The 56163-nt window shown below is 56.4% G+C and carries 55 protein-coding genes and 4 tRNA genes (1 of these 59 only partly in view); 27 read left to right on the top strand and 32 right to left on the bottom strand.

What is annotated here, in order from left to right; translation table 11 throughout:
• From BFP70_RS13695 to hisA, 7 genes are all read right to left on the bottom strand, one after another.
• Positions 1-35: the beginning of an ABC transporter permease gene (locus BFP70_RS13695; RefSeq protein WP_066012221.1), read on the bottom strand. It extends 850 nt beyond the left edge of the window; the window shows 35 of its 885 coding nt (coding positions 1-35); it begins with the start codon at positions 33-35; the stop codon falls past the left edge of the window.
• 65 nt (positions 36-100) lie between these two features.
• Positions 101-823, bottom strand: coding sequence for a transporter substrate-binding domain-containing protein (locus BFP70_RS13690; protein WP_066012220.1), 723 nt, complete (start codon positions 821-823; stop codon positions 101-103).
• Positions 824-854: 31 nt separating this feature from the next.
• Positions 855-1664, bottom strand: a complete 810-nt coding sequence (locus BFP70_RS13685) for an ABC transporter ATP-binding protein (RefSeq protein WP_304441952.1) — start codon at positions 1662-1664, stop codon at positions 855-857.
• A 141-nt stretch (positions 1665-1805) separates the two neighbouring features.
• Positions 1806-2249, bottom strand: a complete 444-nt coding sequence (locus BFP70_RS13680; RefSeq protein ID WP_066012219.1) for a TerB family tellurite resistance protein — start codon at positions 2247-2249, stop codon at positions 1806-1808.
• Positions 2250-2373: 124 nt separating this feature from the next.
• Positions 2374-2685 (bottom strand): phosphoribosyl-ATP diphosphatase, encoded by a 312-nt coding sequence (locus tag BFP70_RS13675; RefSeq protein WP_066012218.1) that lies wholly within the window; start codon positions 2683-2685, stop codon positions 2374-2376.
• Positions 2682-3443, bottom strand: coding sequence for an imidazole glycerol phosphate synthase subunit HisF (gene hisF / locus BFP70_RS13670; protein ID WP_066012217.1), 762 nt, complete (start codon positions 3441-3443; stop codon positions 2682-2684). Before hisF ends, BFP70_RS13675 begins: the two co-directional genes overlap by 4 nt.
• 136 nt (positions 3444-3579) lie before the next feature.
• Positions 3580-4299, bottom strand: coding sequence for a 1-(5-phosphoribosyl)-5-[(5-phosphoribosylamino)methylideneamino]imidazole-4-carboxamide isomerase (gene hisA / locus BFP70_RS13665; RefSeq protein ID WP_066012216.1), 720 nt, complete (start codon positions 4297-4299; stop codon positions 3580-3582).
• Between the two features lie 124 nt (positions 4300-4423).
• On the opposite strand from hisA, the gene BFP70_RS13660 reads away from it, so the two are divergent.
• Entirely contained in the window at positions 4424-4807 is a 384-nt protein-coding gene (locus BFP70_RS13660; protein ID WP_066012215.1) for a DUF2147 domain-containing protein, read from the top strand.
• 95 nt (positions 4808-4902) lie between these two features.
• Here BFP70_RS13660 and hisH read toward each other — a convergent pair whose 3' ends face one another.
• From hisH to BFP70_RS13630, 6 genes are all read right to left on the bottom strand, one after another.
• Complete coding sequence (hisH, locus tag BFP70_RS13655; protein WP_066012214.1) at positions 4903-5541, bottom strand: imidazole glycerol phosphate synthase subunit HisH; 639 nt, start codon at positions 5539-5541, stop codon at positions 4903-4905.
• Between the two features lie 9 nt (positions 5542-5550).
• The gene (gene hisB, locus BFP70_RS13650; protein ID WP_066012213.1) at positions 5551-6138 is read right to left on the bottom strand and encodes an imidazoleglycerol-phosphate dehydratase HisB; all 588 of its coding nucleotides are present in this window, start codon (positions 6136-6138) and stop codon (positions 5551-5553) included.
• 110 nt (positions 6139-6248) lie between these two features.
• Positions 6249-7937 (bottom strand): FAD-dependent oxidoreductase, encoded by a 1689-nt coding sequence (locus BFP70_RS13645; protein ID WP_066012212.1) that lies wholly within the window; start codon positions 7935-7937, stop codon positions 6249-6251.
• Between the two features lie 261 nt (positions 7938-8198).
• Positions 8199-8273, bottom strand: a tRNA-Gly gene (locus BFP70_RS13640).
• A 21-nt stretch (positions 8274-8294) separates the two neighbouring features.
• A tRNA-Gly gene (locus BFP70_RS13635) sits at positions 8295-8369 on the bottom strand.
• A 40-nt stretch (positions 8370-8409) separates the two neighbouring features.
• Positions 8410-8484: transfer RNA gene (locus BFP70_RS13630), tRNA-Gly, on the bottom strand.
• 278 nt (positions 8485-8762) lie between these two features.
• Here BFP70_RS13630 and BFP70_RS13625 point away from each other — a divergent pair.
• Positions 8763-8960 carry a CsbD family protein gene (locus BFP70_RS13625; RefSeq protein WP_066012211.1) on the top strand — a complete coding sequence of 66 codons (198 nt, stop codon included), beginning with the start codon at positions 8763-8765 and terminating at the stop codon, positions 8958-8960.
• A 172-nt stretch (positions 8961-9132) separates the two neighbouring features.
• On the opposite strand, the gene BFP70_RS13620 is transcribed toward BFP70_RS13625, so the two are convergent.
• Positions 9133-12573, bottom strand: coding sequence for a pyruvate carboxylase (locus BFP70_RS13620; protein ID WP_066012210.1), 3441 nt, complete (start codon positions 12571-12573; stop codon positions 9133-9135).
• A gap of 233 nt (positions 12574-12806) precedes the next feature.
• On the opposite strand from BFP70_RS13620, the gene BFP70_RS13615 reads away from it, so the two are divergent.
• The 5 genes from BFP70_RS13615 (at position 12807) to BFP70_RS13595 (ending at position 17803) form a co-directional block, all read left to right on the top strand.
• Positions 12807-14255 (top strand): TrkH family potassium uptake protein, encoded by a 1449-nt coding sequence (locus BFP70_RS13615; RefSeq protein WP_066012209.1) that lies wholly within the window; start codon positions 12807-12809, stop codon positions 14253-14255.
• Between the two features lie 273 nt (positions 14256-14528).
• The gene (gene rpsA, locus BFP70_RS13610; protein ID WP_066012208.1) at positions 14529-16208 is read left to right on the top strand and encodes a 30S ribosomal protein S1; all 1680 of its coding nucleotides are present in this window, start codon (positions 14529-14531) and stop codon (positions 16206-16208) included.
• Between the two features lie 287 nt (positions 16209-16495).
• On the top strand, positions 16496-16789 hold the full coding sequence (gene ihfB, locus BFP70_RS13605) for an integration host factor subunit beta (RefSeq protein WP_066012207.1): 294 nt from the start codon (positions 16496-16498) through the stop codon (positions 16787-16789).
• Entirely contained in the window at positions 16790-17146 is a 357-nt protein-coding gene (locus BFP70_RS13600) for a LapA family protein (protein WP_066012206.1), read from the top strand.
• Positions 17147-17158: 12 nt separating this feature from the next.
• A complete protein-coding gene (locus BFP70_RS13595; protein WP_066012205.1) occupies positions 17159-17803 on the top strand; it encodes a phosphoribosylanthranilate isomerase in 645 nt (214 codons plus the stop codon).
• Positions 17804-17822: 19 nt separating this feature from the next.
• On the opposite strand, the gene BFP70_RS13590 is transcribed toward BFP70_RS13595, so the two are convergent.
• From BFP70_RS13590 to BFP70_RS13580, 3 genes are all read right to left on the bottom strand, one after another.
• Positions 17823-18797, bottom strand: coding sequence for a Gfo/Idh/MocA family protein (locus BFP70_RS13590; RefSeq protein WP_066012204.1), 975 nt, complete (start codon positions 18795-18797; stop codon positions 17823-17825).
• A gap of 90 nt (positions 18798-18887) precedes the next feature.
• A complete protein-coding gene (gene rpoH, locus BFP70_RS13585; protein WP_066012203.1) occupies positions 18888-19784 on the bottom strand; it encodes an RNA polymerase sigma factor RpoH in 897 nt (298 codons plus the stop codon).
• A 226-nt stretch (positions 19785-20010) separates the two neighbouring features.
• Positions 20011-21042, bottom strand: coding sequence for an RluA family pseudouridine synthase (locus tag BFP70_RS13580; protein ID WP_066012202.1), 1032 nt, complete (start codon positions 21040-21042; stop codon positions 20011-20013).
• Here BFP70_RS13580 and BFP70_RS13575 point away from each other — a divergent pair.
• Both BFP70_RS13575 and BFP70_RS13570 read left to right on the top strand, forming a co-directional pair.
• Entirely contained in the window at positions 21041-21364 is a 324-nt protein-coding gene (locus BFP70_RS13575) for a DUF6476 family protein (protein ID WP_066012201.1), read from the top strand. The two genes, BFP70_RS13580 and BFP70_RS13575, sit on opposite strands and share 2 nt — an antisense overlap.
• Positions 21361-21834, top strand: coding sequence for an NUDIX hydrolase (locus tag BFP70_RS13570; protein ID WP_066012200.1), 474 nt, complete (start codon positions 21361-21363; stop codon positions 21832-21834). The genes BFP70_RS13575 and BFP70_RS13570 overlap by 4 nt, the downstream gene beginning before the upstream one ends.
• Here BFP70_RS13570 and BFP70_RS13565 read toward each other — a convergent pair.
• The gene (locus BFP70_RS13565) at positions 21831-22076 is read right to left on the bottom strand and encodes an accessory factor UbiK family protein (protein ID WP_066012199.1); all 246 of its coding nucleotides are present in this window, start codon (positions 22074-22076) and stop codon (positions 21831-21833) included. The genes BFP70_RS13570 and BFP70_RS13565 overlap by 4 nt on opposite strands.
• Before the next feature lie 160 nt (positions 22077-22236).
• Between BFP70_RS13565 and lgt the strand changes: the two genes are divergently transcribed.
• The 5 genes from lgt (at position 22237) to BFP70_RS13540 (ending at position 26402) form a co-directional block, all read left to right on the top strand.
• Positions 22237-23136 (top strand): prolipoprotein diacylglyceryl transferase, encoded by a 900-nt coding sequence (gene lgt / locus BFP70_RS13560; protein WP_066012198.1) that lies wholly within the window; start codon positions 22237-22239, stop codon positions 23134-23136.
• A complete protein-coding gene (locus tag BFP70_RS13555; protein WP_066012197.1) occupies positions 23133-24215 on the top strand; it encodes a class I SAM-dependent methyltransferase in 1083 nt (360 codons plus the stop codon). The genes lgt and BFP70_RS13555 overlap by 4 nt, the downstream gene beginning before the upstream one ends.
• Before the next feature lie 3 nt (positions 24216-24218).
• A complete protein-coding gene (gene pgeF, locus BFP70_RS13550; protein ID WP_066012196.1) occupies positions 24219-24980 on the top strand; it encodes a peptidoglycan editing factor PgeF in 762 nt (253 codons plus the stop codon).
• Between the two features lie 228 nt (positions 24981-25208).
• Positions 25209-25403 (top strand): hypothetical protein, encoded by a 195-nt coding sequence (locus tag BFP70_RS13545; RefSeq protein ID WP_066012195.1) that lies wholly within the window; start codon positions 25209-25211, stop codon positions 25401-25403.
• 315 nt (positions 25404-25718) lie between these two features.
• The gene (locus BFP70_RS13540) at positions 25719-26402 is read left to right on the top strand and encodes a Hint domain-containing protein (protein ID WP_176715573.1); all 684 of its coding nucleotides are present in this window, start codon (positions 25719-25721) and stop codon (positions 26400-26402) included.
• An 84-nt stretch (positions 26403-26486) separates the two neighbouring features.
• On the opposite strand, the gene BFP70_RS13535 is transcribed toward BFP70_RS13540, so the two are convergent.
• Positions 26487-28307, bottom strand: coding sequence for a M3 family oligoendopeptidase (locus tag BFP70_RS13535; protein ID WP_066012193.1), 1821 nt, complete (start codon positions 28305-28307; stop codon positions 26487-26489).
• A gap of 367 nt (positions 28308-28674) precedes the next feature.
• Between BFP70_RS13535 and BFP70_RS13530 the strand changes: the two genes are divergently transcribed.
• The 4 genes from BFP70_RS13530 (at position 28675) to BFP70_RS13515 (ending at position 32712) form a co-directional block, all read left to right on the top strand.
• Positions 28675-30093, top strand: coding sequence for a circularly permuted type 2 ATP-grasp protein (locus BFP70_RS13530; protein WP_176715572.1), 1419 nt, complete (start codon positions 28675-28677; stop codon positions 30091-30093).
• Between the two features lie 97 nt (positions 30094-30190).
• Positions 30191-31144, top strand: a complete 954-nt coding sequence (locus tag BFP70_RS13525; RefSeq protein ID WP_066012192.1) for an alpha-E domain-containing protein — start codon at positions 30191-30193, stop codon at positions 31142-31144.
• Complete coding sequence (locus BFP70_RS13520; protein WP_066012191.1) at positions 31141-31953, top strand: transglutaminase family protein; 813 nt, start codon at positions 31141-31143, stop codon at positions 31951-31953. The genes BFP70_RS13525 and BFP70_RS13520 overlap by 4 nt, the downstream gene beginning before the upstream one ends.
• A gap of 36 nt (positions 31954-31989) precedes the next feature.
• A complete protein-coding gene (locus BFP70_RS13515; protein WP_066012190.1) occupies positions 31990-32712 on the top strand; it encodes a peptidase in 723 nt (240 codons plus the stop codon).
• Between the two features lie 83 nt (positions 32713-32795).
• Here the strand turns inward: BFP70_RS13515 and BFP70_RS13510 are convergent, their stop codons facing one another.
• Both BFP70_RS13510 and BFP70_RS13505 read right to left on the bottom strand, forming a co-directional pair.
• Positions 32796-33779, bottom strand: a complete 984-nt coding sequence (locus BFP70_RS13510) for an alpha/beta hydrolase (RefSeq protein WP_141693205.1) — start codon at positions 33777-33779, stop codon at positions 32796-32798.
• Positions 33776-34069: an SCP2 sterol-binding domain-containing protein gene (locus tag BFP70_RS13505; protein WP_066012189.1), complete on the bottom strand. Its 294-nt coding sequence runs from the start codon at positions 34067-34069 to the stop codon at positions 33776-33778. Before BFP70_RS13505 ends, BFP70_RS13510 begins: the two co-directional genes overlap by 4 nt.
• A gap of 82 nt (positions 34070-34151) precedes the next feature.
• On the opposite strand from BFP70_RS13505, the gene BFP70_RS13500 reads away from it, so the two are divergent.
• The 5 genes from BFP70_RS13500 (at position 34152) to BFP70_RS13480 (ending at position 39158) form a co-directional block, all read left to right on the top strand.
• Positions 34152-34724 carry a tetratricopeptide repeat protein gene (locus tag BFP70_RS13500; protein WP_141693207.1) on the top strand — a complete coding sequence of 191 codons (573 nt, stop codon included), beginning with the start codon at positions 34152-34154 and terminating at the stop codon, positions 34722-34724.
• A gap of 22 nt (positions 34725-34746) precedes the next feature.
• Positions 34747-37548 (top strand): helicase-related protein, encoded by a 2802-nt coding sequence (locus tag BFP70_RS13495; RefSeq protein WP_066012187.1) that lies wholly within the window; start codon positions 34747-34749, stop codon positions 37546-37548.
• 6 nt (positions 37549-37554) lie between these two features.
• Entirely contained in the window at positions 37555-37848 is a 294-nt protein-coding gene (locus BFP70_RS13490) for an RNA-binding S4 domain-containing protein (RefSeq protein WP_066012186.1), read from the top strand.
• A 139-nt stretch (positions 37849-37987) separates the two neighbouring features.
• Entirely contained in the window at positions 37988-38329 is a 342-nt protein-coding gene (gene fdxA / locus BFP70_RS13485; protein WP_066012185.1) for a ferredoxin FdxA, read from the top strand.
• Between the two features lie 319 nt (positions 38330-38648).
• A complete protein-coding gene (locus tag BFP70_RS13480; protein WP_066012184.1) occupies positions 38649-39158 on the top strand; it encodes a CarD family transcriptional regulator in 510 nt (169 codons plus the stop codon).
• A 75-nt stretch (positions 39159-39233) separates the two neighbouring features.
• Here the strand turns inward: BFP70_RS13480 and BFP70_RS13475 are convergent, their stop codons facing one another.
• From BFP70_RS13475 to BFP70_RS13465, 3 genes are all read right to left on the bottom strand, one after another.
• On the bottom strand, positions 39234-41141 hold the full coding sequence (locus BFP70_RS13475) for a cation:proton antiporter (RefSeq protein ID WP_066012183.1): 1908 nt from the start codon (positions 41139-41141) through the stop codon (positions 39234-39236).
• Positions 41142-41286: 145 nt separating this feature from the next.
• A complete protein-coding gene (locus tag BFP70_RS21090; RefSeq protein ID WP_066012182.1) occupies positions 41287-44970 on the bottom strand; it encodes a hypothetical protein in 3684 nt (1227 codons plus the stop codon).
• A 226-nt stretch (positions 44971-45196) separates the two neighbouring features.
• Positions 45197-46195: an SMI1/KNR4 family protein gene (locus tag BFP70_RS13465; protein ID WP_066012181.1), complete on the bottom strand. Its 999-nt coding sequence runs from the start codon at positions 46193-46195 to the stop codon at positions 45197-45199.
• Positions 46196-46272: 77 nt separating this feature from the next.
• Between BFP70_RS13465 and BFP70_RS13460 the strand changes: the two genes are divergently transcribed.
• The gene (locus BFP70_RS13460; protein ID WP_066012180.1) at positions 46273-46686 is read left to right on the top strand and encodes a hypothetical protein; all 414 of its coding nucleotides are present in this window, start codon (positions 46273-46275) and stop codon (positions 46684-46686) included.
• An 82-nt stretch (positions 46687-46768) separates the two neighbouring features.
• Here BFP70_RS13460 and BFP70_RS21085 read toward each other — a convergent pair.
• Positions 46769-46852, bottom strand: a tRNA-Tyr gene (locus BFP70_RS21085).
• A gap of 151 nt (positions 46853-47003) precedes the next feature.
• Here BFP70_RS21085 and rlmB point away from each other — a divergent pair.
• Both rlmB and BFP70_RS13450 read left to right on the top strand, forming a co-directional pair.
• Positions 47004-47786 carry a 23S rRNA (guanosine(2251)-2'-O)-methyltransferase RlmB gene (gene rlmB / locus BFP70_RS13455; RefSeq protein ID WP_066012179.1) on the top strand — a complete coding sequence of 261 codons (783 nt, stop codon included), beginning with the start codon at positions 47004-47006 and terminating at the stop codon, positions 47784-47786.
• Positions 47787-48003: 217 nt separating this feature from the next.
• The gene (locus BFP70_RS13450; RefSeq protein ID WP_255356709.1) at positions 48004-48420 is read left to right on the top strand and encodes a CoA-binding protein; all 417 of its coding nucleotides are present in this window, start codon (positions 48004-48006) and stop codon (positions 48418-48420) included.
• Positions 48421-48478: 58 nt separating this feature from the next.
• On the opposite strand, the gene BFP70_RS13445 is transcribed toward BFP70_RS13450, so the two are convergent.
• The 5 genes from BFP70_RS13445 to BFP70_RS13425 all read right to left on the bottom strand — a co-directional run bounded on the left by BFP70_RS13445 (position 48479) and on the right by BFP70_RS13425 (position 54401).
• Positions 48479-49681 (bottom strand): DegT/DnrJ/EryC1/StrS aminotransferase family protein, encoded by a 1203-nt coding sequence (locus BFP70_RS13445; RefSeq protein WP_066012178.1) that lies wholly within the window; start codon positions 49679-49681, stop codon positions 48479-48481.
• 90 nt (positions 49682-49771) lie between these two features.
• Positions 49772-51088 (bottom strand): FAD-binding oxidoreductase, encoded by a 1317-nt coding sequence (locus tag BFP70_RS13440; protein WP_066012177.1) that lies wholly within the window; start codon positions 51086-51088, stop codon positions 49772-49774.
• A 3-nt stretch (positions 51089-51091) separates the two neighbouring features.
• On the bottom strand, positions 51092-52444 hold the full coding sequence (locus BFP70_RS13435; RefSeq protein WP_066012176.1) for a glutamine synthetase family protein: 1353 nt from the start codon (positions 52442-52444) through the stop codon (positions 51092-51094).
• Positions 52441-53142 carry a type 1 glutamine amidotransferase gene (locus BFP70_RS13430; protein ID WP_066012175.1) on the bottom strand — a complete coding sequence of 234 codons (702 nt, stop codon included), beginning with the start codon at positions 53140-53142 and terminating at the stop codon, positions 52441-52443. The genes BFP70_RS13435 and BFP70_RS13430 overlap by 4 nt, the downstream gene beginning before the upstream one ends.
• A 416-nt stretch (positions 53143-53558) precedes the next feature.
• Positions 53559-54401: an EAL domain-containing protein gene (locus tag BFP70_RS13425; protein ID WP_066012174.1), complete on the bottom strand. Its 843-nt coding sequence runs from the start codon at positions 54399-54401 to the stop codon at positions 53559-53561.
• A gap of 641 nt (positions 54402-55042) precedes the next feature.
• On the opposite strand from BFP70_RS13425, the gene BFP70_RS21405 reads away from it, so the two are divergent.
• Positions 55043-55330 carry a hypothetical protein gene (locus tag BFP70_RS21405; RefSeq protein WP_255356708.1) on the top strand — a complete coding sequence of 96 codons (288 nt, stop codon included), beginning with the start codon at positions 55043-55045 and terminating at the stop codon, positions 55328-55330.
• A gap of 89 nt (positions 55331-55419) precedes the next feature.
• Here the strand turns inward: BFP70_RS21405 and BFP70_RS13415 are convergent, their stop codons facing one another.
• Positions 55420-55674: an integrase core domain-containing protein gene (locus BFP70_RS13415; protein ID WP_066012172.1), complete on the bottom strand. Its 255-nt coding sequence runs from the start codon at positions 55672-55674 to the stop codon at positions 55420-55422.
• A gap of 55 nt (positions 55675-55729) precedes the next feature.
• Positions 55730-56163: transposase (locus BFP70_RS13410; protein ID WP_141693190.1), on the bottom strand; the 434-nt coding region annotated here is incomplete at its 5' end.

The raw sequence follows: 56163 nt of genomic DNA, 5'->3' as shown, positions 1-56163 counted from the left end.
TCAAGCGCTTTCGGATCGGCACAGCTTGCGAACATATCATCCAATCGGCAGGGCGCGCACGCCCCGCCTGTCCATTAGATCAGCTTAAATCGAGACCAGATTAAAAGACGGCTGCGTCGTCACCGAAATATTTCTTGATCAGATCATTCAATGTGCCGTCTTTTTTCATCGACAAAATAGCTGCGTTCATCTTTTCCTTTAGCTCGGTATCGGACTTGCGTAGGCCCATGCCAACACCATCACCAAGCTGGATGTCTTCGCCCGCCCAGACATAGTTGCCAGTTTCTTCGACAAAGGGTTTCAGCGCGTCGGCATCGGCAAAGACCGCATCCGCTTCGCCGTTTTGCACTGCCGCGACCGTGTCATCTAGCGTGGCGAATTCCAGCAAGGTGGCCTCGGTGCTGGCGATATATTCTGCCTGCAATGTGTTGACCTGCGCTGCGATCACGCCGGTGGTCGTGTCCGCATCTGCTTCCAGCGCCATGTATTTTGACGAGGCAGGTGGGATATAGTTTTGCGTAAAATCAATAGTTTCCGCGCGTTCTGCGGTGATGTTCATGCCTGCAATGATGGTGTCGTAATTGCCCGAAAGCAGGTTCGGAATGATCGAGTCCCAATCATTGGTGACCCATTCACAGGTCAATTCGGCGCGGGCGCACAGCTCATCACCCAGCTCACGCTCAAAACCAGCAACTTCGCCATTGTCATCAATGAAGTTATAGGGAGGGTAGGCACCCTCTGTCCCCATGCGGACAACATCTTGGGCAAACGCCGCTGTTGCGGTCATTGCGATGGCGGCACTGGCCAAAAGCAGGTTCTTCATGTTTCTCTCCACTGTAGACTTATTGTTGGTATTATGCCGGCGTGGTGGCCGACAAAAACTGTCGCAAACGTTCGGATTTCGGTGCGCCGAAAATCTGCTCTGGGGGGCCTTGTTCCAAAAGCTTACCTTGGTGCAAGAACACGACGTGATCGGAAACGTCGCGCGCAAGGCGCATGTCATGGGTGACAAGGATCATCGTGCGGTGCTCTTTGGCCAGATCCTTGATGACCTTGACCACCTCTTGCTGCAATTCTGGATCAAGCGCGGAGGTGGGTTCATCCAGCAGCAGTGCCTCCGGCTGCATGCATAGGGCGCGGGCGATCGCCGCACGCTGCTGTTGCCCGCCTGAAAGCTGGGCAGGCCAGGCATCGCATTTGTCGCCAATGCCAACCTTTGTTAAATAGTCGCGTGCCAAAGGCTCAACCTCTTTTGAATTGCGGCCTAAGACAGTGACAGGCGCCTCCATGACATTTTGTAAGATAGTCATGTGGGACCACAGGTTGAACTGTTGGAACACCATTGACAGGTTGGTGCGAAAACGCGTGACTTGCGCGCGGTTGGCGGGTCGACGGGCCAGCCCTGTTCCGGTCCAATCCACGGTCTCGCCTTTAAACAAGATGTCACCGGACTGGCTGTCCTCCAGCAGATTGCAGCATCGCAGAAGCGTTGATTTGCCTGACCCAGAGGAGCCGATCAAGGACACCACATGTCCACGCGGCGCGGTGATCGAGACCCCTTTTAGAACCTCCAGCGTGCCATAGCTTTTATGCAGGTTCCGGATCTCAATCACGGGGTCAAGGCTGCCTTGGGGGGCCGATGGGTGTATGTTTAATGGGGTCACGCGAATTGTATCTCTGGGCTTTTCGTCCGTTTGGTCAATTGGAGTGAAACGTCATGGAAATGCAATCATGGAATCCAGAGTTACGTTGGGGCATCGCCAAAAACGCAGGCACATGTTCAATTTATTGGCTGGAACCCGGCGTCACATTTCACGCTTTGCAACGCGCTGGCGAGCCAAGGCCGAATCAACATCGTTTACGCCAAGAAGTTTGGCAGCCATGCGGATAAGCGCATCTTCATCCGCATCACGCTGGCCGTCAGCCAGTGCCACTTCCCACAGGGCTTCGATCACTTTGATCCTATCGTCATAGGGGATCTTTTCTTTGAGTGCACGGGTGAAGCGAACCGTATCCGGCGCATCGCTTTCAACGATTTCGGCCTCATGGCGCAGGGCACTTGCCTGTGCCGGAGCCAGACCTTGCCGCGCAGCCAACACACGGTCAATGCGCGTCTTTTCGACCTCGGAGTAGGTTTCATCTGTCCGCGCGAGGCGCACCAACAATGCCGCCAATGCGAGCTCTGCGTCGGTGGGATCGAGAGGGTTAGGATCGGGTGCCGTGAGCGCGGCGAACAAAGAACGTATCATCGCTTAAATTTTAGGGCGCTGGGATGCTGTGGCAAGTGACATTTGCATGTGTTGCGATAGTTGGGGCGCTGCCCCCTTGGCCTGTGGCCAATTCCCCCGGGATATTTCAGGCAAGATGAAAGGATTAACTGCGCGCTGCTTTTTCGGCGATCCCTGATGTGCCTTCGCGGCGTTCAAGCTCTACCTCAACATCGGCAAGAGTGACATCGCGTGCCGCAAGCATAACCAGAAGATGGTACAATACGTCTGCGGCTTCGCTTGTCAGGCGTTCTTGATCCCCTTTAACGGCTTCGATGATCGCTTCAACAGCCTCTTCGCCGAATTTCTCGGCACATTTTTCGGGACCTTGTGAGAATAACTTTGCGGTCCATGAGCTATTTGGATCCGCTGATTTTCGAGATTGGACTGTTGCGTTTAGTCGTGCCAAAGCTGTCATATGAGCCTCATTGGTATACCTTCGGCCGCCATATGGGCCTTTGCCTGTGCTATGGTGAAATCACCGAAATGGAAAATTGATGCGGCAAGTACAGCACTTGCACCGCCTTTCGTCACGCCGTCAACAAGGTGATCTAATGTTCCGACACCGCCGGATGCGATAACAGGCACGTCAACCGCGTCAGAAATTGCGCGCGTCAGTGGGAGGTTGAAGCCTGCGCGCGTTCCATCCCGGTCCATAGAGGTCAGAAGAATCTCCCCAGCACCTTTTGCTACAACTGTGCGTGCAAACTCAACAGCATCAATTCCAGTCGCCTTGCGCCCCCCATGGGTGAAAATTTCCCATCGATCAGGTGCGACAGACTTTGCATCAATTGCACAGACAATGCACTGGCTACCGAAGCGGTCGGCGGCACTTGCGATTACGTCAGGATCATTCACGGCCGCAGAATTGAAAGAGACTTTATCTGCACCAGCCAAAAGAAGGTTCCGAACATCTTCATGGCTGCGAACGCCACCGCCGACCGTCAGCGGCATGAAACATTGCTCGGCCGTGCGTGTGACCAGGTCAAACATCGTGCCACGGTTTTCATGGGTCGCATGAATGTCCAAAAAGCACAATTCATCTGCGCCCGCCGCATCATAAGCCTTTGCGGCCTCGACCGGGTCGCCTGCATCTATCAAATCTGTAAAATTTACACCTTTAACGACGCGACCATCAGCAACATCTAAGCACGGAATAATCCGAGTTTTCAGCATGGACAGGCTCCTTTGTGCCTATGTATGTCCCGAAAATGAGTTAGACAAACGAACCCAGTTTCAGCTTGCCATAAATATCCCGGGTGAATTTCCAGGTCGCTCAGTATGAGCGGCCTGGAAAGAGGGCAGGGCCCTGTCACTTTTTTAATGCGCTCAAGGCCGCCGACAAATCCAGCACACCATCATAAATTGCTCTGCCTGAAATTGCGCCGGCTATCACACCAGTGTCGCGCAGTGCGATCAGATCCGGTAAGGAAGACACGCCACCTGACGCAATGACGGGGATTGTCACCGCCTGCCCCAAGGCCGCAGTCGCGTCGATGTTTGGCCCACCCATCGCGCCATCACGCATAATATCAGTGTATATAATCGCAGCGACGCCAGCATCTTCAAATGTTCTCGCCAAATCGGTGACCATAATGTCGGTTTCTGTGGCCCAGCCCTTCGTCGCAACCTTGCCGTTGCGCGCATCAAGACCTACGGCGACTTTTCCTGGAAATGCCTTTGCGGCTTGGCGCACCAGATCGGGATTTTCGACCGCAACCGTCCCAAGGATCACACGTGCCAAGCCACCTTCGAGCCAACGTTCAATCGTTGCCATATCGCGGATGCCACCACCCAACTGCGCGGGAACATTTATATGTGCCAAGATCGCTTCAACCGCTGCGGCATTTACGGGTTTGCCTGCAAAGGCGCCGTTTAAATCGACCAGATGTACCCATTCACAGCCCGCGGCCTCAAACGCGGCAGCCTGCGCTGCCGGGTCATCGCCAAACACGGTTGCCTTCTCCATGTCGCCATGTAGCAAACGTACACATTGGCCGTCTTTCAGGTCGATCGCAGGGTACAAGATCATCGTCACGCTCCGTTCATGTCGTGCTCGTCTTATGACGCTTGCGCCGCTCCGGGGCAAGGGACGCAGCGTTGCTCTTGCGTAGAATCACGCCGCGCGGATTGATGGCTGCATCAGGGAGGATGTCATGAAATATGTTTTTATTGCTGGCCTGTTTGCGGCGCTCGCTTCGGGCGCATATGCGGACCCGATAGAGGGGCTGTGGCAAACAGAACCCGATGATGGCGCTTTTGCCTACGTGGATATTGCGCCATGCGGGCAGTATTTTTGCGGCACGATCACCCGCACGTTCAAAGCGGGAGCGGAATACGCATCCAAAAACATCGGGAAGCAAATCGTGCAGGACATGGCGGCACAAGGCGGTGGGAAATATCGTGGCAAGGTTTTTCGCCCTTCAAACGGTAAAACCTACACGGGAAAAATAACTGTCCAAGGTAAAGCCATGGCAATGTCTGGCTGCGTGGCGGGCGGATTGATTTGCGCGAAGCAAAATTGGGTCAAAATCCAATAGGTAAGCTGGGCCGCCTGCGCGAAAGCAACGTCGATCCGGGGATGCAAGAGCGCCTGCAAGGGTTCAATGCCCGCGCAGGCGCTGCCTTACTGTGGCTACGGCGCCCAAGTCAGGAAATTCTGGATCAAGCGTAAACCGGTTGCTTGTGACTTCTCGGGATGGAACTGTGTACCGATTACGTTGTCACGTCCGACAATTGCGGTGACGGGCCCGGCATAATCGACATGTGCGATCAGATCCGCAGGGTTGGCGACCTTAAAATGATAGCTATGCACGAAATAGGCATGATCGCCGGTCGCAATCCCGCTCAGCACAGGGTGCGGTTGATCCACTACCAGATCGTTCCACCCCATATGTGGGACTTTCAGCGTCGCATCCGCTGGTTCAATTCGAACCACCTCACCGGGAACCCAGCCAAAGCCTGCGGTCTCGGTAAATTCTAGGCCTCGCGTTGCCAGCATCTGCATTCCAATGCAGATCCCCATGAATGGCGTGCCTGATTTTACCTTTTGACTGATCGCATCGAATAAGCCGGTAAAATCATCCAAAGCGGCACGACACGAAGGGTAGGCCCCGTCGCCTGGCAGGACGATCCGATCCGCCTTGGCCACCAAATCAGGGTCAGAGGTCACGGTAATCGTGCCCAAATCGCCTTCTTGCGCCATTCGCTCGAAGGCTTTTTGCGCGGAATGCAGGTTGCCGCTGTCATAATCCACCAAAACGGTCAGTGACATATCAGCTCCTTACAGCTTGCCCTTGGTCGAGGGCAAAGCCTTCGCCATACGTGGATCAATTTCAACGGCCATGCGCAGCGCGCGCGCGACCGATTTGAACGTGGTTTCTGCAATGTGGTGGCTGTTGAACCCATGCACCGCATCAATATGCAGCGTTATGCCGCCATGTGTGGACAGGGCTTGAAAGAATTCGCGCACCAGCTCGGTATCGAATGTGCCGATTTTGTCGCTGGGGAATGCGATATTCCAGACAAGGAAGGGCCGGGCGGACAGATCCAAGGCGGTTTTTACCTGCGTATCATCCATTGCCAGCGCAAAATGGCCATAGCGGTTGATCCCACGTTTGTCGCCAAGGGCGGTCACAAGCGCCTGACCAATCGCAATGCCGGTATCTTCGACGGTATGATGATCGTCGATGTGGTAATCGCCCTTGGCCCGGATTGTCATATCAATCAGGGAATGCCGGGACAGCTGGTCCAGCATATGGTCGAAAAAACCGACCCCAGTTTGATTGTCATAGATCCCGGTGCCGTCCAGATTGATCGTCACATCAATTTGGGTTTCTGCCGTCTTGCGGGTGATCGTTGCCTTGCGCATGGCCGCTCCATTTGGTTCAGCCGCGTTATATGCGCCCCTTGCGGGCTTTCCAAGCAAGGAGTTGCCCTTGGCCAGTCGCTCAACGACGGCCAAGGGCAGGATCGGATGCCTTATTCCGCAGCAGATTGCTTTGCGGCGGCGGGGGTGACATCGGTTGGTGCTTTTGGGGCGGGGGCACCCAAGGGCCGTGCCGGATGCCAATCGACGCCATAGGTGTCTTTGATATAGCCTTCGAAATAGTCGCCCATTGCATCAAACGTGGTTGAGAGTTTCTCGAATTCGGCCCGGCCCAAGACCAGAACCTTGCCATCCTCCAGCGCCACGACCGACCCATAGCGGGTGGTTTCGCCCATGATCATCCGCTCACCAAAATGTCCACCGGGGCCGACCTCACGGCAGGTGACTTCGCCGGTATTGTCGTCTTGATAGGTGACTTCAAAGCGCCCGCTGACAACGGTGTAAAACCCATCTGAGCGATTGCCCTTTTCAAACACCCGGTCTCCCTTTGCAAAATGCACATAACGCGCCCCGTCTTTGCCCGAGACATCCAGCTGCACAACAGAGCGCGGGCGGATGCCATCCAGAAACCAGCTAAGGAAGACGCGTAGCTTCGTGTCAAAGCCGGGCATGAACGACAGGTAATAGATGCGCCACAACAGCCAAGCCGGATAGCCCGAAAGCTTGACCCCGAACACCTCGGCAACACCGCGATGCGCGCCCAGCGATGCCAGCGAGCCACGGCTTTTATATTGGAAGACCGACAGCGGCTTGCCTTGCACCGCCGCTTGAATGTTTTTCGCCAGATGCCGCGCCTCTCGCACGGCAAACTGTGCCGTAGGCGGGGCGAAGTCGCCACGCTCTGTCGCAGCCTCTTTCAGAGGGATCATAGCGCAATCGCCCAGTGACCAAACGTTGTCCCGCCCTTGGGCGCGCAAAGTGCGATCTACCGCCACCCGACCGTGGTTCAGCGCCAGGTTCATTTCAAGCACAATGGGGGAGGGCGCGTTGCCAATCGTGGCCACGATTGTCCGGGTGGGGATCTCTTCTCCGGTGCTTGTTACGAGGCGCCGTCCGGTGGCGGAGGCCACGCCAGTGTTCAGCATAACTTCAACGCCGCGGGCTTCGAGCTGTTTGACCGCATAGGCCGCCAGGCTTTCAGGCAGTTCGTTCAATGCGCGCGGTGCAAATTCGACCGCGACAACACGGATTTCGGACGGGTCAATATTGGGGTAGTATTTCAGCGATCTGTCGATCAACTCTTTCATTTCACCCACGGTTTCAATGCCCGAAAACCCTGCGCCGACAACCACGAAGGTCAGGGCTTCGCGTTTGACTTCGGGCAGGAAGGTCACATCGGCATGTTCCAGACGTTCAATGATATGGGCACGCAGGCGCCGGGCATCATCAAGGGTTTTCATCTGCAATGCATGGTCTGACAAGCCGGGAACGCGGCTTAGATCAATGCGCGAGCCCATCGCGACAACCAGATGATCATATTCGATTTCGGTGGGGCGACGCTGCACACCTTGGAATACGGTCACGACCTGACGGTCAAAATCTACCGAATGGATCGTCGCCTTGCGCAGGCGCACACCTTTCAGCAATTCGCGCAGAGAGGTTACGGCATTCATCTCCGCAATCGCACCGGCGGCAACTTCGGGAAGCAAAGGCTGAAAGACGAAGTAATTCTCTTCGCTGATCAATTGGATATCGGCTGTCTCACCGAAGCGCTTGCGCAGTTCTCTTGCGGCATATAGCCCGCCAAACCCGCCGCCCAACACCAAAAGCTTTTGTCCCATGCCGAAGTACCTTTCACATACTGCCCGATACCTCCCTATGAAACCGATATAGCGCGGTTTCAAAGATGTCACCCTGTCTTAAGGCAATAAAATGTGATTTTTCAGCATGTTGACGGCATGCCGTTGTATGCAGTTTTTCGAAGGCTCTTTCGTTCGTGCAAGATTTGTGCGGCTTGCGGGCATGAGCGCTGGCAGGCGAGGCAATCGCAGGTCTGTGGGGGGGGAAACACAAAAGCCTTCCCCGAAGGGAAGGCTTTTGAATGGAGCGGGCGAGGCGATTCGAACGCCCGACCCTAACCTTGGCAAGGTTATGCTCTACCCCTGAGCTACGCCCGCACCGAAGCGTTATATTTGTCATGGAGCGGGCGAGGCGATTCGAACGCCCGACCCTAACCTTGGCAAGGTTATGCTCTACCCCTGAGCTACGCCCGCTTGCATGACAGTCTCCTTCCGGAGATGGGTATGACTGAACTGGAGCGGGCGAGGCGATTCGAACGCCCGACCCTAACCTTGGCAAGGTTATGCTCTACCCCTGAGCTACGCCCGCACCGGTTCAGTGAGGGGCGATTTAAGGGAGACGCGGCAAAGCTGCAAGCGAAAATTGCGTCTAATGGGTGGTTTTTTACGGTCGTGGCCAGATCGCGGGCTTGGGGCAGGTCCGGCGGGACCCGAAATGAGCGTGGCACGGTGGGAACGTTGGGGTGCGTGGGGGTGTATGAGGTTTAATCTCACGCAACCGTGAGCGGGTTTGGAGGAACGAAGGCGGGACGGGGCGGGTTGTAAGAATGAAATGCGCAACACGCGCCAAAGAAAAGGAACGCCACAATGAATAACGATATTCTTAAGGGTAAATGGAAAGAACTTTCTGGGTCGGTAAAAGCCAAATGGGGTGATTTGACCGATGATGAGATTACTCAAGCCGAAGGCGATCGTGAAAAGCTGGAAGGTTTGATCCAGCAGAAATACGGCAAGTCGAAAGAAGAAGCAAAAAAAGAAGTCGATAGCTTTCTCGACAGCCAATAAACACCTGCGGATAACAGCGCGCTTATACAGAAGGGCACCATTTGGTGCCCTCTTGCGTGTTCAGCTGACGCTTCACTCGCCCGATGGGCGCGCCTTTGCGGGGGGTGACCCCCTTAAGGCGCGGTCGGTGCCCTCTTGCGTGGGCACCTTCGAGCACGGGAGGGGGGCCGGATCACTCCAGCTCAATCAGCAGATCTTTGGCATCAATCTGAGCACCGGGCATGACATGCACCGCCTTAACAGTGGCCGCGCGGTCGGCGGCGATGCCAGTTTCCATCTTCATCGCCTCAATTGTCAGCAAAAGATCGCCGGGCGTAAGTTTTTGCCCAGCGGTCACGGCCACCGAGGCGACGACACCAGGCATTGGCGCGCCAATGTGATCGGGATTCCCTGGGTCCGCCTTTGGTGCGGCTGCGGTGCTTGTCTTCACGGCACGGTTAGGCACCCGAACAGCACGCGGCTGACCGTTAAGTTCAAAGAACACTTTCACATCGCCTTTTTCATCCGTTTCCGACTGTGTCAGGTAGCGGATCTCCAGCGTTTTACCCGGGTCAATCTCTGCCGATATTTCATCGGCTGGCTCCATCCCGTAGAAGAACACCGGCGTGGGCAGCGTGCGCACCGGGCCGTAGGTTTCGTGGCGGCGGGCATAATCGGTGAATACTTTGGGATACATCAGATACCCCGCGAGATCCTCATTATCAATTTCAGCCCCGTCCAGTTCGGCTGAAAGTTTGGCGCGCGCTTCTTCCAGATCGACCGCAGGAAGATGAAGCCCCGGCCGATCCGTGGAGGCCAGCTCGTCTTTGAGCACTTTGCGCGAAATGGTTTCGGGCCAGCCACCGGGGGGTTGGCCCAAATTGCCGCGTAGCATGTCGATGACCGAGTCGGGGAAAGACATGTCTTTACCCTCGTCCAGCACGTCGTCTTTGCTGAGCCCCTGTGCAACCATCATCAAGGCCATGTCGCCGACCACTTTCGACGAGGGCGTGACCTTCACGATATCGCCGAAGATCTGGTTGGCATCGGCATAGGCTTGCGCGACCTCGTGCCAGCGTTCTTCAAGCCCTAAAGAACGGGCCTGGGCCTTGAGGTTGGTGAATTGCCCGCCGGGCATTTCATGCAGATAGACCTCGGAGGCGGGGGCCTCCAGCCCGCTTTCAAATGCCGCATATTGGTGGCGCACGGCTTCCCAATAGATCGACATGCGGCGAATGGTTTCGATATCCAGGCCGGTGTCGCGTTCGGTGTGGCGCAATGCCTCAACGATGGACCCCATGCAGGGCTGCGATGTGCCTCCTGAAAACGCATCCATCGCCGCGTCGACAGCATCAACGCCCGCCTCTGCTGCAGCTAGGATCGTGGCGCCAGAAATACCCGAGGTATCATGGGTGTGGAAATGGATTGGCAGGCCTACTTCGGATTTCAGCGCCGTAATCAATAGTTTGGCTTGTGCGGGCTTCAACAGTCCCGCCATATCTTTCAAACCCAAGACATGCGCACCGGCGGCTTCAAGTTGCTTGGCCATGCCGATGTAATAGGCCAGATCGTATTTTGACCGTACCGGGTCAAGCAAATCGCCCGTGTAGCAAATCGTGCCCTCGCAGATTTTGCCAGATGCGATTACCGCATCCATCGCGACGCGCATATTTTCCACCCAGTTGAGGCTGTCGAACACGCGGAACACATCGACGCCACTTTCCGCCGCCTGTGTCACAAAGAATTGCACTACATTGTCGGGGTAATTTGTATATCCGACGCCGTTGGAGGCCCGCAAAAGCATCTGCGTCATTACATTGGGCATGGCGGCGCGAATGTCGCGCAGGCGTTGCCAAGGGCATTCTTGCAAAAAGCGATAGGCCACGTCGAATGTTGCGCCGCCCCAGCATTCGACCGAGAACAGATCGCCCATATTCGCCGCATAATTCGGCGCGGCCTTGATCATATCAATTGACCGCATCCGGGTTGCCAGCAGGGATTGATGGCCGTCGCGCATGGTCGTGTCTGTTAGCAACAGTTTTTTCTGGCCCAGCATCCAATCGGCAACAGCCTTGGGGCCTTCGGTGTCCAGAAGGTTGCGCGTGCCGGGCCGGATCGGAGTGCCCAAAGGCACAAGTGGCAGGCGTGGCGGTTTTGCTTCGGCCGATGGTTTGGTGCGACCTGTCGTTTCAGGATGACCGTTTACGGTGATATCCGCGATATAATTCAATATCTTGGTGCCCCGATCGCGGCGTGTCTTGAAATCGAACAGGGCGGGTGTCGTATCGATGAACTTCGTGGAATAGGTCATATCCAGGAAAGTCGGATGTTTCAGCAGATTGATGGCGAAGTCGATATTGGTTGATACGCCGCGCACCCGGAATTCCCGCAGCGCCCGGTCCATGCGGGTGATTGTCGCCGCAGCGGTCGGCGCCCAGGCAGTCACTTTCACCAGCAAACTGTCGTAATATCGTGTAATGACACCGCCAGCATAGGCGGTGCCGCCATCCAAACGGATGCCCATCCCCGTGGCCGTGCGATAGGCAGTGATGCGGCCGTAATCAGGGATGAAATTATTCTGCGGATCTTCTGTCGTGACCCGGCATTGCATCGCGTGGCCTGACAAAGTGACATCAGCTTGTGAGGGAGTGCCCGTGGCCTCGGCGAGGCTCATACCTTCGGCAATCTTGATCTGTGACTGCACGATGTCGATGCCGGTGACCTCTTCGGTGACAGTATGTTCGACCTGAACGCGCGGATTTACCTCAATGAAATAAAATTTATCTTCGTCCATATCCATCAGAAATTCGACAGTTCCAGCGTTTTGATACCCGACCGCCTGACCGATTTTCAGCGCCAGATTACAGACCTCAGCCCGCTGTGTATCTGTCAGATAGGGGGCAGGGGCGCGTTCGACGACCTTTTGGTTGCGCCGCTGAACTGTGCAGTCGCGTTCGAACAGATGATACAGGGCACCATGCGTGTCGCCCAGCAACTGCACCTCGACATGGCGGGCGCGAATGATCATCTTTTCCAGATAGCCTTCGCCATTGCCAAAGGCGGCCTCGGCTTCGCGCCGGCCTTCGCGGACCTTCTCGATCAGTTCCTCTGGGCCATTGATCGGACGCATGCCACGCCCGCCGCCACCCCAAGATGCCTTGAGCATCAGCGGATAGCCGATCTCTTCGGCCTCACGCTTGATGGCGTCAAAATCGTCGTCCAACACGTTGGTGGCCGGAATAACGGGGACATCCGCCTTAATGGCGACCTGCCGGGCAGAGGCTTTATCGCCCAAGGCGCGCATTGTTTCTGCCTTTGGCCCGATGAATGTGATGCCGTTGCTTGCGCAGGCTTCTACAAAGTCCGGGTTTTCCGATAGCAGGCCATAGCCGGGGTGAATCGCATCCGCGCCCGATTCTTTGGCAACCCGGATAATTTCATCAATCGACAGATAGGCACCAACTGGGGACAGGCCCTGCCCAATCAAATAGGCCTCATCTGCTTTGAATCGGTGCAAGCCTAGTTTGTCTTCCTCAGCATAGACTGCGACCGTCTTTTTGCCCAATTCATTGGCAGCACGCATTACCCGAATGGCAATTTCACCACGGTTAGCAACAAGGATTTTATTGAACATGCCGGCACCCTCCCAAAGCAGTTTACCTAAGGAAGACTAGCGTTGCTGCACTGCAGCGCAAGGCTGTAATGCATATTTTTGTAAAAATTGCTCATATTTTGTTACCAATTTTTGGGTTTTGAATGTGCAGTGACAGGAAGCGTCGATATTTGGAGGCGTTTTTGCTGGCTTACTCAGCATCACGCGATGTTGCTCATGCTTGACTGTTGCGCCGGGCTGGGCAACTTGGGCGCATGTTAGATCTTCGCCCAGTGGGCTATATCATCGGATTGCTGACAACCGCGCTGGGCGTGGCGATGCTTTTGCCTGCTGCCATCGACTATTTGGCAGGGGACGATCATTGGTTGGCCTTTACCGAAAGCGCGATTATCTGCGCCACAATCGGGGCGTTGATGGCGCTGGCGGCACGCGACAGTGTCAGAAGCACCCTTAGCCTGCGCCAAAGTTTTGTGCTGACGTCCTTTGTTTGGCTGGCGCTGCCTGCCTTTGGTTCGTTGCCATTCATGATCGGGGAGCCACATCTGTCATTCACGGATGCGTATTTTGAGGCGATGTCGGGCATGACCACGACTGGCACAACGGTGATCCCCAAGCTGGATGACCTGCCGCTGTCGGTCAATATGTGGCGCGCAATTTTACAATGGCTTGGCGGGTTGGGGATTATCATCGTCGCAATGCTGTTTTTGCCGGTGATGAAAGTCGGCGGGATGCAGTTTTTCCGCTCGGAAGGGTTCGATACGCTGGGCAAAATTCTGCCACGCGCGCGCGAAATTTCGCGCGGTTTGATTCGCATTTATGTGAGTCTGACGGTCACGTGCTTGTTGGCCTTTATGCTGGCGGGGATGACGCTTTACGAAAGCTTCCTGCACGCGTTGACGACGATGTCGACCGGCGGGTTTTCCAGTGAAGATGCCAGTTTTGGCGCTTATCCTGGCGCGCCCGAATATATCGCTTCGGTGTTCATGGTTTTGGCCGCGATGCCCTTCATCCGGTTTGTGCAGGTAATGCAGGGCCACATCATGCCGCTGTGGCGTGATCCGCAGGTGCGCGCTTTTCTACGTTGGCACTGCTATGCTATTGGCGCGATTGTGCTGTATCGCTTGATCCGCCACGAGGACGCGTGGGAGCCAACGATCCGCGAGACGATATTTAACGTCGTTTCGACCTTTACTGGCACCGGCTATTCTTCGGTTGATATCACCGCTTGGGGGCATATGTCCTTTGCTATCATCATCATCGTAGGGCTGATCGGGGGGTGCACCGCCTCCACCGGATGTTCAGTGAAAGTGTTCCGCTATTTGATCTTGATTGAATCGGTCAAGGCTCAGGTGCGCAGGCTTTATAGCCCGCATCGCGTAACCCATATCCGCTATGACGGGCGGCGAGTGGAAGAAGAGGTCGTGAACTCTGTCATGGCGTTCTTTTCCTTCTTTATCCTCAGTTTCGGATTGCTGATCGTGGCGCTGTCGCTGACGGGGTTGGAAACCAAAACGGCGCTGACGGCGGCCTGGACGGCGATTGCCAATGTCGGTCCCTGCTGGGGGCCCGAGGTAACGGCGAACGGGTCGATCTCTCGCTTTCCCGATTCTGCGAAATGGCTCATGAGCCTTGGCATGTTTCTTGGTCGGTTAGAGCTGTTGTCGGTGTTTGTCCTGTTGTTGCCGCGGTTCTGGCGGCAGTGATCGTCCTCACATGGTCGGCTGGTGCGATCAAGGCAATCAACCCAACCTTTGGCCATGGTTGTGTGGAATGGGTGGTGCAGCCGGAAGGTGTGGGCCGTCGGGGTGGCGCGCATTCAGCGATTGAGCCTTGTATAATTTGGCCTATGGGCCTATAGGGACGCCAGTCAAGCTGTGTCCGCGCTTTTGCCGGGCCTGCTTGGCGTATCCAATTACAAGACCGGTGGAGCCAACCATCTGGCCTGAATAGAACGCTGTAAAGGAAACTCTGAACGCATGTGCGCTAAAGCAACCATGGAAGAATTCGAAGCGCTCTTGAACGAGAGCCTCGAAATTGACACCCCGAACGAGGGGTCTGTCGTCAAAGGCAAGGTCATTGCGATTGAAGCGGGCCAAGCCATCATCGATGTCGGCTACAAAATGGAAGGCCGCGTCGAACTTAAAGAATTCGCGAATCCCGGCGAAGCCCCTTCGATCGAAGTTGGCGACGAAGTCGAAGTGTTCCTCGACCGTGTCGAGAACGCACGCGGCGAAGCCGTCATCTCGCGCGATAAAGCGCGTCGTGAAGAAGCTTGGGATCGTCTGGAAGCCGCTTATGCGAAAGAAGAGCGCGTCGAAGGCGCAATCTTTGGTCGTGTAAAAGGTGGTTTCACCGTGGATCTGGGCGGCGCAGTTGCGTTCTTGCCAGGTTCGCAGGTTGACGTGCGCCCTGTGCGTGACGCGGGCCCGTTGATGGGTCTGAAGCAGCCCTTCCAAATCCTGAAAATGGATCGCCGCCGTGGCAACATCGTTGTGTCGCGTCGCGCAATCTTGGAAGAAAGCCGCGCAGAACAGCGCGCCGAAGTCATCGCCAACCTGTCCGAAGGTCAGGTCGTCGAGGGCGTGGTCAAGAACATCACCGAATACGGTGCGTTCGTTGATCTGGGCGGCGTTGACGGCTTGCTGCACGTCACCGACATGGCATGGCGCCGTGTGAACCACCCGTCGGAGATCCTTGCGATCGGCGAGACCGTTAAGGTCCAGGTCGTGAAGATCAACAAAGACACCCACCGCATTTCGCTCGGCATGAAGCAACTTCAGGCCGATCCGTGGGATAGCGTTGAGTCGAAATTCCCGCTGGCGTCGGTCCATAAAGGCCGCGTTACCAACATCACCGATTACGGCGCATTTGTTGAGCTGGAAGCCGGTGTTGAAGGTCTGGTTCACGTGTCCGAAATGTCCTGGACTAAGAAAAACGTCCACCCTGGCAAAATCGTTTCGACGAGCCAGGAAGTTGACGTTATGGTTCTGGAAATCGACACCCAGAAGCGCCGTGTTTCGCTTGGCCTCAAGCAGACCATGCGTAACCCATGGGAAGTCTTTGCTGAGACCCACCCGGTCGGCACCCAGATCGAAGGCGAAGTCAAGAACATCACCGAATTCGGTCTGTTTGTTGGCCTCGACAACGACATCGACGGCATGGTCCACCTGTCGGATCTGTCGTGGGAGCAGCGCGGCGAAGACGCGATCCAGAACTACCGCAAAGGTGATATGGTCATCGCGGCAGTCACCGAAGTCGACATCGAGAAAGAGCGTATCTCGCTCTCGATCAAGGCTCTGGACGCAGACACCTTCTCTGATGCCGTTGACGGCGTTAAGCGTGGCTCGGTCATCACCGTGACCGTCACTGCGATCGAAGAAGGCGGGATCGAAGCGGAATACAACGGCATGAAGTCGTTCATCCGCCGTTCGGATCTGGCCCGTGATCGTGCTGACCAGCGCCCAGAGCGATTCCAGGTTGGTGATCACGTCGACGTTCGCGTAACCAATGTGGACAGCAAAACCCGCCGCTTGGGCGTCTCGATCAAAGCACGTGAAATTGCTGAAGAGAAAGAAGCCGTGGAGCAGTATGGTTCGTCGGACTCGGGTGCAAGCCTGGGCGACATCCTGAGCGCTGCGCTTAAAGGCGACAACTAAGTTAGCCTTATCCGCTATTTGCCCCGTCCGGTTCGTCCGGGCGGGGCTTTTTCGTGCTCAATACACAGGTTTTGATTCGAGCCGGCGATGGTGTTTATAGGGGATTGCACATTTGTCAGGCGTTTTTGCCTGCCTTTACGGCAAGTCTTAGGGACAATTTCCGCCAAGGCAGGGCGAAGCTAATGATTTTTCATAGCTTTATTGTTTGTCCTTGGAAAAAATACTCCTATAGTCAGAACTGTTCTCAGGCCAGTAAGGCCCAACACCTCCAGCGCGGGAGCATTCCAATGATCCGATCTGAGTTGATCGCGAAGGTCGCGGAAGAAAATCCGCATCTATTTCAACGTGACGTTGAAAAGATCGTAAATACGATTTTTGAAGAAATCATCGAGGCCATGGCGCGCGGTGATCGGGTCGAGTTGCGGGGTTTCGGTGCGTTTTCAGTTAAGAAACGCGATGCACGCACAGGGCGGAACCCGCGCACCGGCGATTCCGTCGATGTGGATGAAAAACACGTCCCATTCTTCAAAACCGGGAAGCTGCTGCGCGACCGGTTGAACGGGATTGAGGAAGGCGAATAAATGATCCGTATCCTACGCCTTGCGTTTCTGGCGGCCTTGGCGGTCGTTTTGATTGTGATCGCTTTGGCCAACCGTCAATTGGTGACGTTGAATTTGCTGCCACAGGAGGCCTCGGATTTTCTGGGTCTGAATTTCAGCATTCAATTGCCGCTGTTTCTTGTAATCTTTGCTGGCGTTTTACTCGGCTTGTTGATTGGTTTCGTATGGGAATGGCTGCGTGAATATCGCATTCGCAGCACAGCCGTCAAAGCAACGCGCAAGGCCAATCATCTTGAAAAAGAGGTGGTCAAGCTGCGCGAGAAACACCAAGGCCCACAAGATGATGTACTTGCACTTGTTGATGGATCCTCACGGTAAGCGATTGAACCGTTGAAGACTCGTGTTAAAATTTGTGGGTTAACGCAGGTTGACCAACTGCAGGCCGCAGCCACGCTTGGCGCGGCCTATGTTGGTTTGGTGTTCTTTCCCAAATCGCCCCGACATGTGGACATTGCCCAAGCCAGAGAACTGGCTTTAGCCGTTCCGATGGGGGTCGCGAAAGTGGCGCTGACAGTCGATGCCGATGATGCGACATTGGACGCGGTCACGGCGCAGGTTCCGTTGGATATGCTGCAGTTACACGGGCATGAGACGCCCCAGCGCGTGGCGCAGGTGCGCGCGCGCTACGGTCTGCCCGTGATGAAAGCCATCGGTGTAGCCGACACTGATGATCTGTTGATTTTGCCTGAATATGAAGCCGTCGCGGACCAGATCCTTGTGGATGCCAAACCGCCGAAAGACGCCGCATTACCAGGCGGGAATGGTCTAAGCTTTGACTGGCGTCTGGTGGCTGGGCGCGATTGGGCCAGGCCCTGGATGCTTGCCGGTGGATTGACCCCAGAAAATGTTGCCCAGGCCGTGGCGCTGACAGGCACGCGGCAGGTGGATGTGTCATCTGGGGTGGAATCGTCGCCCGGCCATAAAGATGTTGATAAGATGGCGGCGCTGATCGCCGCCGCTGGTGGAGGCCGCTAAGGCCCCCACCGATACCCGGTTAGCCAAGCTCCGACGCGAGGACCATGTCAATCATTGCCTGTGTGCCGCGCGCATCCTCAAGTTGCCACGGATAGGGTGCCCCGCTCGTGATATGATTGGTGAAGGCTTGGACTTGCAGCACATATTGGTTCACCCCTGCATAACGCAATACTTGCGCCGGCTCTTCGGGGCGTTCCAGCGTGATTTCTGCCTGATCGAAGACATTGGCATTATAGGGGCATGTCATTCGGATAAGCCCGTCAGAGCCCTGGAATATCGCCATCTGCCGTGGTGGCAACCGTGTCGATGTCATGGCGCCATAGCTGAATTCGGCCTTACCCTTCATCGTGCCCATAACTTGGGTTTTGGTTTCCACACCGTTGTCACGCTCTATCCGTGCGACCAGTGACACTGGCTCGGCACGGGCGGCATAGCGCACGGAGCCATAAGCATAAACACCGATGTCAGGGATGGATCCGCCGCCGGTATCCGCGCGGTTGCGGATATTTTTCGGGTCAGGGTTGTTAAAGCTGAAGGCGACATCGGCATGGCGCAATGCGCCAATGCGACCATCATCAATCCATGCACGCACCTGCTGCCATTGTGGATGATGTACGATCATATAGGCCTCGGTTGCGAATTTTCCCGATGCATCGCGCGCGGCGATCAGATCATCGATATCGCTGGCCTGCATTGCGATCGGCTTCTCGCATAACACATGTTTACCTGCCTGCAGCGCCTTCTTGGTCCATTCCACGTGCAACGTGTTGGGCAGTGGAATATAGACAGCGTCGATCTGCGGATCGGCCAGAAGGGCTTCATAACTGGTATGAAGGGCGATGTCCGGCGCAAAGGCACGGAACCCATCTGCCTTATCAGCGGAGCTGGTCGCTAACGCCGCCAAGCGGGAGCCTTCCGCGCTGTGAATGGCGCGGCCCATATGTTGGCGCGCAAAATTCGCCGCACCCAAAATTCCCCAATTCACAACTGTCATAGATATCTCCCCTTAATATAGGGGGCAGATTAGGGACTGGGATCGATGATGCAAGGGCCGGGCGCGCAGGTTGTCCCACGCGCCACCCGGTCAGGCCGGCACATCTAGGCCGCGATCTTCGGCCAGTTCACGCATGCGCTTTTGCAGTTTTTCAAATGCCCGCACTTCAATCTGACGGATGCGTTCACGCGACACGTCATATTGGCTGGACAGATCTTCCAATGTCACCGGCTCATCACGCAAACGACGCTGCATCAGAATATCTTTTTCCCGCTCATTCAAAACATCCATCGACGCCATCAACATTTCGCGCCGCGCCTGCAGCTCATCTTCTTCAGCATAGGCTTCGGCTTGGTTGGCATCTTCATCTTCCAACCAATCCTGCCACTGCGCGGTGCCCTCATCCGCGGCGCCAACCTGCGCATTCAAGGACGCATCCGCCCCGGACATGCGGCGGTTCATCGAGATTACTTCGGCCTCGGTCACGTTCAGGTCATGTGCGATACGCTGCACATTTTCCGGGCGCATATCGCCGTCTTCATAGGCACCAATGCGGGATTTTGCTTTGCGCAAATTGAAGAACAATTTCTTTTGCGCCGAAGTGGTGCCCAGCTTCACCAGTGACCACGAGCGCAGAATATATTCCTGAATCGCCGCCCGGATCCACCACATTGCATAGGTCGCCAACCGGAAGCCCTTCTCTGGATCAAAGCGTTTGACCGCCTGCATCAGGCCCACATTCGCCTCTGAAATCACTTCGGCTTGTGGCAAGCCATAGCCACGGTAGCCCATCGCAATCTTTGCCGCCAAGCGTAGGTGCGATGTCACCATCCGGTGCGCGGCTTTGCTGTCTTGGTGGTCCACCCACGCCTTGGCCAGCATATATTCTTCTTCTGGCTCCAGCAGCGGATATTTGCGGATATCTTGCAGATAGCGATTAAGCCCCTGTTCCGGGGATGGGGCGGGTAGATTGGTATAATTGGGCATGGGGCGACCTTTCTCCCGAGCGACGGCTTTCATAGATGGGCGCAAGACCCTATCATTTCAAGCCCTTGCATGTTGCGGTTGCGCAGGCCCTGTGTGTCAAACGCGCCATGCTACCGATTGTTTCATCTATGACCAATATCAGGCTGTTCTGAAGCCAAGATGAAGCCGTCCTTGCCCACGGGCAAGGAAAACCGGTGGCTCATGTCGCAAATGTGAACTTATCAGTTCAGTTTTCGGCGGTGCCGTCGCGCAACGCCTGGATCAGCATAGCCATGTCCTCAGGAATGGGGGAGGTGAAGCTTAATTCCTGTGCGGTGACAGGATGGACAAAGCCCAATGTCGCCGCGTGAAGCGCCTGCCGCGGAAAGGCTGCGGCGGCTTGTGCAGCCTCTGGGCTGACCTGTTTGGGCGATAGTTTGCGCCGACCACCATAGGTCGGGTCTCCGATCAGCCCATGGCCGACATGGGACAAATGCACGCGGATCTGATGAGTGCGCCCGGTTTCCAGCCAACAATCTATCAAAGCTGCCGCACCAAAATCCTCGACCACATGTGCGCGTGTCACCGCATGGCGCCCGCCGTGGAACAAAACCGCTTGGCGTTGACGGTCCGTTTTGTGGCGCGCCAGATGAGAAGTAATCTTCAGCACGTTTCCGGCCTCAAAATTCACCCCTTTGGTGCCACGCAGGCGCGGGTCTGCCGCAGAGGGCACACCATAGCACACAGCGAGATAATGCCGATGGACCGTGTGTTTTTCAAACTGCGCTGCCAGCCCATGATGCGCGCGATCGGACTTCGCAGCCACCAGAAGGCCAGAGGTTTCCTTATCAATGCGGTGCACGATGCCGGGCCGGGCCTCGCCGCCGACCCCCGACAAAGTGCCGCCGAAATGATGCAAAAGCGCGTTCACCAAGGTGCCATCGGGCGTGCCCGGCGCGGGATGGACCACCATGCCCGGTGGTTTGTTGATCACAATCAGGTCTTCGTCTTCCCATATAATATCCAAGGGAATATCTTGCGCTTGGGTTGTGACGGATTTTGCGGGTTCCAATGCGATTTCATAGATTTCGCCGGGGGCGACCTTTGCTTTTTGATCTGTGACCGCCACGCCATTGCGGTGCACCGCGCCTTCGGCAATCAACTTGCTGAGCCGCGAACGCGACAGCGCGGCCTCCTCTGGCACATGGGCCGCCAAGGCTTTATCAAGACGGTCGGCAGGGGATTCCCCGATTTCAACCCGAAGGATACGCTCTTCCATGTCCGATCCGATTCCTGAGCTTGCAGCCACGCCAGAGGCACCGTTGCCCGAGCTGCGCTTTCTAAAATGGCTGGTGACGGGTCTTGCTGCCACCATGATGTTGGGCGTTCTAGCGATCGTGGCGATCCTTGTCATCCGTTTCAGCGGGAAAACTGATGCGGGTGCGCTGCCATCGTCGATTATATTGCCATCGGGTGCGCAGGCCTTGGCGGTGACCTTTGCAGGTGATCGCATTATTGTTCTGACACAGGATGACCAGGTGCTGGTGTATCACGCCGATGGGCGTTTGGTCGGCACGACAGCGCTACAGGCCACACCATGAACACATTCCCACGGCTGGGGGTCCTGGCCGTCTGCGTGTACGGTGATCACGTAGTTATGGTCAAACGGCGCAATCCACCCGATCAGGGGTTGTGGGGATTTCCGGGCGGTAAGGTCGAGTGGGGCGAGACGGTCGAACAAGGCGCCGTTCGGGAACTGCACGAGGAAACCGGTATCATAGCGACGGCGCGCGCGATCATTGACCATGGGGATGCGATCACCCGTGACGGCAATGGTGACGTGATTTTCCATTACCATTTGATTGCTGTGCTATGTGACGCGCATGATCCACAACCGATCAGTGGGGACGATGCTGAAGACGCCGCATTGGTGCATGTGGACACGGTTTTATCAAACCGGCTTGCCATGAGCGCAGGGGTTGATGCCCTTTTGACCAAGGCTATCGCACAGACCGGCGGCCTTGGGGGGCGCAGGACCGCCACCCACAGGCCCAAAGACGTGGCGCCTTAGCCCTGCTTCGCCTCCATCGCGTCCAGCCGGGCTTTCAGCGCATCATTTTCTTCACGGGCTTTTTGGGCCATCGCGCGCACGGCGTCGAATTCCTCGCGGGTAACGAAATCACGATCCGCCAGCCAGCGGTCCATCCATGATTTCATCGCCGTTTCTGCTTCGGTCCGGGCGCCTTGCGCCACGCCCATCGCATTGGTCATCATCTTGGACATTTCGTCGAAAAATTTGTTGGGCGCTTCCATGATCGGGCTCCGCTATGGTCTATTTGCTGTTCTCCTCTATATGAGGGCGCAGTCGCGCGGTGACAAGCCCGTGAGGCGGTTGACTCTGGTCTGTGTCAAAGGCTTTGTGCCGATAAGAACGGCCTCCGGCCTGTAACCGCCCCCGATAGGACGCTTTTAAATGGCCATCGTTTTTCCTGATATCGACCCGAATGCTTTTGTGATCCCTGTGCTTGACCTGCCTATCCGGTGGTATGCGCTGGCTTATATTGCGGGTCTTGTGGCCGGATGGCAGATCCTTGTGGCGCTGATGAAACGTCCCCGGATTTGGGGTGGCACCGCGCCTTTGCGGCCCGAGCAGATCGAAGATCTGATGACGGCTGTCATTGTGGGGGTGATTTTGGGCGGGCGTCTGGGTTTTGTACTGTTTTATCAGCCGGCCTATTATCTCGCCAATCCGGTGGATGTGGTGAAGGTCTGGCAGGGCGGCATGTCATTCCACGGTGGTTTTGTGGGCGTTGTGCTGGCGGGGCTGTGGTTTGCACGCCGCCATGGTGCGCCTGCCGTGCAAATTGCGGATGCCTTTGCCCTGGTGGCGCCGATCGGGCTGTTTCTTGGTCGGGTGGCAAATTTCATCAAGCCAGAGCTGTGGGGACGCCCGACTGACCTGCCTTGGGGGGTGGTTTTCCCCGGTCAGGCGGCGCAGACCTGTCTTGGCATTGCCGGTCAAATTGATGGCAATTGCGCGCGCCATCCATCACAGCTGTATGAGGCCGGTCTGGAAGGGCTGCTGTTGGGCGCGATCTTGTGGATCATGCTGGCATGTGGTGCGTTGCGGCGTCCGGGGATGATCCTTGGTGTATTTTTGCTGGGCTATGGCGCGGCGCGCGCCTTCGTGGAACTGTTCCGCCAAGCCGACCCGCAATTCATCACCGCGAGCAATCCGATGGGCTATGTTATTCATTTTGGTGGAGATTATGGCCTGTCGATGGGGCAGGTCCTGTCGCTGCCGATGATTGCGGTGGGGGTGATCATGTTGATTTTGGCGCTGCGCCGTGGCGCACGCACGGAGGCGACATGACCGAACTGGGCCAAGTGATTGCGCGCACGGTTGCGACGGACGGGCCGATGCGGCTGGACCAGTATATGGCGCAATGTCTGCTGCATCCCGATTACGGCTATTATGCCACGCGAGATCCTTTTGGCGCAGGCGGAGATTTCACCACCGCCCCGGAAATCAGCCAGATGTATGGAGAGATGCTGGGCCTGTGCCTGGCACAGGTCTGGATGGATCAGGGCCAACCCGCCGCCTTTGTTCTGGCAGAGCCCGGCCCAGGCCGTGGCACGTTGATGAGCGACATGCTGCGCGTCATGCGCTCTGTTAGCGGTATGACGCAGGCCGCACAGGTCCATCTGATCGAGGCCTCCGCGCATCTGCGGAAGGTTCAGCGCCAGACATTGGGCGATCAGCCGATCACATGGCACGACAGTATCGACAGCCTTCCCGCAGACCTTCCGTTGTTCATGGTCGCAAATGAGTTCTTCGATGCCTTGCCGATCCGCCAGTTTCAACGTGTCGAGGGCGGATGGGCAGAGCGTCAGATCGGGCTGGCAGATGGGGAACTGGTACTGGGGCTTGCGCCCGCGGGTGCGGTGTCTGCGTTACAGGATCGGTTGGCAGATACCGCGCCTGGGGACGTGGTGGAACTGTGTCCTGCTGCGCCGCAGATTGTAACGCAGATCGCGCGCCGGATTGCCGCGCAAGGTGGTGGCGCAATCATTGTGGATTATGGCGATTGGCGCAGTCTGGGCGATACGTTTCAGGCCTTGCGTGATCATCAACCGGTCGATCCGCTGGCCGAACCGGGGCTGGCCGACCTGACGGCACATGTGGATTTTGAGCAACTGGCAGCCGCCGCCCGCGACGCCGGGGCTGACGTTAGCGCGATGACCCCGCAGGGCCTGCTGCTAGAGCGTCTGGGGATCACAGCACGGGCGCAGGCCCTGGCGGCCCGGATGCAAGGCACGGCCTTGGAAAACCATATTGCGGCGCATCGGCGCTTGACCCATCCCAAGGAAATGGGTCAGTTGTTCAAGACAGTCGCGATTGTTCCGGCAGGCAATGCGATGCCCCCGGGGTTTAATAGATCCGAAGGATAAGCGATGGCTACGACCTTGGAAATACTGACATCACCGGCATTACGGCAGGTGCGCCACGGGTTTTTTACCCGAAAGGGCGGCGCATCCTCTGGTGTGTTTGCAGGGCTCAACTGTGGCCGTGCCTCCTCTGATCTGGCGGAGGCCGTCACGGTGAACCGGCGGCGTGTCGCACAGGCGATGGATGTGCCAGATGAGGCCCTGATCGGTGTCAATCAGACACATTCTGCGAAGGTCGTGGCGATCACTGAACCGTTTGAAACTCTGCCTGAAGCGGATGGGATCGTGACCAATGTTCCAGGTTTGGCGCTGTCCATTCTAACGGCGGATTGCCAGCCAGTCGTGCTGTGCGATGCGAAGGCCGGAGTCATCGGGGCAGCACATGCGGGTTGGCGCGGCGCGCTGTCGGGTGTGTTGGAAAATACGGTGGCGCAGATGGTCGCGTTGGGCGCAGATCGTGCACAGATCATCGCCGTGATTGGCCCATGCATTTCCCAGCGTGCCTATGAGGTTGGCGAGGAGTTCATGGATGAGTTTCTGATGGAAGATCCCGAATTTTCGCGGTTCTTTTCAGGTGGACCCAATGGCCGGCCAATGTTCAACTTGCCTGGGTTTGGCCTGCATTTACTGCGCGAAGCAGGTGTGAAGCAGGCGGAGTGGACGGGGCATTGCACCTATCACGACGCAGAGCGATTCTTCTCATTTCGGCGCACGACACATGCCAAAGAAGCTGATTACGGGCGGCTTATTTCGGTAATCCGTTTGTAAGGCACGTTGCCACAATTGGCGCGGGGCGAAATCTGTTTGCACGGATGTTTTCTCTGAAAAACAAAGGTATTTCAGCTGTTTTAGAAACAATCAGCATGCCTTATTTCATGACAAACGCCCCATCTTTTGGCCGATGCTGGCCCTAAACCTGCCGCAGTGAGGGGGGATATTAGGCTCAAGCCAATCGCACGTGCGAAGCGCATCATTTCCCAGTGTCAGGAGATACCAATGACTGCCAAATCCAAATCGAAAAGCCGCTGGATGACGTCTGTTTTGAACGCCTCGAAGGGGGCGATGCCTGCCCAAGTGATGACCGCCTTGCCTTGGGCACGTGGCCCGCGCCGTGCAGAAACCATTGCCCGGCGCAGCGCCTATGCCGCGTCATCAGCACAGGATCACCAAGCGGCCCTGCACGCAGGCTAAGCCATTGGTGATTCGGGAGAAATGCGTCAAGAATATGGTCGCACCTTCGATGTCCGAAACAAAGCAGGGGCCGCAGACAGGATTGCGGCCCATCGCTGACAAAGTGGATGCGATAATTTGACGCCGCGCGATGAGTGCGCCATCCTAGGCCTGTCTTTCTGCATTTGGTGGGGGCCAGCGCAGATGTGACCAGACCAAAAGGCTGCTCGCATGTCTACTTATAGCCGCGGTGTGACCGCGGACCCAAACGGGAGGCGCAGGGAGACTGCTCTGGCCGTCTCCTCACATGGTATTTCACGTTCCGGTGCGAAATCCATGCCTCTGACGCGTCGCTATGAAACGCTTTGGCTTAATGCGGCGGGGCAGGTTGAAAGCTCTACAAGGTTGGCACCGGCGACCCCGCTATTTGAAGAGGCGTTTTCAGGCCTTGCGCGCGGCGCATTGGTGCAAACTGACAGTGGGCCGGTCGCGGTTGAGGACCTTTTGCCCGGAATGCATGTTGAGACCGCCGAAGGGCCGATGCAAAAGATTGCATGGATTGGCACGATGGTTTTGTTTCCGGGCGGTGAGGGCGCGGAAACCCTTGTTCTGACGCGGTTGACCGCGGATGCAATGGGTTTGGGAAAGCCGGCGCAGGATTTGCTGTTGGGGCCGCGGGCACGGGTATGTCTGTCCGGGGAACGTCTGGAGCGGCGCACAAAATTGACCAGCGCCTATGTGCCCGCGCGGGCCTTCATTGACGGTGTGAATGTAATCGAAGTGCGACCCGCTGCCCCGGTCCACATGTTCCATATCGCGCTAGAAGGGCAAGGATCGCTGAAAATCGGCGGGCTGGAAGTGGAAAGCTATCACCCCGGTGAGGGCATTGAGCAAATGGTCGAGCCGCGCATGCTATCGCTGTTCGCGGGCCTATTTCCGCATTTGACGGATTTGCGTGGATTTGGCCAACAAGCCCATCCGAGGTTGACCCGGTTTGAGGTGGATCAGCTGCTTGGGTGACATCACCCGATTGGAATGAGTGACCGCATAGAAAAGCCGCGGCGAGGCGCGGCTTTGGGGTTCATGAGCGAAATGGAAGAGGGCTTACGCCTCTTCCATCGCTTCCAGCTCATCAATGAAGCCGGCGATCATAGAGAGGCCTTTGTTCCAAAATGCCGGGTCAGAGGCATCCAGACCGAAGGGGGCCAGAAGCTCTGTGTGATGTTTGGAACCGCCCGCCTTAAGCATATCAAAATATTTCTCTTGGAAGCCGTCAGGATTGGCCTCGTAGGTGGCGTAAAGCGCATTCACGAGCCCGTCACCAAAGGCATAGGCGTAGACATAGAAAGGCGTATGGACGAAATGCGGGATATAGGCCCAGAAGGTTTCATACCCATCCATGAATTCAAAGGCGGGGCCAAGGGATTCGCCTTGGACCGACATCCAGATTTCATTGATTTGATCTGGTGTCAGCTCCCCTTCGCGGCGTGCGGCATGTAGCTTGCATTCAAAATCATAGAAGGCAATCTGGCGCACGACGGTATTGATCATGTCTTCGACCTTGCCAGCCAGAAGCACTTTACGCTCTGTCGGGGTTTGCGCCTTTTCCAGCATTTTACGGAAGGTCAGCATTTCGCCAAAGACGGAGGCGGTTTCGGCTAATGTCAGCGGGGTATCTGCCAGAAGTTCGCCTTGGGTGGCGGCCAGGGTTTGATGCACCCCATGTCCCAGCTCATGCGCCAATGTCATCACGTCGCGCGGTTTGCCAAGATAGTTCAGCATAACATAGGGATGGACGGTCGTAACGGTGGGGTGGGCGAAGGCGCCGGGGGCTTTGCCCGGTTTTGCGGCGGCATCAATCCAGCCTTTGTCAAAGAACGGCGCGGCAAGATCGGCCATACGGGGATCGAAGGCGCCATAGGCCTCCATGACCGTTTCGCGGGCTTCGTCCCAATCAATGGTGCGGGGGCTTTCTGTGGGCAGCGGGGCATTGCGGTCCCAGATCTGCATGGTGTCCATGCCCAGCCATTTTGCCTTCAGCTTATAATAGCGGTGGCTAAGATCGGGGTATGCGGCGACGACGGCATCACGCAGCGCTTGCACCACCTCTGGTTCGACATGGTTGGACAGATGCCGCCCGGCCTGTGCCGATGGCATTTTACGCCAGCGGTCTTCGATCTCTTTCTCTTTGGCCAATGTGTTATGCACCCGAGAGAAGAGTTTAATATTCTGCCCCAAAACACGGGCCACTTCACGCGCGGCAGCTTCGCGTTTGGTGCGGTCATGGTCGGACAGCAAGGTGGTCGCCGCTTCGAGGCTGAGCGTTTCGCCGTGAACCTCAAATTCCAATGCAGCGGTGGTTTCGTCGAACAATCGGTTCCACGCAGCCGATCCCACGGTTGATTGATCGTGTAAGAAACGCTCCAGCTCATCGGACAACTGATGCGGTTTCATTGCGCGCATGCGGTCGAACACCGGCTTGTAGCGTTGTAGAGCGTCAGACGCGAAAAGCGTGGCATAGGTGTCGTCGCTGATCCGGTTGAATTCCAGGCTGAAGAACACCAGCGGTGTTGTATAGGTCGTGATCCGGTCCTGGGCGTCGGCCATCAGCTTGGCGCGTTCCGGGTCGACAGTGTTTTGATAATAGCGCAGTCCGGCAAATGACATCACGCGCCCCGCGCGGTTTTCAATCGCCTCATAGCGGTGAATGCAGCGCAGCATCGCGGCGGCATCCAAATCGGCCAGCTTGCCGGCATAATCACAGGCGAAAGCGGCGCATTCGGCCTCAAGCCAGTTCATATCTTCGGTGAGCTGAGGCGCGTCATGGGCCGGGTATAGATCCGTCAGATCCCATTCCGGCAGGGCACCGAACGCTCCGCTATTGTTATTGCTATCGAAAACGGGGCGTTTTGTGTGACTGGTCATACGATCCTCTTTTACGCTTGTGATGTGAAGATAGGGATGGTGAGGACCAAGGGAAAGGGGGGCATATATGTCTTATGACACTTCGGGCCGCGCAACTTCCCTTTATATGCAGTCAGTGATGCAAAATGGATGATTTGTGATAGCAAATTGTGTAGGCCAGTGTGGCCATTAACCCTGATGTGATGAGATGAGATATTTCCCATGACGCGCTGCGCGAACCCGTTGGTTTCTCCACTACGTGCATTAAATTTGCGCACACGCCCGGTTTTTTGGCAAATATTTCGCATGTTGTAAGGGGCTTTTGGCTCCGTCCCTTTCCCTTGGCAATGGGCGCTCTTACAGTTTTTAAGAGGCCAGAAGAATCGAGATGCGTATGACCGACTATTTCAATGAGATGTTTCAGGCCGGACAGGTGCGCGCGCCGTATCAAGGGCTTGAAGGGTGGACCAAGTCGATGCCGGCGGAATTGCGGCAGATGAAACAGGCCGAAGCAGAGGCGCTGTTTCGACGAATTGGGATCACATTCGCGGTTTATGGCGAAGGCGGTGATCCGGACCGCTTGATCCCCTTTGACATGTTCCCGCGTGTGTTCACGCAAGGCGAGTGGTCGAAGTTGGATCGCGGTATCAAACAGCGTGCGAAAGCGCTGAATTGCTTTTTGCAAGATGTTTATGGCCGTGCGGAAATCGTTCAGGCTGGAAAAATCCCGGCACGATTGGTGTATCAAAACGAAGCCTTTGAAAGGTCTGTGGTGGGCTTTACGCCGCCGCGCGGCATTTATAGCCATATCGTGGGTATCGACTTGGTGCGGACCGGCCCGGACGAATTCTTCGTATTGGAAGACAATTGTCGCACGCCATCGGGTGTAAGCTATATGCTGGAAAACCGCGAGATCATGATGCGGATGTTCCCAAAGCTGTTCCGTGAAAACCGGATTGCGCCAGTGGATGGCTATGGTGACGCGCTGCGCCGGACCTTGGCCAGTGTGGCGCCCGCAAAATGTGACAGGGAGCCGACAATTGCGATTTTGACACCGGGGCATTTCAACTCTGCCTATTACGAACATAGCTTCCTTGCCGATACGATGGGGGTCGAGCTGGTCGAGGGGCAAGATCTATTTGTAGAAAATGGCTTTGTCTGGATGCGCACCACAGAAGGCCCGCAAAAGGTTGATGTGATCTATCGCCGGATTGATGATGCCTTCTTGGATCCATTGTGTTTCCGGCCAGATTCGATGCTGGGCATTCCGGGACTGATGGATGTTTACCGCTCTGGCGGGGTGTCGATCTGTTCCGCCCCCGGTGCGGGCGTAGCGGATGACAAGGCGGTTTATACATTCGTGCCCGAGATGATCCGGTTTTATCTGGGCGAAGAGCCAATTTTGAACAATGTGCCGACATGGCAATGCAGTAAGCCAGATGACCTGAAATATGTGCTGGAGCACCTGTCAGAGCTGGTAGTCAAAGAGGTCCACGGCTCGGGCGGGTATGGTATGTTGGTCGGTCCGAAGTCGACCAAGGATCAAATTGAACTGTTCCGCCATAAGATCGAAGAAGAGCCCGAAAACTATATCGCGCAGCCGACGCTTGCACTGTCGACCACGCCGACATTTGTCGAAGAAGGTGTCGCGCCGCGTCATGTTGATTTGCGGCCCTATTGCCTTGTCGGGGAGCAGATCGAACTGGTGCCGGGCGGATTGACCCGTGTTGCGCTGACGGATGGATCCTTGGTGGTCAATTCGTCCCAGGGGGGTGGTGTGAAAGACACTTGGGTTCTGGCGGAATGATGGCGCAGACAATAAAAATGGGACGCTTGTGTCTAACGGGGCATAAGCAGGCGATAGATGTGACAGACGCGATCATTGCGGGACATGAGGGGGCGGTATGCTAAGCCGGACAGCAGAGAATCTGTTTTGGATCGCGCGCTATGTCGAACGGGCCGAAACCATGGCACGTTTGTTGGAGGTGGGCGCGCGTATCGCCCTGATGCCGAACACAGAACATGGCTACCGCACGGAATGGGAAAGCCTGTTGCAGGCCTCTGGCACGGCCAAGGGGTTCGAGGACAAATATGGCGACCCGGTGCAGCGCAATATCGAAAGCTATCTGTTTTTTGATCGTGACAACCCATCATCGGTGTTTTCATGTATTGAACGGGCGCGCGAAAATGCACGTATTGTGCGAACAGCTATTTCTGGTCAGGTCTGGGATGCGTTGAATTCTGCATTTCAGGAAATGCGCCAGTTGGAACGACGACCGCGCTCTGAGCTGGAGCTGACAAACCTCACCGAATGGGTCACGCGCCACGCGACGATGGTGCGCGGCGCGATTGACGCAACATTGCTGCGCAACGACGGGTTTCACTTTTTGAATTTGGGCTTTGCGCTGGAACGTGCCGATAATACGGCGCGGCTTTTGGATGTGAAATATTATGTGCTGCTGCCCTCGGTCGATCTGATCGGCTCTGGTTTGGACAATTACCAGTGGCAGGTTCTGTTACGGGCGATGTCGGCGCATCGTGCGTTCCACTTCGCCTATGGGGGTGGTTTGACGGCGCGCAAGATTTCCCATTTTCTGATACTGAACCGGCAATCACCGCGGTCGCTGATCACCGTGGCAGAAGAGGCGCAGTATCATCTGGATTGTCTTGCCAGAGACTATCGCAAGTCCGGACTGGCGCAGATGCGTGCGCGTGCGCTGATGGGCGAGCTGTCAGAATTGACGGTAGAAGAGGTGTTTGACGAGGGTCTGCATGAATTCCTGACCCGCTTTATCCATGAAGTCGGAGAGCTGACGGGCATGGTACAAGACACATATCTAAGCGGGGAAGCGAAATGATTTTATCGGTTCAGCATGTGACGACCTATCAATATGACGAACCGATGCGCTCTGCCTGTCAGTCGCTGCGGCTGACGCCGTCGCGTTATCAGGGACAGCGTGTCATCAGCTGGACGCTTGATGTGGTTGGCGGCACCAAAGGGGGGTCGTTCCGCGATGGGGCGGGCGACCGCATCGAAGGTTGGTCCATGCGCGGTCCGGTGGATAAGGTCGTTATCCGGGCGTTCGGTCAGGTGGAAACCACCGACTGCGCCGGAGTGCTGCGCAATCACCGCGAGCTTGTGCACCCTTTCGCCTATCTGCGCGAGACATCGGCAACATGGCAAGATGAGGCGATTGAACGGCTGGCGGCAGAGGCTTGTGATGACAGCGGCACCGCTTTGGCACGGGCGCATAAATTGTCAGCCGCCGTGTCTGAGGCGATTGAATATACCCCCGGTGCGACCGATGCACAGACCACTGCGGCGGATGCCTTGGCGCTGGGCCGTGGCGTGTGCCAAGATCATGCGCATGCACTAATCGCGGCGTCCAGGGTGCGCAATATCCCGGCGCGGTATGTCACCGGATATTTACATTCGACCGCCGATGGCGAGGGCCATGAGGCATCGCATGCCTGGGCTGAAGTTTGGGTGGATGATTTGGGATGGGTTGGGTTTGATCCGGCGAATGAATGCTGCCCGGATGAGCGGTATATTCGTATCGGGTCGGGTCTGGATGCCCATGACGCGGCGCCAATCCGCGGGGTTTCCCAAGGGGAAGGCGATGAATCGATGAATGTCGTTGTTGCTCTTGAGAGTGTCCAGCAATAAGACTGCACCCGTAGTCTCTTTCAAGGATGATGAGTGATGACCTACTGTGTGGGGCTTCTGCTGAATGACGGGATGGTTTTGTTGTCAGACACGCGCACCAATGCGGGTCTTGATAATATCTCCACCTATAAGAAAATGTTCACCTTCGAAGAAGCAGGCGAACGCGTTATCACCATCATGACCGCTGGATCGTTGTCTGTCACTCAGACGACGATCGCGCAGCTGCATGAGGCGATGGATGATCCAGAGGCGAATGCCGAAACATCGATCATGCAGGCGCCGACGATGCTGAAAGTCGCGGAAATCATTGGTCGCACCTTATGTAACGTGCGCCAAGACATTGATATGAAGATGCAAGCGGCCAAAGTGTCTACCTCGGCGTCGATGATTGTCGCCGGGCAGCGCAAGGGTGGCGGTATGCGCATGTTCTTGATCTACCCAGAGGGCAATTTCATCGAAGCCACGGCCGACACGCCGTTCTTGCAAATTGGCGAGCATAAATATGGCAAGCCGATTTTGGACCGTGTTGTGAGGCCCGAGACAACCTTGGTTGACGCCCGCAAGGCGGTTTTGCTGTCGATGGATTCGACCCTGCGCTCAAACCTCTCGGTCGGGATGCCGCTGGATATGGCGATCATTCGTGACGGCTCACTGACGATTGAAGAATCGCGGATTGAGGCGAACGACCCCGAATTTACCAAAATGTCGGAGGCATGGTCGAATGCCCTGCGCGAAGGTTTCACGAAAATTGAGATCTAAGCACGATATTTCAGCGATTGTGGAATGCAAAAAGCCGGGATAAATCCCGGCTTTTGTCTTAAGTTGATAGGATCTGTCCAAAGTTAAAGCTCTGGCTGGCAGACCGTATCAAACACCGCCGTGCAGCCATCGTAAAACGCATCGCGCAGCACCGTGTTATCCATCATCACTTCATGTTCGGCCAGCTTGGGATGGGCATAGATCGCGCCGGGCCAATGGGCCATGCGATCATCTACGCGGGGGATGTCGATGATCCGCTCATCCGTGCCAACGGCGCAATAGCATGGCAGGTTGGGCGAGGGCATTTTGGCCAATCTATCACATTCCAAAATGGCTTCGGCGACCCAGTGGAAGCTTGGGCCGGCAAGTGCAAGGCCGGGTTCTTGGCGAAGGTGGTCTTGCATCCATTCCCACATTTCCCGATCTTTGGTCAGCCGGTTCCCTGTAAAGGGCACGCGCATGACATAGGGAGTGTGCGTCATGCCGGGCGGATAAAACAACACCGGCCCGCATTTTTGCAACACCAATGCGATCAGAGACCGGACCGGACGAAGGATCGGTGGCACCTCTACACCAAACATTGGGCCTGAGAAGGCGCAGGCTGAAAACAGCGACTGCGTTACCAGATGGCGCAGCGCGATTGCGGCACCCATCGAGTGACCAAGAACGACCCAAGGTTTGGGCAGGTTCAGCGCCTGTGCCTGCGCAATCACGGCATCTAGATCCAGCTGATAATCCAGAAAATTGACGACATGCCCTTTTACCGGGTCGGGGATCAAGCGATCCGCAAGACCTTGGCCGCGCCAATCTACCGCAAGCATCGCATAGCCACGCTGCGCGAATGCGCGGGCCGAGGGGCCGTATTTTTCAACATATTCCGTGCGCCCGGGCAATAAGAATACCGTGCCCTTGGCCTGATCTGGGGCCGGCCAGATACCCATCCGTAGGCGAATGCCATCCTTGGCACGTAGCCAAAACGCTTGCCCCCCCGCAGGCCCCATTGCCAGATCAGCGAAAAACGGGGCTGGTGGCGCATCTGGCCAATCGGAAGATGTCTGGGTGGTCAAGACAGCGCCGATCCCAGTTGCATCGCCAACCCCATGGAGCCATCGACCTTCAGCTTGCCTGTCATAAAGGCTGAAGTCGGGCTGACATCCCCGTCCAACATGCCTTCAAATGTTTCGCGCGAGGCAATAAGCGTTACGTCCGCCTCTGCATCGTCATCGGCGGCGCGCACGCCGTCAGGGTCAACGACAATCGCGCCTTCGTCTTCGATCAGAAATTTTGCGGTCTGGGCAAAACCGTCCGGCAAGCGCTTGCGCAGGGCCTCTACGGCTGCTGTGATAACGTCGCTCATTCATCCTCCAGAAATGTGATCTGTTTTATCAGATAGACCCTCTCGCATTCGGGTCGATTTGCGTTACAGTTTCATCATGGCAATGAACCGAATAACAGACAATTTTTCCGTTGCGTTACTGCTGAGCGCGATTTTGGTTAACCTGGTTTTTGGCGGGGCGGTTGCCGCACGCGCCGAGACGGCAGGGTTGGACCGCTATTTTGAAGAGCTTGCCGACCCAGACTATGACGGATGGAGCCGGGCGGAATCGGATATTCGCCGGGCCTGGTCACGCTCTGGCTCTGCGGCGATGGATTTGCTGCTGCAACGTGGGCAAGATGCGCTGGATGCAGGAGATATTCCGGCAGCCATTGAACATTTGACCGCCCTGACCGATCACGCGCCCGATTTTGCGGAGGGTTGGAATGCGCGCGCATCAGCCTATTTCATGGCGGGGATGTATGGTCCGTCGATGGTGGATGTGGCACATGTGCTTCAGTTGGAACCCCGGCATTGGGGCGCGTTGGCGGGCTTGGGCATGATTTTTGAAGAAATGGGCGATGAGCCGCGCGCGCGTGAGGCATATGAACGCTCTTTTGCCTTGAACCCACATCAGCAGGATGTGAAAGACGCGTTGGGCAGGTTGCAAAGGGCGCTCGCAGGGACGGCCCTTTAGGGGACGGCGAGCCAGGAGAGACATGTCTGGGCGGATCACAGCGGTTCTAGGGCCGACGAATACTGGAAAAACGCATTACGCGATTGAGCGAATGCTGGCGCATCGAACGGGCGTTATCGGGTTGCCGCTGCGGTTGCTTGCGCGAGAGGTCTATGACCGGATCGTCAAGCTGCGCGGCCCGTCCTATGTGGCGCTGGTGACGGGCGAAGAACGCATCGTGCCAGACCGGACGCAATATTGGGTTTGCACCACCGAGGCAATGCCAGAGGGGATCGGCGCGGATTTCGTCGCGCTTGATGAAATTCAGCTGTGCGGCGATCCAGAGCGCGGCCATGTCTTCACCGATCGGTTGCTGAATGTGCGCGGCCTGCATGAGACGCTTTTTCTAGGCTCTTCCACAATGAAATCCGCGATCAATGCGCTGGTGGACAGGGTGCAATTCACCCGACGTGAGCGGTTCTCGGAGCTTAAATATATCGGATCGAAAAAGACCAGCCGGATGCCGCCACGCTCTGCCATCGTTGGATTTTCGGTCGATAATGTGTATGCAATTGCAGAGCTGTTGAAGCGGCAAAAGGGTGGCTGTGCGGTGGTGATGGGCGCCCTCAGCCCGCGCACACGAAATGCGCAGGTTGAGATGTATCAAAACGGTGAGGTCGATTATCTGGTGGCCACCGATGCAATCGGCATGGGGCTGAATTTGGACATCGAACATGTCGCTTTTTCTGCGACATCGAAATTCGACGGGCGTCGGATGCGGCCACTGTTCGCGCATGAGTTGGCACAAATCGCCGGGCGCGCCGGGCGATACACAACAAATGGGACATTCGGTGTCACTGGTGAAGCAAGCCCATTGGATGACGGGTTGGTTGAGGCGATTGAAAACCATCGCTTTGCGCCGTTGAAGAAGCTGCAGTGGCGTAATTCCAGATTGGAATTTGGCACGGTGGATCGGTTGATCCAGACATTGGAAATGCCGCCGCAAGATTCCAATTTGACCAAGGGCCGTGAGGCAGATGACCTGCGCGCCCTGCGGACGCTTTCGCAACTGCCAGAGATCATTGACCGGCTGAACAGCCCGAAAGATGTGCGGCTTTTGTGGGATGTGTGTCGTATCCCCGATTTCCGCTCGATTTCCGAGATGGAACATGCGACGCTTTTGGCGCGGATTTTCGGCTTCTTGCAAAGTGGCAAAGGCGTCTCTGGTGATTGGTTGGCCCAACAGATACATCGGATCGATCGGGTTCAGGGGGACATCGATACACTTAGCCGCCGATTGGCATTTATCCGCACATGGACCTATGTGGCTCAGCGCAAAGGCTGGGTTGATGACGAAAAGCATTGGCGCGGGGAAACCCGCGCGGTAGAAGACCGCTTGTCAGATGCGCTTCACGGCGCGCTGACCCAACGATTTGTGGACCGGCGCACGTCTGTGTTGCTGCGCCGGCTCAAGCAGAAGGAGACCCTCGTGGCCGAGGTGAACGATAAGGGCGAAGTGACGGTAGAAGGCGAATTTGCCGGCCGTTTGGATGGATTCCGCTTTCAGCAGGATGGCACTTCCAGCCCGGACGAGGCAAAGATGCTGGCCCGTGCTGGCTACGAGGCGTTGAAGCCGGAGTTTAGTCTCCGCGCCGACCGTTTCTATAATGCCCCCGATACCGAGATGGATTTCACCGAGCAAGGTGGTCTGATGTGGGGCAATACGGCTGTCGGAAAGCTGGTCAAAGGCGATGATCCGCTGAAACCCGGCGTGGATGCATTCGTGGATGAAGAAGCGGGCGCGGATGTGGCCGAAAAGGTTACGCGCCGCTTGCAGCATTTCATTGACCGCAAGGTGAATGCACAATTTGAGCCGCTGCTGGCAATGAGCCGTGATGAGACCGTGGGCGGGCTGGCGCGGGGGTTTGCCTTCCGTCTGGTCGAAAATATGGGGATCATTCCGCGTGAAACCGTCGCCGCCGAGGTCAAAGAGCTTGATCAAGAAGCGCGTGGTCAGCTGCGCAAACATGGTGTGCGATTTGGTCAATATACGATTTTTCAATCGCAGCTTCTGAAACCCGCGCCGACCCGTTTGCGTCTGGTTTTGGCGTCGCTGTGGGATGGTTTGTCGGAATTCCCAGAAAGCCCACCCCCGGGATTGGTAACGATCCCTAATGTGGACGGTGTTGAACGTGATGCCTATATTCGTTCGGGCTATCGCCCTGCGGGCACGCGCGCGATTCGTATCGACATGCTGGAACGTTTGGCCGATCTGCTGCGCAGCCATGACAGTCGTGCAGGTTTTGAAGCCAATCCGGACATGTTGTCGATCACCGGTATGACGCTCGACCAATTCTCGGATCTGATGGAAGGTCTGGGATATAAGGCCGAGAAAGGCGAACGCGAAAAGGTCAAAGCTGCGCCCGAAGCGCCTGCCGCGCCAGAGACAGATGCCGCAGCACCAGAGACTGCGCAAAATCCGATCACCGAAGAAGAAAGCCCGGTGGCAGAGGCGCAAGCCCAAGCCGAGGCAGAAGCGCCTGAGGTCGAAACTTTCTATACATTCACGTGGGCCCCACGCCCACGCGGTGGCAACCGTGGTCCGCGCCGTGAGGGTGCAGGCAATGATCGTCGTGAAGGTGGCAATGATCGCGAACGCTCCGGTGGGGGTGGTAAGCCCAACTTTAAGGGCAATAAGGGCGGTCCGAAAGGTAAGGGCGGTCCGAAGGGCAAAGGCGGGGCAAAAGGTGGCCAACGCTTTGAGGCGCGTCCACCACGCAAAGACAAGCCAATTGATCCCGACAACCCCTTCGCAATTCTGGCTCAGCTGAAAGACAAAAAGTAAGCCGGAATGGCAGCAGACGACCGTATCCGTATCGATAAATGGCTGTGGCAGGCGCGGTTCTATAAGACCCGTGTCCTGTCCAGTCAGATGGTGCAGGGCGGAAAGCTGCGTGTGAATGGACAAAAAATGCTCAAGCCCGGCCGTGCGGTCGGGCCGGGCGATGCTTTGACGTTCAAGGTGCACGATCAGATTCGGACATTGCGGATCGTCGAATGTGGCACCCGGCGCGGCCCGGCCACCGAAGCGCAAACCCTATATGAATGGATCGACGGAATTGGATCCGAAACATCTGTTCCATAAGACGGTGCCGCGCTGGATCAAACATATTGGGCCGCGACCAGATTGTCGCATCGCGATCTTTGTGAACGTGAGCATCTTGAATGATCCGGCCTAGGTCGTTACCTATCGCCAAAATCCTTGAAATAGCGGATTCACGCCCATGACCTATGTCGTCACCGACAATTGCATCGCTTGCAAATACACTGACTGTGTCGAAGTCTGCCCCGTTGATTGTTTCTACGAGGGTGAGAACACCCTTGTGATCCATCCTGACGAATGCATCGATTGCGGTGTTTGCGAGCCTGAATGCCCCGCAGATGCAATCCGCCCGGATACGGAGCCGGGGATGGATGAATGGGTTGAGTTTAACCGGAAATATTCCGAAGCTTGGCCTGTGATCACCCAGAAGAAAGATCCAATGCCAGGTGCAGAAGATCGCGACGGTGAAACTGGCAAGCTAGAGAAATATTTCTCGGAAAAGCCAGGCGAGGGCGACGAATAATTCCGCATCGCGCGGATATTCTAACCGGTGGGCCGATTCGGCCAATATGAAGCGTCCCCACGATCTGTTGATCACCGACGATTAGGGTTAACCTATTGAAGTGTAACACTTCGCTAGTCTTGCCGCGCTGTGCGGCTTTGATTCGGGCGAATTCTGTGTTATATTCCCTTCATAACGGATCTTAGTCCCAATTTTTGCAGGCGATACTTGCAAGATCTCTGTCGTAAGAAATGGCATCCTATCGGCGCTTTTGGCGCCGTGGGTGCCTTTTGCACTGAACCGGGGTGGGGCGTTAGATTGGCTGCAAGGAAACGACTGAATGACCAAAAAGAAAAGTGACTTCCGCCCTAATGATTTCGTTGTTTATCCCGCACATGGTGTTGGCAAAATCGTTTCGATTGAAGAACAAGAAATCGCCGGGTTGAGCCTGGAACTCTTCGTTATCTCCTTTGAAAAAGACAAGATGACCCTGCGCGTTCCGACGCATAAGGCGACCGAATCGGGCCTACGTGGTTTGTCATCGCCCGACATGGTGTCACGCGCACTGGATACGCTGAAGGGCAAGGCCAAGGTCAAGCGGGCCATGTGGTCACGTCGTGCACAGGAATATGAACAGAAAATCAACTCGGGTGATTTGCTGTCCATCGCTGAAGTCGTGCGCGATTTGCACCGCGCTGATGATCAGCGGGAGCAATCCTATTCCGAACGCCAGTTGTATGAAGCGGCGCTGGAACGGCTGACCCGTGAAGTGGCTGCGGTTGCGGGCACGGATGAAGATGGCGCCTCCAAGCAAATCGGTGCTGTTTTGGTCGGGCGTGCTGCCGCGTAATCGCGATTAGTTCCCTCTTCAATAAACGTCTAAAAACCCGCGTTAAGCGGGTTTTTTATTGTGCTTATGCTGGGCTTAGCCCTTGTCGACCACCGCCGAGACATCGGCTGTGGAATTGGGGTCTTCTGGCTGATCGGTCTCTGCGTCGCTTTTACGTGCGAAACGCTCAGTGATTGCGGCTTCCAGCCCGGCGTTCAGCTCTCGGGTGCGTTTGATATAGGCCGGGTTTTGATCAACCGGAACACCGGGTTTCCAGACCTGTGCCAAATCGCGCACCATCTTCCGATCCAGCTTGAAGAAGATCTTCTCCAATTCTGCCGCCTCGTATTCCGATAGGCCTGCGTTTTCCAACACATAGCGTCCGGCGCGCAGGCTGCTGTCGAACATTTCCCGTACGATGTCATTCGCACCGGCGCGATACAGCTCATAGACATGTACGCGGTCGCGCGCCCGGGCGATGATGTGCAGGTCAGGGCGTTGGCTGCGGGCATAGGCGACCAGTTTGGTGGCCATTCCCGGGTCATCTAAGGACACGACCAAGACCTGTGCTTTGCCAATCCCCGCGGCGGCCAGAAGGTCAGGCCGCGTCGGATCACCGAAATACCCTTTGTAGCCAAAGGTCCGCATCACCTGGATTGTTTTCAGGTCATTGTCGATGACAGTGGTACGAAAGCCAGACATCGTCACAAGACGGTTCACCACCTGTCCAAACCGCCCAACGCCGGCGATAATGATTGGCTGCTGTTCATCAATATGGTCTTCTTCGGCGGGATCTTCCTTTGCTTGGCGCTGTGCTAGCCAACCGTGCAAAATGAACAACAGCGGGGTCAGCAGCATGGAAAGAGCGATGACCAACAAAATTTTCTCGGCCAAGGCAGCCGGGAAAATCCGCTGACTGATTGCAAAGGACACCAGCACAAAACCGAATTCGCCGGCCTGTGCCAATCCCAGGGTGAACAGCCATTTATGCGAGCCGCGAATTTTAAACAGCTTTGCCAGACCAAATAAAATCGCAGATTTCAGTGCAACCATACCCAGCACAAGGCCGGTGATGGTGAATGGTGCTGCCAAGAAGACGCCAAAGTTGATCCCGGCCCCGACGGTGATAAAGAACAGGCCCATCAGCAGGCCTTTGAACGGCTCCAGGCTGGCTTCCAGCTCATGACGGAATTCGCTATCAGCCAAAACCACCCCTGCCAGAAATGTCCCTAATGCGGGGGACAGGCCGACCATATTCATCAAGGATGCGATCCCAACAACGATCAACAGCGCGGCTGCGGTGTTGACCTCGCGCAGTTTTGCGCCGTTGATGAACCGAAACAGCGGGCGCACCAGATAGTGCCCGGCCAAGACGACAAAGACCACGGCACCCAGCGTCATGACGGTCACACCCCAAGCGGGGAGGTGGTCGATAAACTCTGTCATCGGGTTATGCGCCCCGGCTTCCGCCTTGGCCAAAGCGCGCGCACCCGGCAGTGCCAGCAGCGGAATGATGGCCAACATCGGGATTACCGCGATATCCTGTGTCAACAGCACGGCGAATGTGGACCGCCCACCAGCGGTCTGCATCAGGCGCTTTTCATTCAGTGTTTGAAGTACAATCGCCGTAGAGCTGAGTGAAAAGATCATCCCAAGCGCCAAGGCAATTTGGATCGGCTGACCAAAGATAAGTGCAAGCGCTGTCACCGCAGAGAGTGTCAGCAGCACCTGTAATCCTCCCAGCCCCAACAGCTTATCGCGCATTGCCCATAATGCGCGTGGTTCCAGCTCTAGCCCGATCAGGAATAGCATCATCACCACGCCAAACTCTGCGAAATGCTGGATGCTGCTCATCTCAGACCCGGACCAGCCCAGAAGCGGGCCAATCAGAACACCCGCAACCAAATAGCCCAAGACAGAGCCCAAACCGGCACGGCTTGCCAATGGAACCGCCACCACAAGGGCAAAGAGATACAAGGTCGCCTGAAGTAGAAATGATTCCATTGGTTGTTTTTTGACTTTTTGTTGGGGCGGCCTGTTTTAGGGCGACCGACATGACACCCTGCACCGCGCGCGGATCTGCTTGGCTGCAGTGTTGATCTTAGAAGTGTTGCGCCATCTCCGACAAGACACGAAACCGCGCCCTGTCTCAGTCTTTCAACAGCGCCAATGTGTGATCGCGCGATCCTTTGCGATACGTCAGCGATGATGCGCCAATCGCCACCACTTGGCCGCCATCGAACCGGTCGCCGATCGCCACTTTTACGAACCGTCCTGTGGGCATGCGGATCAAGGCGCGGCGACTTTTTGATGCGCCATACACCCCGATCAGGTTCACCTTCCCCAGTTTCAGCGCATTATCCTCGGTGGCGCTGCGCGACACAGAGGCAGAGCTGGGCAGGCTGGGCGCATTGCGTGAAGTCGTGCGTGGAACAGCAGCGGCGGCGGAGGCAGTGCGTGCTTTCGCAGCCTCTTCCGCGGCGCGTTTTGCAACGGCCTGTGCTGCAGCGCGCTCTTGGGCTGCGGCGCTTGCGGCCAAAGCTTCGCGCACCGCTGCGTCAAAATTGCGCGGCCGGTTCATCGGGCGGCGCGATACGGTCACGGCCAGGTCCGACGCGCTTGAGAACGGGTCGGCGGCTTCTGCGGCCGCCTGCGCGGCCTCGGCTGCGGCCTGCGCGATCTCTGCGGCCTGGGCCTCTGCGCGTTCTTGGGCGCGGTCTATAATGACAGGCGGGCGTGCACGCGGACCGATCGCTGCAAGGCGCAGCTGCTCTGGCGAGGTCACCTCGGCAGGTGCTGCATCGTCTCGCGGCGGCTCTGGTTCAGCACGGGCATCTGTTGCGATCAGGTTCGATGCCGCCGCCAAGATGGTTTCTGGGCGCTGTTTCGGGCGGTAGCCTGCCAAGGCGTTGTCCTGGTGCAGCGGATTGGGTGCTGCGGGTTCTAATGCTGCGCCGTCTTCCTCTGCTTCTGGTTGCGCAGTGGAGGCTGGTGCTGTGACTTGTCCCGGCGCGGCAGAGTCGGCTTGCGCGGCGTTGGTGATCGCAGCTGGCCGCGCTTTGGGGCGTAAACCGGCCAATGCCGGATCGGCATAGGGTATCGTTGGATCTGTAAGCGCGGCTTTGGCGGTCACCTCTGGCGGGCGGGCGCGGGGTAATACATCGGGCTGCCCGGCGAACAGCATGTAATTCCCAGGCATCAAAACGCCTTGTTCGGTCGCAACCACCTGGCCATCGGCATCCAAGCGCGCCAATTGATCATAGGGCGGCGCAGGCGCTGGGATAGTGGGTTGGGCATCTTGTGCGATGGCATCGGCCAATGGTAGCGCGGCAGCCGACGCTGGTGTTTGCTCTGCTGCAACGGGTGCAAGCGCTGCGGTGTCTGGCTGAGACGGCGCAGCGGGCACGGCAGTCTGCGTTTGCGCCGCCTGCGACCCGGTCAGGGCTGCGGGTTGCGCCGGTTTTGGTAAGGGTTTGACAGCGGCTGTGGGCGCCGGTGCTGGTGTTGGGGCAGGCGGTGTTGTGTTTGCCGGTGTCGGTTCCGACACGGGCACCTGCGCAACAGGTTGTGATGTCTGATCCGTCCCGGTGCTCGCGACAACCTGCTCTGGCGTGTCATTTGAAAATAAGACAGCGGTTAGGCCAAGCGCAACAACCAGCGCGCCGATCAAGGTAACGCCCATATAGCGCGGCTTGCCGCCCACAGATGTGACAGGCGCAGCGGTGGTGTTCGTCTTACCTTTAGATAAGGTTTGTGCGGTTGCTGGTTTTGCGCCTGCGCCAATCGCGGTGACTTTGATCGCCGCTGGCGTGGTGGTTGATTTTTCTGCCGGTTTTGCTGTGTTTTTGGGTGTGAAGCTTGGCGGGACACGCTGCGAGATGGCGGCGGGCTTGGCTGGTTTCTTGGCGTTGATCTGGCGGGCTAGGGCACGGCTGGCCGTTGAGCTTAGCGAGATGGCGCGCTGCAGCCCTTTTTCGGCGGTTTTGCGCGCGCGGTCCATTGCAGCGCCGTGCGCTGGCGCGTCGATGCTGGGTGCTGTGACGCCGGCCTGACCGGAGGCGATACGCTCTGCCTTTGGCGACATCGGCGTCTTGCTGTCTTTCGCGGCCTCTGGCGCTTTGGCAGAGCCAAGCTTGGCCCCATTGCCTTTGACCTTTACCGTTAATGCGGGGCCTTTACGCGGGGCAGAGGGTGGCGCGGTTGTAGCCGCCGCCGCTAGGGGCGCTGTCATGGCGTTTTGATGCGGCTCGGCGATACCGGCGGATACGGGCTCTGGTGATTGCGCGAATAAATCTTGCTGGGCCGCCGTGGTCAGGGCGTCAATATCGTCATTGGACAAGCGGGAGGCGGGCTGGGACAGTTCCGGTAGGTCTTCGGGATAAATCTCATCCGAAAGATCCAGCGGTTCCTCGTCGTCGGACGTGCTGAGATCGACATCGAAGTCATCTGCCTGGGTCCAGTCAAGTGGGGCATCTGCCTCTGGCTGACCTTCGTGCTGTGCTGAGAGTTTGGGGCTGGCGGTTTCGATCGAAGCAGCCGTGCCTTCGGACGTCTGCGCGGCGGGCGTAACCTGTGGCGTGTCGTGCCATGTGGTCGCGGCCATGTCGTCAATCACGTCTTCGTCGGAATCGCCCAGAACTTCCCAATCCGGGCGGGTCGAAAAAGGCTCTTCCCGGGGGGTGATTTCGGTGAAATCCGATACGGGCTCTTGCGAATCATCGGCAGTGATGACCGTTGCCTCAGCCTCAGCCTCAGCCTCAGCCTCAGCCTCAGCCTCAGCCTCAGCCTCAGCCTCAGCCTCAGCCTCAGCCTCAGCCTCAGCCTCAGCCTCAGCCTCAGCCTCAGCCTCAGCCTCAGCCTCAGCCTCAGCCTCAGCCTCAGCCTCAGCCTCAGCCTCAGCCTCAGCATAGGCTGCCTCGAAGGATGGGCTGTCTGCAGTTGGTTCTGGATCGGGCGTTACGGCCTGCTCCGATGTGGCGGTAACCAGCGGATCTGCGACCACGTCAGCTTCTTCAGGGTCTTCGGCGGGTGCAGGGGCGGATAGTGGCGATACGGCGGCCGAGGTGTCTTCGACGGCCGGGGTATCATCAATCACCACTTTGTCAGCTGGTGCGCCTTGTGCGACGGGCAGCTCAGGCTCAGGCTCAGGCTCAGGCTCAGGCTCAGGCTCAGGCGCTGTTGGCGCGGTGGCTTTTTCGCGGAAGATGTCCTCTGGCTCAGCCTCGTCCAAAACTGAGGGGGCGGAAATGGGTGCAGCGCCGGCCGCGTCTTGTGCGATTTCGGTCGCAGCATCGGTGATCACGATTGCAATGACGTCGCGGTCCAGGCGCTCGCCTGCGGGCAAATATTGACTGGCATAGGTAGACAGACCGAACCAGGGCTCACCTGCAAATTGCCCGGGGGCCGGGATCGCCACGAATGAGACCGGACGGAATCCATAGCTTTCTGCGAAATCTTCCGCCTCGGTCAGGGTGTCGCGCGCAATCACCGCAACCTGCACCAGGTCGCCTTTGCCAGACCAGTCATAGACAAGATCATCGACATTATACGGCGTCATCCCATCCAGCGCAGCCTCGATCTGGCTGCGGCGCTCCGCATCAGAGGGGCCGGGCGCATCCACATCGGTATACAGGATCTGCGACGGCGGGATGACCAGCTTTGTCACAAAGTCACCGCCGGCACGGGCCTGCAATTCCCGACGCAGCACCGCAAGCTCGGCGTCCATATCCGGTGCGCCCAGCATCACAGCCGAAGAGGATGTCCACCCGTCATCCACGCGTTCCAAAACGCTGATGTCGTGATTGGAGAGGTTTAAGGCAAAACGAGGTTTCATGACAAAGGCTCTGGCGCAGCGTGTCGGGGCCTATAAGGGCCGGTCAAATTTTATCCTTGGTAACGCAGAATGGGCCTCAAGAAAACCCGAGAACCACGAGATATAGCGTTTTATCATTGATCTCGGCACTGTTTTGCCCATCTGAAGGCGCACAGCCTGGGATCGTATCTTGCCGCAAGGGCAATTTGGGCTGTTCCGGCGCAGATTTGCGCTGCGCCGGGGCTGCTCAGCGCATCCACAACCCTTCGCGTTTGATGGTGTTGCGGATGACTTTCTCGCGTTTGGGCATGTCGTCGCGGTCGAAAAGGGCGCGAATGCGGGCACCTTTGCCTTGAATCACCAGCTTTTTGATCGGCTCATATTGTTTGAGAACCTTTTTTACCTTGTTGGGCTGAGCGATGTTTTCGATCATCTGGACAGCCGCATCGGGCTCTTTGGCATATAGCAGGGGCAGGGCGCGATAGTGGCAGCTGACAGTGCCATCCAACCCATCGAGGTCAGGCCCGGGACGGCCGCCGCCATAAGACGCAATGACCAAGGGCAGGGCGATCTGATCCAGCCAAGGGTCAAGGCTTTGGCATGCCAGCTCATCAGGGGTTTCATCGCGAATGGAGCGCGCAAATTCCAAAAACCGCGAGCCGAATTCTTGTGCATTGGCACCAAAGAACCACCCGGCGTTGAAATACATATAACGCTCCCAATATTCATCGGGCTTGCTTCGATCCAGGGTAGATTCAAATTCCAATCCGAAACGATCATAGAGGCATTTCCAGATCTCGGTATAGCCGGGGCCATATAGTGGGGGCTCTGGCCACGTGCCTTCGCGCCGCATCGAGGCGGAGGGGTGATCAAAGTTCAGATCCACGTCACTGAGCGGACCGGTGAACACCGTATCTGTGTCGAAAAAGATAAACGGCTCTGGCGGCAATGCCGTCAAAGCTTCGATTTTATTGCCATATGGGTAGTCATGACCAAAGACTTGATTTTCAAAGGGGAGGATTTCAGCCCCGTCTTGGATCAGTAGGGCGCGCACCGGGTCCGAGATGCGGGTCGTCGCGCCGTTCCAACGTGGGCCGCCGGGCTCTGCGACGATCAGGCGGCCAGAAAAATCAGGGTTCATCTGCCGAAATGAGCGGACAAACAGGAGTGATTCGTATTCCAATCGTCCCGCTTGTGCCACGCAGACGACATTAAACAGTTGCCGTAACGGAAATTTAGGCGACATTGTAATATCCAATCGTAAGCTCAGGCACAGTATAGTCGGAAAACGATTTAGCAAAACCCGTTGTGGAGGGGAATTTTATGATACCTGTTTGGTTCTTGGCAGCTGCGGGGTTGCTGCTGCAAGCCACACAGAGTGTCGCGTCAGATTTCACCTCTGTGGAGGAAGTGCGACCTATTTTGGCGGCGACCCACGGATCATGGGTGTCGATTCATGAAGCCGATGGTCAGGATTTGGTCTATTTCACCCAGATCCTAAGTTGGCGCTGCCCGATCGCCGTGTTGAGATATGGCTTGAACGGGGCTGATCCAATGACCGAATTTCCGATGGAACCATGCCATTTCGATTATTCAACACCCTCCGTGCAATTCGGAGATGATATTTTTATCCGCCAGCCCGGTGGCAGTGTCCAGTCGATACATATTGTCATTGAATATCATGATGGGTCGCAAGATGAGGCTGTTTTGCAGCGGGGCGCGATCCTGTCGAAATAAAAAATTCCCAGCATCAAAATATAGAATACTTTATCTTTTGATGGGGTTTTTACAGCGCCTACAACTACCCAAAGTGGGGTAGTGGTGGGTGACCCTGGAATCGAACCAGGCGTGGGTCTCCCCGGCGGAGTTACAGTCCGCTGCCGCACCTTGCAGCACGTCACCCGACGCTGTGTGGCGGGGGAATACCCAAGCCAACCGTGGGCGTCAACAGGAAATTTCGGTTTTTTGACGACAATGATCGTCAGGCTTGCCAAATCCTGCGCGGACGCGCAGGAAGGGGCGGGCCGATAGAACGGACCGGCAAGGGGAATATGATGAAAAAGCCGACTTGGGTAATTGATAAAGAACGGGCGAAACGCGCGGCGGCGGCGGAAACCGTCTGGCTGTTTGGCCTGCATGCGGTGCGTGATGCGTTGTCAAACCCAGACCGGACCCGGCTGCGTCTTGTGGTGACGAAGAACGCGGCGGATAAGCTGGCCGAAGCTATTGCTGTGTCTGGGCTGGAGCCAGAGGTGGTGGATCCGCGTAAATTTGATAAATATGTGCCATTGCCCGCTGAAAGCGTGCATCAAGGCGCCGCGCTTGAGGTGAAAGCGCTGGATTGGGGCACGATTGACGCGTTGTGTGATCCCAAACATGACAACCCTGTCGTCGTCTTGCTGGACCGTGTGACAGACCCCCATAATGTGGGAGCGATTTTGCGTTCGGCAGAGGTTTTCGGTGCGCGGGCAGTGATTGCGCCGCATCGCCATTCTGCGCCTGAAACGGGGGCTTTGGCGAAAACCGCCTCTGGCGCATTGGAGCGCCAACCCTATCTGCGTGTGCGCAACCTGGGCGATGCCATGGAAGAGCTGCGTAAGATGAATTATCAGCTGATCGGTCTGGCCGGCGAGTCTGATGTGGAATTGGCGCAGGGGCTTGCGTCAGCTGCAACATTGCCTGTGGCACTTGTTTTGGGCGCTGAGGGGCCGGGACTGCGTGAACGGACCCGGGAGCTGTGTGATACGGTGGTGAAAATCCCGTTCACGGGCGAGTTCGGCTCGCTTAATGTATCGAACGCTGCGGCTGTGTCGTTATATGCTGCCAGCAAGCGTTGATCTTCACATGAGCGCGAGATCGGGGCCTTGGTCTTTAACTTTGGAAAAAGCTTCCTAAGTTTAAGATCAAGAGACGCAGAGTTGGAACCTCTGTGTTTTCGTTCACTGTCCCTCGTTCCACACTTCTGCGCCCGGCCATTTGGTCTGGGCGCATTTTTCTGTGTTGGTGGATGATCTTGTGATGGATGATGAACGCGACAGGCTGAAGGAGGCGAATATGCGTGATGATGACCTGCGTGCAATATTTGAACGTGTGAAAACGGTTGCGGTTGTGGGGTATTCGGCCAATCCTGAACGCCCATCGCATCAGGTGGCGGAATTTTTGCATAGCAAAGGGTATCGGGTGATCCCGATCAATCCAGGGCTGGCTGGACAATATGCATTGGGTGAAGAAATCTTTCCGGGTTTGGCGGCCATTCCAGCCGATATTACTATAGATATGGTGGATGTGTTTCGCCAATCGGATGCGGTGCCGGATTTAGTGGAGGATGTGCTGAAAATTATGCCAAAGCTGGATGTGCTTTGGCTGCAGTTGGGTGTGTCGCATCCTATTGCACAGCGCCGCGCTGCCGAGGCTGGCAATACAGTTGTGGCCAGTCGTTGCCCAAAAATAGAGTATCCACGGGTGATATAACCGGGTGGAGGGGCGCTGCCCCTCTGGCGCCTGATGGCACCATTCACCCTGGGATATTTCAAGCAAGATGAAGCTGTTCGCCCTTGATGGTTTGAACTGCTTCCAGGATGGCTTGTGAAATGAAATCCAGGTCGGGCTGCGTCAACCGTGCGGGGAGGCGGGTGTCACAAGCGCGCATCAGCATCGCCCGGGTCCGTGGTAGATCGGGTTGTTTGGGAAGAAATTGCCAGTTCCAGAAGGCGCGCGCATTGTCTTGAGAGAGGCCGAAAACACAGATATTGACCCCGTTGGCCTTACATTCTGCCTGCAGTTTCTGCACTTGGCTGTCCGTCCATTCCCCTTTGAGGTTGAATTGTAAGGAATCGGGTGCGCGCAGTTCTGCGGGCAAGGGGGCTGGCACAGTAATATAGTCGCTACTGTTAAGTTGGTTTGCGACATAATCGTGATTGCGTCGACCGTTTTCGACGCGCCGATCCAGCTGTGACAATTGCGGGCGGATGACGGCGGCGGATAGGTTTTGCATGCGGCAATTGTAGAGCGGCAATTTATTTTGCCACTCCAGCACGCTGCCTTCCAGTCCGGGATGTTTTCTCCAATTATGTTCATAAGCGCCGGACATAATGATGGTGCGCGCGGCAAGATCGGCGTCATTGGTGATCAAGATGCCACCTTCGCCAGCATTGAGCATTTTATAGCTTTGGAAACTGAAACAGCCGATCGTGCCCAATGTACCAATTTTTTTGCCGTTCCATAGCGTGCCCAAGCTATGTGCGGCATCCTCTACAACGGGAATGTTTCTTTCATGCGCGACGGCAAGAATAGCGTCCATATCGGAGGTATGGCCGCGCATATGGCTGATAAGAATCGCGCCAGTTTGATCGTCGATTTTGTGATGAAGGTCTTCGATATCAATGCGGTAGTCGTCTTTGACCTCTACCAGGACCGGTGTGCAATCTGCGTGAAGTATGGCGGAGGGAACGGCGGCAAAGGTGAAGGCGGGCACGAGCACATTTGCGCCGCGCGGTAGGTTCAGCGCCTTGAGCGACAAGAACAACGCTTGCGAGCAGCTTGACACAGCCACGGCGAAACGCTGCCCCATGAGTGCTGCGAACTCTGCCTCAAGAAGGGAGACGGGCGCGTTTTCAGAGGTGTAGCGAAACAGGTCGCCGGTTGCGAGTAGACGGTCAATTTCCGCCTTCGCTGCGACAGGGATCGGTTCTGCATCATAACAATTCGGGGCGATCTGCGTATCACGGGGCATCTGGTGATCCCTATCGGTTTTCTGAATGTTATTTTCAGAAAAACTGTAGCTGCCGACAGGGGCACTGGCCAAGTGAAAGTTTTGTGTCCGTCAGATCCCAATCTTATCGCGCAGCGAAAACCATGACATGCCCGCAACCAACAGCGGCCAGCGCAGCGAGGTGCCGCCTGGGAAGGCGGGCATGGGGAGGGCTGACATCACGTCAAACCCATCGTCTGTTGCGCAGATGGATTGCGCCATCAGCTTGCCCGCCAATGTGGCCATGGCGACACCGTGGCCGGAAAAACCGGAGGCAGAAAGGGCATTGGGTGCGGGGCGCGCAAAACATGGCATGCGGTTAACGGTGATTGCCAAAGTGCCGCCCCATGCGTGGGTGAGTTTTACATCCGCAAGCTGCGGATAGATTTGCAACATCGGCTTTCGGACCTTGGCGCGGATATCGTTGGGAAAGCGGTAGCTGACATTTTCACCGCCGCCAAAAATTAACCGCTTATCGTCTGACAAACGCCAGTAGTTGACCACAAATTTTGTATCATGGGCGGCAATCATCTGCGTAAGCACCGTATCGGCGCGATCCCCCAAAGGCTCGGTCGCTACGATGAAATTATTGATCGGCATGACGCGGGCTGCGATTTGTTGGTTTAAATTCCCTAAATACCCATTTGCAGCGAAAATCACATGATCTGCGGTAATCTCGCCCGAGGCGGTCTTGATCGTACTGCGTGCGCCGGCCTGTGCGCCGTGAGAAATATCGGTAGCATAGCTGTTTTCGTGCAAAATAGCGCCGGCCTGTTCGGCCAGACGCGCCAAGCCCAGACACAGGTTTAGCGGATGAACATGCCCTGCACCGTGGTCTATATCCCCGCCGATATAAGCGTCTGACGGGATCAGCGCCTGCAAACCGTTTCGATCCAGCGCCGTGACTTGATCATAGCCGTAATCACGTTCGAGGCGTTCGGCCATCGCATGAGCATGCGCGACCTCGGCGGGTTTGCGCGCGGCATGGGCGATGCCGCGCCACGTTGGGACGCCGGCCTGCTTGGCCAGATCAAAGGTTAAGGATTTCGCCTCTTGGGCCATGTCCCACAGCCTGCGTGCGGTGTCTTTGCCCGTCATGGCCTCCAGCTCGTCTACCTCCAGCCGTTGGCCAGACCCGATCTGGCCGCCATTGCGACCCGAAGCACCAAAACCGATGCGATGGGCCTCTAGCACGCGCACACGGCGGCCTGCCCGTGCCAAATGAAGCGCGGCAGACAGGCCGGTATATCCGCCCCCGATGATGCAAACATCAGCGTGACATGTGCCTGATAGGGCAGGGCGGTCGGGCGCTGGGTCACGCGTGTCGGCATAGACGCTGTGGGGATAGTCCCCAGGCGTGTCATTGGCAAAAAGCAGATTTAGCGACATGGCTTAGACATTCAGCAGCAGATGCTCCCGCTCCCACGGGCTGATAACCTGTAAGAACTCTTTGTATTCGTTTCGCTTTACAGCCTCATAGACGGTGCAGAATTCCTCGCCCAGCACATCACGAATGGGATCATTCCCGGCCAGAACATCCAGCGCGTCGCCAAGGTTCGCAGGCAGCTCGTCCGTGCCGGTATAGGCGTCGCCCAAATATTCGGGCCGTGGGCCTTGTTGCTCTTTCAGGCCCAGATAGGCGCAGGCCAATGTGGCGGCCAAACCCAAATAGGGGTTGGTATCCATTCCCGCCAGGCGATTTTCAATTCGCCGTGCTTCGGGGCCAGAGATTGGCACACGCAGCCCCGTTGTGCGGTTGTCACGCCCCCACTCAAGGTTAATTGGCGCGGCAAAATCCGGGATGTAGCGCCGATAGCTGTTCACGTAGGGAGCCAGTAAAGCAATGACCGAGGGTAAATGCCGCTGCAATCCGCCAATGCAATGCAAGAACATATCCGTTTCATTGCCCTGCGCGTCCGAGAAAATATTATTCCCCTGCGCATCGACCACAGATTGGTGGATATGCATCGCGGAGCCCGGCTCGCCCTCAATCGGTTTTGCCATAAAGGTGGCAAAGCAATCATGGCGCAAAGCCGCCTCGCGAATCATGCGTTTGAAGAAGAAGATCTGATCCGCGAGGTTGATTGGATCACCATGGGCCAAATTGATCTCAATTTGTCCGGCGCCGCCCTCTTGCAAGATCCCGTCAATTTCAAAGCCCTGAAGTTCTGCATAGTCATAAATATCGTCGATCACTTTGCCATATTCATCAATGGCTGACATCGAATAGGCCTGTTTCGCTGCGGCACGCCGGCCAGACCGTCCCATTGGTGGAATAATCGGCTGGTTTGGATCGGTATTTCGCGCGACCAGAAAGAACTCCATTTCGGGGGCGACGATTGGGGTCCAACCTTCGGCCTTATAGAGATCCACGACGCGTTTAAGAACATTTCGCGGCGCCAAAGACACCGGATTTCCGGCCTGATCTTGTACATCATGGATCACTTGCAGCGTCCAATCCGCCGTCCAGGGCGCGGCGGTGGCGGTCGAATAATCGGGCACCAAAATCATGTCAGGTTCCGTGAACGCCCCCATCGGGTTGTCCGTCCATTCCCCCGTGATGGTTTGCAAGAAGATCGAATTTGGTAGGTAGAAATGCTTCTGATGCGCGAATTTTGATGCCGGCATGGCCTTGCCACGCGCAACCCCCGCCAGATCCGCCACAATGCATTCCACCTCATCCAAACGACGGCCTTCAACATAGGCTTGTGCGGCTTCTGGGCATTGAGTGATCCAGTCAGTCATAAAGTCGGCTCTCCTGCGGTCGGCGTTTGTTTGAATGTGCGGGCGATACGGTCGGCCAAGGTCTGGCTTCCCTTAGGGCGGGACAGGCCCAGCTTGGCTGCCTCCAACACGGGTTGGGGCACAATGCCAGGGCCGCGTTTTTCGACCATGTCAGCAATAAATGCATCATTGAATTCCGGATGCGGCTGGATGGTAAATACTTTATCGCCCATGACCATGGCGGCATTGGCGCAAAACGCATTATGGCCGATGGCTTTAAAGCCGTCCGGCAGGCGCGTTACCTGATCCTGATGCCACGCGTTCAGTGTCACTTGTGCGCCGTCGATGATATAGTCTTGCGCACCGACTGCCCAGCCGCCGGACCATTTTTCGACATGCCCACCCATCGCCTGCGCGATGATTTGATGGCCGAAACATACGCCGACCAGCGGGCGATCAGCCGCGATAATCTGACGGATAAAGGTTTCAAGCGGCGGAATGAATGCGTGGTCTTCATAGGCCCCGTGTTTTGATCCGGTGATCAACCAGCCGTCGCAGTCGGTCGAGCTATTGGGGAAATCCATCGCCTCATCCAGATCATAGACGCGATAGGTGAAATCATTCCCTGCCAAAAGGGTCTGGAACATGTCGTGATATTGGCCATAGGCGGGACGTAGCGCGTCGGCCATAGGGCCTGCCTTGAGGATTCCGATAAGCATCTGAAGGGGATCCGTTTATGTTGCAGGCTAACCGTATCTGCGCATCCGCGCCGCGACAAGGGGGCTGATACGGTTACGGCTGCCAGCGCGCCAAAGCACGCTTCAGGTATGATCGGGCGCATATCGATGTTTGAAATATGGAAAGATCTACATGCATGCCCTGTTGGACATCAAAGGCTGTCGTTGTGCGACATAATTGCCGGCAGATCACCTGTGCCGCGCGGCAGGGATAATCAGCGTGGGATACGGGCGATTGCAGAGGGTTTGAACAGCCATCCGAATGCCATTTGTGATGGCTTACGTTCTGCTAAGGGTGAACAATTGGCCGCGGGGCCGGGTTGGAACCCTGCGACATGTGAAGCCCCTCATCCGCCAAGCCACGGACCTGACCGATAGAAGCGCTTAATGTCGTGACCTTAGGCACGTAGCGCCCCACTGGGGGCCGTTTTCCATGGCGGCATGATGGTCGGCGCCCCAAAGTAATATCCCTGCATGCAATCGACGCCCATTTCTGTCAAAAACGCGGCATCATCGCCATTTTCTACGAACTCCGCGACGGTGAACATCTCAAAATGTCGTGCAACTGACAGCAAGGCCTGTGCTAGCACCTGATTGTCAGGGTTGTCTGCAATACCACGGATGAATTGGCCGTCAATTTTGAGAATGTCGAAGTAGAACTCTCTTAAGTACCGGAAAGACGTGTATCCGGCGCCGAAATCGTCTAGCGCGAAGGCAACACCGCGTGCTTGTAAATCCTGCATGAAAACGCAGACCAGTTCTGGCATTTGCATTGCTGATGTTTCGGTGATTTCCAAAATCAGCCGTTCTGCCGCTGTCTCATCCACGGCCAGACCCTTGTTTAGGGTTTTCATCCAGTCGGGATAGCCGATTGAACGCGCGGACATGTTGATTGCTAGCCGCAGATCGGGATCTTGCGATAGGGCCAAAAGCCCCATCTCAATTGACAGGCAGTCCAGCTTTCGACCCAGCTCGGTGGTTTCCACAGTTTCCACAAAATCTTTCGCGGGGATCACGCGGCCTGTGTCGTCTAACACACGAATAAGGCCTTCATAAAATGCAACCCGGTCTGGCCGCGACGTTTGCACGACTGGCTGGAAGGCCAAAACCACATCGTGCCGCTCAACAGCCCGTCGCACCATTGCAATCGTCTCACGGTCGCGTTGCGCCACCGCAAAACTTAATGGGCTCGTTAATTCGGCGTCGATAGAAGGGATGGATGTCGAATCGCGCTGCGACATGGGGTTCTCCGTTGTTCTTGAACCGAGATTTACTTAAGAAGGCTAAGATCCGGTAAAGGCAGAAGAATTGATTTTGCCATGGTTAATTTTTTGTAACTTTTTCGAGTGCCGTTTGCAGCTTTTGGCCGGAACAGTCTTGGCATCCTCCCTTTCGCCTCGGCAGATGATTTTGAATGTCCTAGCGCCAAGTCTAAAAACGAATTCCTATTTGAAATGAGTGTGCTAGCCCAGTTATATGGCCGTTGTGCGCCTGCGTGGTCGTGTGCCGTAGATGTCTTTGCGAATTACCACCCTTGGACTTACACTGCTGACCAAGATCCAAGCCTTGCATCCAAGAGGTGCTTTGCAAGATACGGCGGTCACCAAGCCTTCGGCACGAGGGCCGCTAAGAATCGAGAGCCACAATGTCCCAAACCGACCGTCTGAAAACTGATTGTTCGCAATGTGCGGCCCTGTGCTGTGTCATGCTGGCCTTCGATAAAGGAGAAGATTTCGCATTTGATAAAAACCCATGCGAGCCGTGTAGAAACCTCTCCGGGCACAGTTGCGCAATTCACGATAGCTTGACGCCCAAAGGGTTTCCCGGTTGCGTCGCCTATGATTGCCTGGGCGCAGGCAACCGCGTGACCACGGAGGTCTTCATGGGGCAATCCTGGCGGACGGACCCAAAGCTGATGCGGCCAATGATGGAAGCGTTTTCGGCCATGCGCGAGGTGCATAAGCGCATCGACGTTTTGCGCGCCGCAGAAACTTTCGAACTGAAGACCCAAGATAATCAGACGCGTTTGGATTTTTTAACTCAGCTAGAGCGCCATCGCTGGACGGCATCGGAGCTGAACGAATTTGAAGTTGGGTTGGCGCTGGAAATTGATATTTTCTTTCATACAATTGGGAAATATTTGGCGATCTCGCGCTTCGTCGAACAGTAGACCGACCAAGGTTGTCCTTCGATACAACTGAAGTGTGCCCAGTTATTTGGACAGTTTTTCGGCTCAGCTAAGATGTAATCTGGCTGGTTTCATGCGGCCTTTTGCGTCTGTTCTGTTGTGAAGAATGCGTCGTTGGGTGATCGTTTGTCGAGAGCGGTGTGAGGCCTCTCAATGTTGTAGAAGCTGATCCAATCTTTAATCACGCGTTTGGCTTGGAACCCGTCGTGCAATTCATGCAAGTACACGGCCTCCTGTTTGAGGGACCGCCACAGCCGTTCAATGAAGATATTGTCGAGATAACGGCCACGCCCATCCATCGATATTTTGACTTCAGCCTTAGTCAAAGTGGTGATCCAGGCCGCACCAGTGAACTGCTATCCTTGGACGCCCTTCTAAGAGTCAAGCGGCGATTTGTGTCTGATTGATCTCTGTGTAGCGGCGCATGATGATGCCGAAGACTTCGCGTGCGATGTAACGTTTGAGGCTGCGAATGGCTTCCAGCTTTGAGTTTCCGGCAGCGATCCGTTTGGCAATGTAGGCTTGAGTGCGTGGGTCCAGTCGCAAACGTCCGATGGCGATAATGTGGATCGCACTGTTGGCTGCGCGATCACCGCCTCTGTTCAACCTGTGCCGGACAGTTTTGCCAGAAGACGCTGGCACGGGACTGACGCCGCAAAGGGCGGCAAAGCTGGCTTCGGATTTCAACCGCTCTGGATTGTCGCCAGCCGTCAGCAATAATTGCGCCGCGCTGTTCAGGCCGATCGCGGTCTGTTCGAGCAGCTCAGGAGCAAGGTCCTTGACGATGGCTTCAATCATGTCATCCAGATCGGCGA

This window comes from Thioclava sp. SK-1 (genome assembly GCF_001705665.1).
Taxonomy (GTDB): Bacteria; Pseudomonadota; Alphaproteobacteria; order Rhodobacterales; family Rhodobacteraceae; genus Thioclava.
The sequence above is the reverse complement of the archived record's forward strand: the minus strand, read 5'-3'. Positions and strand labels throughout refer to the sequence as shown.

Excerpts from the sequence above, each read along its gene's own strand:
- BFP70_RS21405 (WP_255356708.1), top strand. The coding sequence starts at position 55,043 with ATGGGGCAATCCTGGCGGACGGACCCAAAGCTGATGCGGCCAATGATG.
- rpsA (WP_066012208.1), top strand. The coding sequence starts at position 14,529 with ATGTGCGCTAAAGCAACCATGGAAGAATTCGAAGCGCTCTTGAACGAG.
- BFP70_RS13620 (WP_066012210.1), bottom strand. The coding sequence starts at position 12,573 with ATGTTCAATAAAATCCTTGTTGCTAACCGTGGTGAAATTGCCATTCGG.
- BFP70_RS13690 (WP_066012220.1), bottom strand. The coding sequence starts at position 823 with ATGAAGAACCTGCTTTTGGCCAGTGCCGCCATCGCAATGACCGCAACA.
- BFP70_RS13450 (WP_255356709.1), top strand. The coding sequence starts at position 48,004 with ATGCGTGATGATGACCTGCGTGCAATATTTGAACGTGTGAAAACGGTT.
- BFP70_RS13505 (WP_066012189.1), bottom strand. The coding sequence starts at position 34,069 with ATGAGCGACGTTATCACAGCAGCCGTAGAGGCCCTGCGCAAGCGCTTG.
- BFP70_RS13430 (WP_066012175.1), bottom strand. The coding sequence starts at position 53,142 with ATGCTTATCGGAATCCTCAAGGCAGGCCCTATGGCCGACGCGCTACGT.
- BFP70_RS13460 (WP_066012180.1), top strand. The coding sequence starts at position 46,273 with ATGATACCTGTTTGGTTCTTGGCAGCTGCGGGGTTGCTGCTGCAAGCC.
- BFP70_RS13615 (WP_066012209.1), top strand. The coding sequence starts at position 12,807 with ATGTTAGATCTTCGCCCAGTGGGCTATATCATCGGATTGCTGACAACC.
- BFP70_RS13480 (WP_066012184.1), top strand. The coding sequence starts at position 38,649 with ATGACCAAAAAGAAAAGTGACTTCCGCCCTAATGATTTCGTTGTTTAT.
- BFP70_RS13500 (WP_141693207.1), top strand. The coding sequence starts at position 34,152 with ATGAACCGAATAACAGACAATTTTTCCGTTGCGTTACTGCTGAGCGCG.
- BFP70_RS13545 (WP_066012195.1), top strand. The coding sequence starts at position 25,209 with ATGACTGCCAAATCCAAATCGAAAAGCCGCTGGATGACGTCTGTTTTG.
- BFP70_RS13525 (WP_066012192.1), top strand. The coding sequence starts at position 30,191 with ATGCTAAGCCGGACAGCAGAGAATCTGTTTTGGATCGCGCGCTATGTC.
- hisH (WP_066012214.1), bottom strand. The coding sequence starts at position 5,541 with ATGTCACTGACCGTTTTGGTGGATTATGACAGCGGCAACCTGCATTCC.
- ihfB (WP_066012207.1), top strand. The coding sequence starts at position 16,496 with ATGATCCGATCTGAGTTGATCGCGAAGGTCGCGGAAGAAAATCCGCAT.
- BFP70_RS13435 (WP_066012176.1), bottom strand. The coding sequence starts at position 52,444 with ATGACTGACTGGATCACTCAATGCCCAGAAGCCGCACAAGCCTATGTT.
- BFP70_RS13600 (WP_066012206.1), top strand. The coding sequence starts at position 16,790 with ATGATCCGTATCCTACGCCTTGCGTTTCTGGCGGCCTTGGCGGTCGTT.
- rlmB (WP_066012179.1), top strand. The coding sequence starts at position 47,004 with ATGAAAAAGCCGACTTGGGTAATTGATAAAGAACGGGCGAAACGCGCG.
- BFP70_RS13590 (WP_066012204.1), bottom strand. The coding sequence starts at position 18,797 with ATGACAGTTGTGAATTGGGGAATTTTGGGTGCGGCGAATTTTGCGCGC.
- BFP70_RS13555 (WP_066012197.1), top strand. The coding sequence starts at position 23,133 with ATGACCGAACTGGGCCAAGTGATTGCGCGCACGGTTGCGACGGACGGG.
- fdxA (WP_066012185.1), top strand. The coding sequence starts at position 37,988 with ATGACCTATGTCGTCACCGACAATTGCATCGCTTGCAAATACACTGAC.
- BFP70_RS13675 (WP_066012218.1), bottom strand. The coding sequence starts at position 2,685 with ATGACAGCTTTGGCACGACTAAACGCAACAGTCCAATCTCGAAAATCA.
- BFP70_RS13565 (WP_066012199.1), bottom strand. The coding sequence starts at position 22,076 with ATGGAAGCGCCCAACAAATTTTTCGACGAAATGTCCAAGATGATGACC.
- BFP70_RS13530 (WP_176715572.1), top strand. The coding sequence starts at position 28,675 with ATGCGTATGACCGACTATTTCAATGAGATGTTTCAGGCCGGACAGGTG.
- BFP70_RS13445 (WP_066012178.1), bottom strand. The coding sequence starts at position 49,681 with ATGCCCCGTGATACGCAGATCGCCCCGAATTGTTATGATGCAGAACCG.
- BFP70_RS13680 (WP_066012219.1), bottom strand. The coding sequence starts at position 2,249 with ATGATACGTTCTTTGTTCGCCGCGCTCACGGCACCCGATCCTAACCCT.
- BFP70_RS13645 (WP_066012212.1), bottom strand. The coding sequence starts at position 7,937 with ATGGGACAAAAGCTTTTGGTGTTGGGCGGCGGGTTTGGCGGGCTATAT.
- BFP70_RS13575 (WP_066012201.1), top strand. The coding sequence starts at position 21,041 with ATGTCCGATCCGATTCCTGAGCTTGCAGCCACGCCAGAGGCACCGTTG.
- pgeF (WP_066012196.1), top strand. The coding sequence starts at position 24,219 with ATGGCTACGACCTTGGAAATACTGACATCACCGGCATTACGGCAGGTG.
- hisA (WP_066012216.1), bottom strand. The coding sequence starts at position 4,299 with ATGATCTTGTACCCTGCGATCGACCTGAAAGACGGCCAATGTGTACGT.
- BFP70_RS13425 (WP_066012174.1), bottom strand. The coding sequence starts at position 54,401 with ATGTCGCAGCGCGATTCGACATCCATCCCTTCTATCGACGCCGAATTA.
- BFP70_RS13490 (WP_066012186.1), top strand. The coding sequence starts at position 37,555 with ATGGCAGCAGACGACCGTATCCGTATCGATAAATGGCTGTGGCAGGCG.
- hisB (WP_066012213.1), bottom strand. The coding sequence starts at position 6,138 with ATGCGCAAGGCAACGATCACCCGCAAGACGGCAGAAACCCAAATTGAT.
- BFP70_RS13440 (WP_066012177.1), bottom strand. The coding sequence starts at position 51,088 with ATGTCGCTAAATCTGCTTTTTGCCAATGACACGCCTGGGGACTATCCC.
- BFP70_RS13570 (WP_066012200.1), top strand. The coding sequence starts at position 21,361 with ATGAACACATTCCCACGGCTGGGGGTCCTGGCCGTCTGCGTGTACGGT.
- BFP70_RS13580 (WP_066012202.1), bottom strand. The coding sequence starts at position 21,042 with ATGGAAGAGCGTATCCTTCGGGTTGAAATCGGGGAATCCCCTGCCGAC.
- lgt (WP_066012198.1), top strand. The coding sequence starts at position 22,237 with ATGGCCATCGTTTTTCCTGATATCGACCCGAATGCTTTTGTGATCCCT.
- BFP70_RS13475 (WP_066012183.1), bottom strand. The coding sequence starts at position 41,141 with ATGGAATCATTTCTACTTCAGGCGACCTTGTATCTCTTTGCCCTTGTG.
- rpoH (WP_066012203.1), bottom strand. The coding sequence starts at position 19,784 with ATGCCCAATTATACCAATCTACCCGCCCCATCCCCGGAACAGGGGCTT.
- BFP70_RS13660 (WP_066012215.1), top strand. The coding sequence starts at position 4,424 with ATGAAATATGTTTTTATTGCTGGCCTGTTTGCGGCGCTCGCTTCGGGC.
- BFP70_RS13495 (WP_066012187.1), top strand. The coding sequence starts at position 34,747 with ATGTCTGGGCGGATCACAGCGGTTCTAGGGCCGACGAATACTGGAAAA.
- BFP70_RS13535 (WP_066012193.1), bottom strand. The coding sequence starts at position 28,307 with ATGACCAGTCACACAAAACGCCCCGTTTTCGATAGCAATAACAATAGC.
- BFP70_RS13625 (WP_066012211.1), top strand. The coding sequence starts at position 8,763 with ATGAATAACGATATTCTTAAGGGTAAATGGAAAGAACTTTCTGGGTCG.
- BFP70_RS13465 (WP_066012181.1), bottom strand. The coding sequence starts at position 46,195 with ATGTCGCCTAAATTTCCGTTACGGCAACTGTTTAATGTCGTCTGCGTG.
- BFP70_RS13520 (WP_066012191.1), top strand. The coding sequence starts at position 31,141 with ATGATTTTATCGGTTCAGCATGTGACGACCTATCAATATGACGAACCG.
- BFP70_RS13515 (WP_066012190.1), top strand. The coding sequence starts at position 31,990 with ATGACCTACTGTGTGGGGCTTCTGCTGAATGACGGGATGGTTTTGTTG.
- hisF (WP_066012217.1), bottom strand. The coding sequence starts at position 3,443 with ATGCTGAAAACTCGGATTATTCCGTGCTTAGATGTTGCTGATGGTCGC.
- BFP70_RS21090 (WP_066012182.1), bottom strand. The coding sequence starts at position 44,970 with ATGAAACCTCGTTTTGCCTTAAACCTCTCCAATCACGACATCAGCGTT.
- BFP70_RS13540 (WP_176715573.1), top strand. The coding sequence starts at position 25,719 with ATGCCTCTGACGCGTCGCTATGAAACGCTTTGGCTTAATGCGGCGGGG.